Annotated in this window: 54 protein-coding genes, 1 tRNA gene, 6 pseudogenes and 1 riboswitch (1 of these 62 cut by a window edge); of the genes and pseudogenes, 28 read left to right on the forward strand and 33 right to left on the reverse strand. The window is 58.3% G+C overall.

Annotated features, from left to right (window positions below):
* Window positions 1-126: 126 nt before the first annotated feature.
* The 5 genes and pseudogenes from ACR3E0_RS00005 to ACR3E0_RS00025 form a co-directional block, all read right to left on the reverse strand.
* The gene (locus ACR3E0_RS00005) at window positions 127-993 is read right to left on the reverse strand and encodes a polyprenyl synthetase family protein (RefSeq protein WP_480474929.1); all 867 of its coding nucleotides are present in this window, start codon (window positions 991-993) and stop codon (window positions 127-129) included.
* Window positions 994-1,234, reverse strand: a pseudogene (locus tag ACR3E0_RS00010) (exodeoxyribonuclease VII small subunit).
* Window positions 1,231-2,115, reverse strand: a complete 885-nt coding sequence (locus tag ACR3E0_RS00015) for a histone deacetylase family protein (protein WP_480474931.1) — start codon at window positions 2,113-2,115, stop codon at window positions 1,231-1,233. The pseudogene ACR3E0_RS00010 and the gene ACR3E0_RS00015 overlap by 4 nt, the downstream one beginning before the upstream one ends.
* Before the next feature lie 110 nt (window positions 2,116-2,225).
* Complete coding sequence (locus ACR3E0_RS00020) at window positions 2,226-2,927, reverse strand: response regulator (RefSeq protein ID WP_480474933.1); 702 nt, start codon at window positions 2,925-2,927, stop codon at window positions 2,226-2,228.
* Window positions 2,924-3,436, reverse strand: a complete 513-nt coding sequence (locus tag ACR3E0_RS00025; protein WP_480474935.1) for a MarR family winged helix-turn-helix transcriptional regulator — start codon at window positions 3,434-3,436, stop codon at window positions 2,924-2,926. Before ACR3E0_RS00025 ends, ACR3E0_RS00020 begins: the two co-directional genes overlap by 4 nt.
* 158 nt (window positions 3,437-3,594) lie before the next feature.
* Here ACR3E0_RS00025 and ACR3E0_RS00030 point away from each other — a divergent pair.
* From ACR3E0_RS00030 to ACR3E0_RS00040, 3 genes and pseudogenes are all read left to right on the forward strand, one after another.
* Window positions 3,595-4,459, forward strand: a pseudogene (locus ACR3E0_RS00030) (branched-chain amino acid aminotransferase).
* Between the two features lie 146 nt (window positions 4,460-4,605).
* Window positions 4,606-6,174, forward strand: coding sequence for an alkaline phosphatase D family protein (locus tag ACR3E0_RS00035; protein WP_480474937.1), 1,569 nt, complete (start codon window positions 4,606-4,608; stop codon window positions 6,172-6,174).
* Window positions 6,175-6,352: 178 nt separating this feature from the next.
* Window positions 6,353-6,574 (forward strand): hypothetical protein, encoded by a 222-nt coding sequence (locus ACR3E0_RS00040; protein ID WP_480474939.1) that lies wholly within the window; start codon window positions 6,353-6,355, stop codon window positions 6,572-6,574.
* 18 nt (window positions 6,575-6,592) lie between these two features.
* On the opposite strand, the gene cobO is transcribed toward ACR3E0_RS00040, so the two are convergent.
* The 5 genes from cobO to ACR3E0_RS00065 all read right to left on the reverse strand — a co-directional run bounded on the left by cobO (window position 6,593) and on the right by ACR3E0_RS00065 (window position 10,510).
* Complete coding sequence (cobO, locus tag ACR3E0_RS00045) at window positions 6,593-7,192, reverse strand: cob(I)yrinic acid a,c-diamide adenosyltransferase (protein WP_480474941.1); 600 nt, start codon at window positions 7,190-7,192, stop codon at window positions 6,593-6,595.
* 56 nt (window positions 7,193-7,248) lie between these two features.
* Entirely contained in the window at window positions 7,249-8,184 is a 936-nt protein-coding gene (locus ACR3E0_RS00050) for a DMT family transporter (RefSeq protein ID WP_480474943.1), read from the reverse strand.
* A gap of 32 nt (window positions 8,185-8,216) precedes the next feature.
* Window positions 8,217-8,891 carry an HD domain-containing protein gene (locus tag ACR3E0_RS00055; RefSeq protein ID WP_480474945.1) on the reverse strand — a complete coding sequence of 225 codons (675 nt, stop codon included), beginning with the start codon at window positions 8,889-8,891 and terminating at the stop codon, window positions 8,217-8,219.
* Window positions 8,875-9,975 carry a chorismate synthase gene (gene aroC, locus ACR3E0_RS00060; protein ID WP_480474947.1) on the reverse strand — a complete coding sequence of 367 codons (1,101 nt, stop codon included), beginning with the start codon at window positions 9,973-9,975 and terminating at the stop codon, window positions 8,875-8,877. The genes ACR3E0_RS00055 and aroC overlap by 17 nt, the downstream gene beginning before the upstream one ends.
* 94 nt (window positions 9,976-10,069) lie before the next feature.
* On the reverse strand, window positions 10,070-10,510 hold the full coding sequence (locus ACR3E0_RS00065) for a 6,7-dimethyl-8-ribityllumazine synthase (protein ID WP_480474949.1): 441 nt from the start codon (window positions 10,508-10,510) through the stop codon (window positions 10,070-10,072).
* 117 nt (window positions 10,511-10,627) lie between these two features.
* A riboswitch (FMN riboswitch) is annotated at window positions 10,628-10,775 on the reverse strand.
* A 55-nt stretch (window positions 10,776-10,830) separates the two neighbouring features.
* On the opposite strand from ACR3E0_RS00065, the gene ACR3E0_RS00070 reads away from it, so the two are divergent.
* Entirely contained in the window at window positions 10,831-11,445 is a 615-nt protein-coding gene (locus ACR3E0_RS00070; protein ID WP_480474951.1) for an FMN-binding negative transcriptional regulator, read from the forward strand.
* A 24-nt stretch (window positions 11,446-11,469) separates the two neighbouring features.
* On the opposite strand, the gene ACR3E0_RS00075 is transcribed toward ACR3E0_RS00070, so the two are convergent.
* Window positions 11,470-11,916: a c-type cytochrome gene (locus ACR3E0_RS00075; protein ID WP_480474953.1), complete on the reverse strand. Its 447-nt coding sequence runs from the start codon at window positions 11,914-11,916 to the stop codon at window positions 11,470-11,472.
* A 485-nt stretch (window positions 11,917-12,401) separates the two neighbouring features.
* Here ACR3E0_RS00075 and petA point away from each other — a divergent pair, with 485 nt between their 5' ends.
* The 3 genes and pseudogenes from petA to ACR3E0_RS00090 all read left to right on the forward strand — a co-directional run bounded on the left by petA (window position 12,402) and on the right by ACR3E0_RS00090 (window position 15,140).
* On the forward strand, window positions 12,402-12,986 hold the full coding sequence (petA, locus tag ACR3E0_RS00080) for a ubiquinol-cytochrome c reductase iron-sulfur subunit (protein WP_480474955.1): 585 nt from the start codon (window positions 12,402-12,404) through the stop codon (window positions 12,984-12,986).
* 11 nt (window positions 12,987-12,997) lie between these two features.
* Entirely contained in the window at window positions 12,998-14,341 is a 1,344-nt protein-coding gene (petB, locus tag ACR3E0_RS00085) for a cytochrome b (protein ID WP_480474957.1), read from the forward strand.
* A 17-nt stretch (window positions 14,342-14,358) separates the two neighbouring features.
* A pseudogene (locus tag ACR3E0_RS00090) lies at window positions 14,359-15,140 on the forward strand (cytochrome c1).
* 113 nt (window positions 15,141-15,253) lie between these two features.
* Here the strand turns inward: ACR3E0_RS00090 and mtaB are convergent.
* Together mtaB and dapF are read right to left on the reverse strand one after the other, a co-directional pair.
* On the reverse strand, window positions 15,254-16,519 hold the full coding sequence (gene mtaB, locus ACR3E0_RS00095; RefSeq protein WP_480474959.1) for a tRNA (N(6)-L-threonylcarbamoyladenosine(37)-C(2))-methylthiotransferase MtaB: 1,266 nt from the start codon (window positions 16,517-16,519) through the stop codon (window positions 15,254-15,256).
* Window positions 16,516-17,357 (reverse strand): annotated as a pseudogene (gene dapF / locus ACR3E0_RS00100) (diaminopimelate epimerase). The gene mtaB and the pseudogene dapF overlap by 4 nt, the downstream one beginning before the upstream one ends.
* 210 nt (window positions 17,358-17,567) lie before the next feature.
* On the opposite strand from dapF, the gene ACR3E0_RS00105 reads away from it, so the two are divergent.
* Window positions 17,568-17,643, forward strand: a tRNA-Lys gene (locus ACR3E0_RS00105).
* A gap of 131 nt (window positions 17,644-17,774) precedes the next feature.
* Here the strand turns inward: ACR3E0_RS00105 and ACR3E0_RS00110 are convergent.
* Both ACR3E0_RS00110 and ACR3E0_RS00115 read right to left on the reverse strand, forming a co-directional pair.
* Entirely contained in the window at window positions 17,775-18,524 is a 750-nt protein-coding gene (locus tag ACR3E0_RS00110) for an HNH endonuclease (RefSeq protein ID WP_480474961.1), read from the reverse strand.
* The gene (locus ACR3E0_RS00115) at window positions 18,524-19,105 is read right to left on the reverse strand and encodes a DUF2326 domain-containing protein (protein WP_480474963.1); all 582 of its coding nucleotides are present in this window, start codon (window positions 19,103-19,105) and stop codon (window positions 18,524-18,526) included. Before ACR3E0_RS00115 ends, ACR3E0_RS00110 begins: the two co-directional genes overlap by 1 nt.
* 50 nt (window positions 19,106-19,155) lie before the next feature.
* Here ACR3E0_RS00115 and ACR3E0_RS00120 point away from each other — a divergent pair.
* From ACR3E0_RS00120 to ACR3E0_RS00130, 3 genes are all read left to right on the forward strand, one after another.
* Window positions 19,156-19,913 (forward strand): IS5 family transposase gene (locus ACR3E0_RS00120; RefSeq protein WP_480474965.1). Its coding sequence is split into 2 segments (ribosomal slippage): window positions 19,156-19,477 and window positions 19,477-19,913, totalling 759 coding nucleotides; the frame shifts between segments, so codons are not numbered across the junction.
* 67 nt (window positions 19,914-19,980) lie between these two features.
* A complete protein-coding gene (locus ACR3E0_RS00125; RefSeq protein WP_480474967.1) occupies window positions 19,981-20,445 on the forward strand; it encodes a hypothetical protein in 465 nt (154 codons plus the stop codon).
* Window positions 20,446-20,562: 117 nt separating this feature from the next.
* A complete protein-coding gene (locus tag ACR3E0_RS00130; RefSeq protein ID WP_480474969.1) occupies window positions 20,563-20,943 on the forward strand; it encodes a hypothetical protein in 381 nt (126 codons plus the stop codon).
* A 438-nt stretch (window positions 20,944-21,381) separates the two neighbouring features.
* Here the strand turns inward: ACR3E0_RS00130 and ACR3E0_RS00135 are convergent, their stop codons facing one another.
* On the reverse strand, window positions 21,382-22,281 hold the full coding sequence (locus ACR3E0_RS00135) for a substrate-binding domain-containing protein (protein WP_480474971.1): 900 nt from the start codon (window positions 22,279-22,281) through the stop codon (window positions 21,382-21,384).
* A gap of 626 nt (window positions 22,282-22,907) precedes the next feature.
* On the opposite strand from ACR3E0_RS00135, the gene tsaA reads away from it, so the two are divergent.
* From tsaA to ACR3E0_RS00165, 6 genes are read left to right on the forward strand one after another with little or no spacing between them, the layout of a single operon-like run.
* Window positions 22,908-23,405: a tRNA (N6-threonylcarbamoyladenosine(37)-N6)-methyltransferase TrmO gene (tsaA, locus tag ACR3E0_RS00140; protein WP_480474973.1), complete on the forward strand. Its 498-nt coding sequence runs from the start codon at window positions 22,908-22,910 to the stop codon at window positions 23,403-23,405.
* A gap of 16 nt (window positions 23,406-23,421) precedes the next feature.
* Window positions 23,422-24,213, forward strand: coding sequence for a molybdate ABC transporter substrate-binding protein (locus tag ACR3E0_RS00145; protein WP_480474975.1), 792 nt, complete (start codon window positions 23,422-23,424; stop codon window positions 24,211-24,213).
* A 1-nt stretch (window position 24,214) separates the two neighbouring features.
* Entirely contained in the window at window positions 24,215-25,243 is a 1,029-nt protein-coding gene (locus ACR3E0_RS00150; protein WP_480474977.1) for an iron ABC transporter substrate-binding protein, read from the forward strand.
* Window positions 25,216-26,238 (forward strand): FecCD family ABC transporter permease, encoded by a 1,023-nt coding sequence (locus ACR3E0_RS00155; RefSeq protein ID WP_480474979.1) that lies wholly within the window; start codon window positions 25,216-25,218, stop codon window positions 26,236-26,238. Before ACR3E0_RS00150 ends, ACR3E0_RS00155 begins: the two co-directional genes overlap by 28 nt.
* Window positions 26,238-26,717, forward strand: coding sequence for an ABC transporter ATP-binding protein (locus tag ACR3E0_RS00160; protein ID WP_480474981.1), 480 nt, complete (start codon window positions 26,238-26,240; stop codon window positions 26,715-26,717). The genes ACR3E0_RS00155 and ACR3E0_RS00160 overlap by 1 nt, the downstream gene beginning before the upstream one ends.
* Entirely contained in the window at window positions 26,717-27,061 is a 345-nt protein-coding gene (locus ACR3E0_RS00165; protein WP_480474983.1) for a hypothetical protein, read from the forward strand. Before ACR3E0_RS00160 ends, ACR3E0_RS00165 begins: the two co-directional genes overlap by 1 nt.
* On the opposite strand, the gene ACR3E0_RS00170 is transcribed toward ACR3E0_RS00165, so the two are convergent.
* Window positions 27,058-27,210 (reverse strand): TOBE domain-containing protein, encoded by a 153-nt coding sequence (locus tag ACR3E0_RS00170; RefSeq protein WP_480474985.1) that lies wholly within the window; start codon window positions 27,208-27,210, stop codon window positions 27,058-27,060. The genes ACR3E0_RS00165 and ACR3E0_RS00170 overlap by 4 nt on opposite strands.
* A gap of 177 nt (window positions 27,211-27,387) precedes the next feature.
* Between ACR3E0_RS00170 and ACR3E0_RS00175 the strand changes: the two genes are divergently transcribed.
* From ACR3E0_RS00175 to ACR3E0_RS00190, 4 genes and pseudogenes are all read left to right on the forward strand, one after another.
* Complete coding sequence (locus tag ACR3E0_RS00175) at window positions 27,388-27,762, forward strand: hypothetical protein (RefSeq protein ID WP_480474987.1); 375 nt, start codon at window positions 27,388-27,390, stop codon at window positions 27,760-27,762.
* Window positions 27,726-28,244 (forward strand): putative sulfate/molybdate transporter, encoded by a 519-nt coding sequence (locus tag ACR3E0_RS00180; protein WP_480474989.1) that lies wholly within the window; start codon window positions 27,726-27,728, stop codon window positions 28,242-28,244. The genes ACR3E0_RS00175 and ACR3E0_RS00180 overlap by 37 nt, the downstream gene beginning before the upstream one ends.
* Window positions 28,245-28,492: 248 nt before the next feature.
* Window positions 28,493-29,238, forward strand: a pseudogene (locus ACR3E0_RS00185) (IS5 family transposase); the annotation flags it as partial.
* Window positions 29,239-29,280: 42 nt separating this feature from the next.
* Window positions 29,281-29,412, forward strand: coding sequence for a hypothetical protein (locus tag ACR3E0_RS00190; protein ID WP_480474991.1), 132 nt, complete (start codon window positions 29,281-29,283; stop codon window positions 29,410-29,412).
* Window positions 29,413-29,757: 345 nt separating this feature from the next.
* Here ACR3E0_RS00190 and ACR3E0_RS00195 read toward each other — a convergent pair whose 3' ends face one another.
* The 12 genes and pseudogenes from ACR3E0_RS00195 to ACR3E0_RS00250 form a co-directional block, all read right to left on the reverse strand.
* Window positions 29,758-30,720, reverse strand: coding sequence for a TAXI family TRAP transporter solute-binding subunit (locus tag ACR3E0_RS00195; protein WP_480474993.1), 963 nt, complete (start codon window positions 30,718-30,720; stop codon window positions 29,758-29,760).
* Window positions 30,717-32,623, reverse strand: a pseudogene (locus tag ACR3E0_RS00200) (TRAP transporter permease). Before ACR3E0_RS00200 ends, ACR3E0_RS00195 begins: the two are co-directional and overlap by 4 nt.
* A 217-nt stretch (window positions 32,624-32,840) precedes the next feature.
* Window positions 32,841-33,203 carry a carboxymuconolactone decarboxylase family protein gene (locus ACR3E0_RS00205; protein WP_480474995.1) on the reverse strand — a complete coding sequence of 121 codons (363 nt, stop codon included), beginning with the start codon at window positions 33,201-33,203 and terminating at the stop codon, window positions 32,841-32,843.
* A gap of 1 nt (window position 33,204) precedes the next feature.
* Entirely contained in the window at window positions 33,205-34,893 is a 1,689-nt protein-coding gene (locus tag ACR3E0_RS00210; RefSeq protein WP_480474996.1) for a thiamine pyrophosphate-binding protein, read from the reverse strand.
* Between the two features lie 17 nt (window positions 34,894-34,910).
* Window positions 34,911-35,711, reverse strand: a complete 801-nt coding sequence (locus ACR3E0_RS00215) for an alpha/beta fold hydrolase (RefSeq protein ID WP_480474998.1) — start codon at window positions 35,709-35,711, stop codon at window positions 34,911-34,913.
* A complete protein-coding gene (locus tag ACR3E0_RS00220) occupies window positions 35,711-36,307 on the reverse strand; it encodes an amino acid synthesis family protein (RefSeq protein ID WP_480475000.1) in 597 nt (198 codons plus the stop codon). Before ACR3E0_RS00220 ends, ACR3E0_RS00215 begins: the two co-directional genes overlap by 1 nt.
* Window positions 36,297-36,458 carry a hypothetical protein gene (locus tag ACR3E0_RS00225; RefSeq protein ID WP_480475002.1) on the reverse strand — a complete coding sequence of 54 codons (162 nt, stop codon included), beginning with the start codon at window positions 36,456-36,458 and terminating at the stop codon, window positions 36,297-36,299. The genes ACR3E0_RS00220 and ACR3E0_RS00225 overlap by 11 nt, the downstream gene beginning before the upstream one ends.
* Before the next feature lie 122 nt (window positions 36,459-36,580).
* On the reverse strand, window positions 36,581-38,053 hold the full coding sequence (locus tag ACR3E0_RS00230) for an aldehyde dehydrogenase (RefSeq protein ID WP_480475004.1): 1,473 nt from the start codon (window positions 38,051-38,053) through the stop codon (window positions 36,581-36,583).
* A gap of 25 nt (window positions 38,054-38,078) precedes the next feature.
* Complete coding sequence (locus ACR3E0_RS00235; protein ID WP_480475006.1) at window positions 38,079-39,812, reverse strand: GMC family oxidoreductase; 1,734 nt, start codon at window positions 39,810-39,812, stop codon at window positions 38,079-38,081.
* Window positions 39,694-41,202 carry an ABC transporter permease gene (locus tag ACR3E0_RS00240; RefSeq protein ID WP_480475008.1) on the reverse strand — a complete coding sequence of 503 codons (1,509 nt, stop codon included), beginning with the start codon at window positions 41,200-41,202 and terminating at the stop codon, window positions 39,694-39,696. The genes ACR3E0_RS00235 and ACR3E0_RS00240 overlap by 119 nt, the downstream gene beginning before the upstream one ends.
* Window positions 41,199-42,254 (reverse strand): quaternary amine ABC transporter ATP-binding protein, encoded by a 1,056-nt coding sequence (locus tag ACR3E0_RS00245; RefSeq protein WP_480475010.1) that lies wholly within the window; start codon window positions 42,252-42,254, stop codon window positions 41,199-41,201. The genes ACR3E0_RS00240 and ACR3E0_RS00245 overlap by 4 nt, the downstream gene beginning before the upstream one ends.
* A gap of 78 nt (window positions 42,255-42,332) precedes the next feature.
* A complete protein-coding gene (locus tag ACR3E0_RS00250) occupies window positions 42,333-43,310 on the reverse strand; it encodes an ABC transporter substrate-binding protein (protein ID WP_480475012.1) in 978 nt (325 codons plus the stop codon).
* A 502-nt stretch (window positions 43,311-43,812) separates the two neighbouring features.
* On the opposite strand from ACR3E0_RS00250, the gene ACR3E0_RS00255 reads away from it, so the two are divergent.
* Complete coding sequence (locus ACR3E0_RS00255; RefSeq protein WP_480475014.1) at window positions 43,813-44,514, forward strand: GntR family transcriptional regulator; 702 nt, start codon at window positions 43,813-43,815, stop codon at window positions 44,512-44,514.
* A 585-nt stretch (window positions 44,515-45,099) separates the two neighbouring features.
* Here the strand turns inward: ACR3E0_RS00255 and ACR3E0_RS00260 are convergent.
* The gene (locus tag ACR3E0_RS00260) at window positions 45,100-46,701 is read right to left on the reverse strand and encodes a BCCT family transporter (RefSeq protein WP_480475016.1); all 1,602 of its coding nucleotides are present in this window, start codon (window positions 46,699-46,701) and stop codon (window positions 45,100-45,102) included.
* Window positions 46,702-47,062: 361 nt separating this feature from the next.
* Window positions 47,063-47,650, reverse strand: a complete 588-nt coding sequence (locus ACR3E0_RS00265; RefSeq protein WP_480475018.1) for a DUF3299 domain-containing protein — start codon at window positions 47,648-47,650, stop codon at window positions 47,063-47,065.
* A gap of 461 nt (window positions 47,651-48,111) precedes the next feature.
* On the opposite strand from ACR3E0_RS00265, the gene pnp reads away from it, so the two are divergent.
* From pnp to ACR3E0_RS00290, 5 genes are all read left to right on the forward strand, one after another.
* The gene (pnp, locus tag ACR3E0_RS00270; protein WP_480475020.1) at window positions 48,112-50,262 is read left to right on the forward strand and encodes a polyribonucleotide nucleotidyltransferase; all 2,151 of its coding nucleotides are present in this window, start codon (window positions 48,112-48,114) and stop codon (window positions 50,260-50,262) included.
* A gap of 211 nt (window positions 50,263-50,473) precedes the next feature.
* The gene (locus ACR3E0_RS00275; protein WP_480475022.1) at window positions 50,474-51,493 is read left to right on the forward strand and encodes a Hint domain-containing protein; all 1,020 of its coding nucleotides are present in this window, start codon (window positions 50,474-50,476) and stop codon (window positions 51,491-51,493) included.
* A 205-nt stretch (window positions 51,494-51,698) separates the two neighbouring features.
* Entirely contained in the window at window positions 51,699-51,971 is a 273-nt protein-coding gene (locus ACR3E0_RS00280; RefSeq protein ID WP_480475024.1) for a PepSY domain-containing protein, read from the forward strand.
* Window positions 51,972-51,995: 24 nt separating this feature from the next.
* Complete coding sequence (locus tag ACR3E0_RS00285; RefSeq protein WP_480475026.1) at window positions 51,996-52,523, forward strand: helix-turn-helix transcriptional regulator; 528 nt, start codon at window positions 51,996-51,998, stop codon at window positions 52,521-52,523.
* An 87-nt stretch (window positions 52,524-52,610) separates the two neighbouring features.
* Window positions 52,611-53,369 (forward strand): glycosyltransferase family 25 protein, encoded by a 759-nt coding sequence (locus ACR3E0_RS00290; protein WP_480475028.1) that lies wholly within the window; start codon window positions 52,611-52,613, stop codon window positions 53,367-53,369.
* Window positions 53,370-53,440: 71 nt separating this feature from the next.
* On the opposite strand, the gene ACR3E0_RS00295 is transcribed toward ACR3E0_RS00290, so the two are convergent.
* Window positions 53,441-54,091, reverse strand: a complete 651-nt coding sequence (locus tag ACR3E0_RS00295) for a peroxiredoxin (protein ID WP_480475030.1) — start codon at window positions 54,089-54,091, stop codon at window positions 53,441-53,443.
* A 222-nt stretch (window positions 54,092-54,313) separates the two neighbouring features.
* On the opposite strand from ACR3E0_RS00295, the gene ACR3E0_RS00300 reads away from it, so the two are divergent.
* Window positions 54,314-55,753, forward strand: a complete 1,440-nt coding sequence (locus tag ACR3E0_RS00300; protein WP_480475032.1) for an aldehyde dehydrogenase family protein — start codon at window positions 54,314-54,316, stop codon at window positions 55,751-55,753.
* 45 nt (window positions 55,754-55,798) lie between these two features.
* On the opposite strand, the gene ACR3E0_RS00305 is transcribed toward ACR3E0_RS00300, so the two are convergent.
* Window positions 55,799-56,524, reverse strand: the 3' portion of a protein-coding gene (locus tag ACR3E0_RS00305) for an SDR family oxidoreductase (protein ID WP_480475034.1). It continues 30 nt past the right edge of the window; 726 of the gene's 756 nt are visible here — the last part of the coding sequence; its start codon lies beyond the right edge, outside the window — the gene reads right to left on this strand; it ends in the stop codon at window positions 55,799-55,801.

Consider the following 56,524-nt stretch of genomic DNA (forward strand, 5'->3'; position numbering starts at 1 on the left):
CAACTCCTGCGCCAACTGATGCAGCTGTGCATCTGAAAACTGCTTGAGATCCGCAGGGCGGTTCACAAGATCCAGCAGAGGCGTTTGCGGGCGATCAGAAGTCATGTTTGGCGCGTTCCTTGCGGCTTAGCTGTCTCGGGCAATAACGAAGCGGGCGGCGGCCTTCAAGGTTTCGGCCCCGGGCCCGTACCTTTCCACCGCCGCGCAGGCCTGATCGACAAGTTCGCTTGCACGGGTTCTGGCTGCGGCCAGTCCCAGAACCGATACAAACGTGGCTTTGCCTGCATCGGCATCCTTTTGCAGGCGCTTTCCGGCCTTTTCGGCGTCACCCTCGACATCAAGGATGTCGTCCGCGATCTGAAAAGCAAGGCCCAGCGCGTGGGCATATTGGCGCAAGGGCGCCGGATCGGCCTGCGCCAGCCGCGCCCCCGCGCAGGCGGCCCATTCGATCAGGGCTCCGGTCTTGCCGGCCTGCAGATGGGTGATGTCCTCCAGCGACAATGGTTCGGATGCGGTTTCAGCCGCGATGTCCAGCGCCTGACCCAGAACCATCCCCTGTGCACCGCTCGCCTGTGCCAGGGTCAAAGCCAAGTCTGCCCGCGTGTCAGCATCTCCAACTTCGGGGCGCGTGCACAGTTCGAACGCAAGGGCTTGCAGGGCGTCACCGGCCAAAAGTGCTGTGCCCTGATCCCATTTCACATGGACGGTTGGCCGACCCCGGCGGAGGTCGTCGTCATCCATGCACGGTAGATCATCATGGACCAGCGAATAGGCGTGCAGCGCCTCGATCGCGGTGGCAGGCCAGATCGCGCGGGCCTCATCAACCTCATGCAAACGCGCACTTTCCAGCACCAGAAACCCGCGCAAGCGTTTTCCCCCCTGCGCGGCATAAGCCATCGCCCGGGTCACATCCAGATCGTCCAACGCACCCAGAACCAGATCGAACTGTGTCTGAATACGGGCCGCGTCCTGCGCAAGCCTGTCGCGAAACATTCAGAGACCTTCGGCGGGCGTCGTTCCGGTCGGCTGACCATTGGCATCCAGAGTGATCGCCGCGACTTTTCCTCGGCGCGCTTCAACTCATCCTCGCATCGTTTTTCAACGCTGCTCCGCGCTCGTACAGGGCGATGGATTGATCCAATGCCACGTCGCCGCGCTCCAACTGGCCCACCACAGTCTCAAGCTCTTTCATCGCCTGTTCGAATGTCATCTGATCAACTGGGGTATCGGTCATCGGGCTGCCTTCATCAGTTCTTGCACATGGGCGCGGGTTGCATCGGCAAGTGCGTTCAGATCATACCCGCCTTCCAGAGTCGAGACGATACGGCCTTCGCACATCTCGTCAGCGATCTTGCACAACTCGGCTGTAACCCAGGCGAAATCACCGGTGGACCAGTTCAGATTGGCCAATGGATCATCCTGATGCGCGTCGAATCCGGCCGAAATGATGATCAACTCGGGTCGGAACGCGCGCAGGCGTGGGAAGGCCTGTGTTTCGTAGGCGGTCCGCATGTCCTCCCCGCCGGTACCGGGGGCCAGCGGGATATTAAGAACCGTGTCGTAGGCTCCGGTTTCATCGGGTCGGCCAGAGCCCGGCCACAGCGGCATCTGCTGGCTGGTGATCACCAGAGCGCGACGCTCATCCCAAAGCAGATCCTGCGTCCCGTTGCCGTGATGCACGTCGAAATCGACAACTGCGACCCGCTCCAGCCCGTGATGCTCCAGCGCATGTTTGGCGGCCAGGGCCGCATTGCCAAACAGGCAGAACCCCATGGCTGTTTCGGTTTCGGCATGATGACCGGGCGGTCGGATCGCACAAAATGCATTTTGCGCTTCGCCACCCAAAACCATATCGACTGCGCGTACGACTGCGCCCGCCGCGCGATACGCGGCATCCACCGATCCCGGGGACATGAAGGTGTCACCGTCAATCTGAGTGAATCCTTCATCGGGGCGATTGCTCCGGATCTCGCGGATGTAGCTTTCGGGATGAACACGCAGCAGATCATCATCTGCCGCCATTGGCGCAGTCACCCGGTTCAGGTCAAGTGGTTCCAGCGCATGCAGAATATGCTCCAGCCGGGCAACGCGTTCGGGATGTCCTGAGGGCGTCACGTGACCAAGGCAATCGGCGTGGTTTAAAGGACAGTCTTCATCAGGATCCCTTGTTCATCTGGCTCAAAATACCTTCGCCGAAGGCACAAAACCGCCGCGCAGCGGCACCATCAATCCGGCGCCAGCATATAGCCCGCGCCCCGCACGGTTTGCAGATAGCGGGGTTGTTTCGGGTCCTGCTCGATCTTGCGGCGCAAGCGGGTGATCTGCACATCCACCGCCCGTTCCTGCGCCTGCCCCTTGTCGCGCCCCAAATCCTCGACCAGCTTGGCCCGACTGATCGGCTCACCGGGCTTGGTCGAGAATATCTTCATCAACTGGCTTTCGGTGGCCGTCAGGCGAACCGGGTTTTCGCCCTGCCACATCTCTCCGCGTTCAATGTCATACCGGATCGGTCCGAGATGCAGAATCTTTGACGCCGCATCCTGCGCGGCCGTCTCTGGCATCCGTCTCAGGATCGAGTTGATCCGCAACAGCAGTTCCTTGGGCTCGAACGGCTTGGCCAGATAATCATCCGCCCCGGCTTCAAGCCCTGCAATGCGATGCTCGGTCTCGCCCCGCGCCGTCAACAACAAGATCGGCGTGTTGTGGGTCTCGCGCAGCGAACGAGTAAGGCTGACTCCATCCTCGCCCGGCATCATGACATCCATCACGATCATATCAAAATCCAGCCCCGACAAGACGCGCCGCGCATGCGCCGCATCGCGGGCGGCCGTAACCAGAAATCCATTCCGCATCAGGAACTTCTTGAGCAGATCGCGAATGCGCTCGTCATCGTCGACAATCAGCAGATGGGCGTCCATATCGCTCATGAGGTCGTATCCCGAAGTTTTGCATATGCATGACGCATATCAGCATCCATCATTGCTTCAAGCACTTTGCGGAACCCGGACACGGCTTCGGGACCCGCGTCCTTGTACGCCGCCCGCATCCGCGCGCGCTGGGCATCGGACAGTTTGGCCTCCAGCGCCTGGCCCTTTTCCGTCAGAAACAGATGACGTTCGCGTTTGTCCACGGTACCGACCCGGCTTTCGACCAACCCATCCTCGATAAGTGTCCTGAGAACCCTGTTCAGGGACTGTTTTGTTACGCCCAAAATTGCTAAAAGGTTGTTGACCGTTGTGCCGGGTGCGCGATTGATGAAGTGGACGGCGCGGTGATGCGCACGACCATAGGCCATCTCGGCGAGGATGCGATCAGGATCGGCGGTAAAGCCGCGATAGGCAAAAAACATGGCCTCAATCCCCTGTCGCAACTGTTCGTCGGTCAAAAACAACAGGCTTTCGCCCCCATACAATGGGGCGGGGCGGATGTCGGACATATCATCCCTCATTCGTTGCACGGGCCGACTTTATGTCAGCGTTATTGACATTCCAAGGGTGGACAGGTATCGAATCGCAGTTTTTGCGCAACATTATGTCCACTTCGGACCTAAGTAGCGCAACAATCGGAAAATCAACCCGGTTCAGGAGGTTTCGTATGGCGGGGTATGACGATCGTGACGGTGTTATCTGGCTGGATGGCAAACTGGTGCCCTGGCGCGACGCCAACGTGCATATTCTCACCCACGCGATGCATTACGCTTCGTCTGTGTTCGAGGGCGAACGGGCCTATAACGGCAAGATCTTCAAAAGCCGCGCGCATTCCGAACGCCTGATTGCCTCGGCAGAGGCGCTGGACATGCCGGTGCCTTATTCGATTGACGAGATCGAGGCTGCCAAGGAAGAGGCCCTGAAAGCCAGTGGATTGCAGGATGCGTATGTGCGCGTTCTGGTCTGGCGCGGCTCGGGCGAGGATATGGGTGTCGCTTCGGCCAAGAACCCGGTGCGTATGGCGGTCGCGGTCTGGCCGTGGGGCGTATTACGGCGATGCCAAGATGCAGGGTGCCAAGCTGGACATCGCGGAATGGAAACGGCCCAGCCCGGAGACCATCCCGGTGCACGCCAAGGCGGCGGGCCTCTACATGATCTGCACCATCTCAAAGCACAAGGCCGAGGCGAAAGGCTGCTCTGACGCCCTGTTCATGGACTACCGCGGCTATGTGGCCGAGGCGACCGGTGCGAATGTGTTCTTCGTCAAGGACGGTGAGGTACACACGCCTCTGGCGGATTGCTTCTTGAACGGGATCACCCGGCAGACGGTCATCCAGATGCTCAAGGACAAGGGCATCACCGTCCATGAACGCCACATCATGCCCGAGGAGATGGCTGGCTTTGAGCAATGCTGGCTGACCGGAACCGCGGCCGAGGTCACCCCGGTCGGTCAGATCGGTGAATACACATTCGAGGTGGGCGACATCACCCGCGAGATTGCCGAGGATTACGAAAAGCTCGTGCGCAGCTGACCCCAAGGGTTGGGTGTTTATCCACAGGCGTCACAATATCATCGTGATAGTGTCAGAATCTGAGCCGCTCGTTTTACAATCGGGCGGCTCAATCCGGCTTACCAATCGCGTGGTCGATACACCGATCACCAGACAGGAGAGCCCAGATGACCAAGATATTGCGACCGACCCGCCGTTCCTTCCTAGCAGGCAGCACCGCCTTTGCCGCATCTCTGTCCATGCCCGCGCTGAGCCGTGCGGCATCGCGCCCGGTATTCACTCACGGTGTTCAATCGGGTGATGTGGATACAGGCTCTGGCATGATCTGGACGCGAACCGACCGCCCGGCCCGCGTGATGATGGAAGTCTCGACAACCGACAGCTTTGCCGACGCGCGCAGGCTGACGCCAATGGACGCTATTCCCAACAGCGATTTTGCGGTCAAGCGGCTGGTGGATGGATTGCCCTCGGATCAGGATATCTTCTATCGCTTCGTGGCCGCCGACCTCAGCGACATCAATGTCGTATCAGAGCCTGTTGTTGGCCAATTCCGCACTGCACCGATGTCCCGGCGCAACATACGGTTTGCCTGGTCCGGGGACACCGCCGGTCAGGGCTGGGGCATTGATGATGAGGGGATGCGCGCGTATGCGACCATGGCGCAGCACAAGCCCAACTTTTTCATTCATTCCGGCGACACGGTTTACGCCGATGGCCCAATGCAGGACGAGGTCGAGAAAGACGGGCAGGTGATCTGGAAAAACACCACCCTGATCGATGAGAAGCGCAAGGTGGCCGAAACGCTGGACGAATTCCGCGCCCAGTGGAAATACAACATGATGGACGAACATGTCCGCGCCATGAACGCCGTCTGTCCGACCTTCTTTCAATGGGACGACCACGAGGTGGTCAACAACTGGTCGGATGCCAAGGACCTGATCTCGGACGATCGGTACACCGAAAAATCAGTGCATGTGCTGCAATCCCGCGCCGGACGCGCCTTTCATGAGATGACGCCGCTGCGCATTACCCCCGCCGAACCGGGGCGCGTGTATCGCAAGATTTCGTACGGCCCGATGCTGGACGTCTTTTTCCTCGATCTGCGCAGCTATCGCGGTCCTAACGGTCCTTCGATGGAAGATGAGATCACCGATCAGTCCCGCATTCTGGGTGCCGAGCAACTTGCATGGCTCAAGAAAGAGCTGGCCGGATCGCAGGCCACGTGGAAGGTGATTGCCTCGGATATGCCGATCGGTGTGATCGTCTGGGACAACTGGAAGGAACAGGCCGGAGCAGAGGCGATCGCAAACGGTGATAGTGGTCCGGCCAAGGGTCGCGAGTTGGAGATCGCCGATCTGCTGCGGTTCATCAAGACGACCGGCGTCACAAACACGGTTTGGTTCACGGCCGACGTTCACTATACTGCTGCGCATTTTTATGACCCTAACAAGGCCCAATTCCAGGATTTTGAACCATTCTGGGAGTTTGTGTCGGGCCCGTTGCATGCCGGTACATTTGGTCCAAACGCACTGGATGGTACTTTTGGCCCCGAGGTGAAGTTCGTCAAAGCACCCGCAGAGGATCAGGGCGTCAACCTGCCCCCCAGCGCTGGCCTGCAGTTCTTTGGGCTTGTGGACATTGACGGTGCCACACAGCAGATGACCGTGCGGTTGATGGATCGCGCAGACACCGAACTCTGGTCGGTCACCCTGGATCCCAGGGAACAGGCGATCTGACGAATCGGACTTGAAATTCCCGACTAAAATAATCAATTATCAATCGACGTCAGATGATCTATCATCTGGCACCGAGTTTCGAGGCGGTTTGCGGGCTTAGCGCAAGACATGGTGAGAGCACGCCGCCGCCTCGGAAACGATGTGTGGTTCGGAGTATCGCCTTGTGGGAAGGTCAGGAATGAATGATCAGCTCGACGAAATCATCGCCCGACATGATGCAGCTACGTCCTGTGGGTGTGCGTGCTGTGATGATGACTTTGCAGCCTATGTCGAGCAGAAAAAGCGCGACAGGGCGATCAACGAACCGGACCATGACGTAAGCCTGCCCGACAGTGCGGCCAGCCGTCGCGGTTCTGTGCGGTATGTTTTTGAAAAGCTGCTGACACGGCAAAAGGCCTGAAGCGGACACCCGGCGGGTTTAATAATCCAGTCCGCGCTGCGCTTTGATTCCCGCCTGAAACGGGTGCTTCTCCTCGGTCATTTCTGTCACCAGATCCGCATAGTCACGCAGATTCTGTGGCGCGTCCCGGCCCGTCAGAAAGACGCTGGTCCGTTCGGACCGCGCATCCAGCCCCGCTATGACCTGTTCGACCGACAGGTATTCGTAGCGCAGGGCGATATTGATCTCATCCAGCACAACCAGATCGTACTCGCCGCTCGCCATCAAACCGCAGGCCTTGTCGAAGGCTGAATTTGCCGCCGCGATATCGCGTTCACGGTCTTGGGTGTCCCAGGTGAAACCTTCGCCCATCGTGTGCCAGGTGACCAGGTCCCGCTCCTGAAAAAAGCGCCGTTCGCCGGTTTTCCATTTGCCCTTGATGAACTGTACAACAGCCACCTTTTGCCCCCAGCCCAACGCCCGGATCACCACGCCAAACGCGGCGGAGGATTTGCCTTTGCCTTTGCCAGTATTGACCATGACCAACCCGCGTCCGGGGTCGACCGCCTCGGACACTTTCTTGCGGTGCTTGGCCTGCACCTTTTGCATCTTTTCCTTGTGATCCTGCGCGTCGCTCATGGGGCACCTGTTTTGACTGTCCGGCCCAACCTAGGGAAAGTTTGCGAAAGGTAAAGTCACGCTTTGGGATCGGTGACCGACCGGGCCTTGCCGCGTTCCAGTCCCAGTTGATGCTCACGCCAGATCACCACCACGTTGCCGGCAATCACCAGCGCGGCACCGGTCAGGATGGCGATCGTCGGCAATTCACCAAACCAGACATAGCCAATCACAATCGCAAACAGCATTGTGGTGTAATCATAGGGCGCCAGCATCGACGCCTGCCCAAACCGATAGGACGAGGTCACGAGGATCTGCGCCACGCCTCCGGTCAGACCCATGGCGATCAGAATCACCAGTTGTTCCCATGTTGGGATGGTCCAGCCCCAGAACACTGTCAGCCCCGACAGCAGTGTCCCAGTCACGCAAAAATAGAACACAATGGCCGCTGGATGGTCGACCTGTACCAGTTGCCGGATGTGAATCTGGACAAAGGCCCGGGCCATCGTCGCGGTCAGAACGCAGAGCGCGCCCAGCGTGGCGGCGGTTTCCATCTCGGTGCTGCCAAGGCGGGGCCAGATCATGATCAGAACACCCAACAGGCCCAGCAAAACGGCTCCGATTCGGATCATGCGGATGCGTTCACCGAGCATGACGGCCGCCAGAACAAGGGTGAAAATCGGCGTGGCATATCCAATGGCGGTCACCTCGGGCAGAGGCAGCAGGCTGAGGCCGGTGAAGGTCAGGCCCATCGCGGATGTCCCCAATACGCCGCGCCAGAAATGGCCCATCGGCTTTTTGACCACAAAGCCTTGCGCCAGCTCGCCGCGCGCAATCAGCCAGATAATGATGACGGGGATCGCAAACAGAGAACGGAAAAAGACCAGCTCTCCCGGCGGAAAATCTTCGGACAGCGCTTTGACCAGGGCCGACATAGACGTGAACAGAAACAGGGCGCTGAGCTTCAGCGTCACAGCAAGGACAGGTCGATGCGATGTTAAGGATTTTGCCATCGGCGCGACCCTGCGCCTTTGCGGCGCAAAGATCAACGGGTCGGGGCGAGCGCGGCCCACTCGGCTGGCAGGGCCGTGCCGAGTTCCTCGGCAAACTCTTCGAGATACCGGATCATACGCTGCGCGCGTTGCTGCGCCAGTCGTCTGCCGGTGGGCGTCAGCATGTCTTGCGGCAAAGCCAGCAGCTTGACCTTCCAATGGTCGATGGAAAAGCGCAGATCGTCCAGCGGTCGGTTTTCTGAGAACGGGTCCGCCGGATCGTAGAGGACACGGCCCAGGGCGCCAGACACCGAGAACGTGCGCGCGATGCCAATTGCGCCAAGCGCATCGAGCCGGTCGGCATCGCGCAGGATACGCGCTTCGGGCGTTTCTGGTGGTATCTTGGCCGAAAAGCTATGTGCCGCAATTGCGTGCTGGGCGGCCTCAATCTGTGTCGGTTCATAACCGAGTTTCCCAAGAATAGACTCTGATTCCGCCGCTGATCTACGGGATGCAAGGTGGCGATCCGGGTCGTCCTTTGGCAAGTTTACCAGATCATGCAGATAACACCCTGCAAGCAACACCTTCATATTGGTGGTCACATCCGCAATGGCCTGCGCGTTCACCCAGACGCGGTCCAGATGGGCAAGGTCATGAGCCGGGTCTGTGGCCATACGCTGCGCCACAACCGTCCGCAGCCGGGTACGTAGGTCAGCCAATCTGTCCACGGTTTTCGCCAATCTGGCCGCGATGCAGCAGCAGGTGATCCAGGATCACACAGGCCATCATCGCCTCGCCGACCGGGACTGCGCGGATGCCGACGCAGGGGTCATGGCGGCCCTTGGTGATAATCTCGGTCTCTGCGCCGGATTTTGTGATGGTCTTGCGAGTGGTCAGGATCGATGAGGTTGGTTTGACCGCAAAACGTACCACGACGTCCTGCCCGGTCGAAATACCACCTAGAATACCACCGGCGTGATTGCTGCTGTATTGCGGGCCGTCCTGACCCATGAAAATCTCATCAGCGTTGGCATCGCCTGTGAGTTCCGCGGCGGCCATGCCTTCGCCAATCTCAACACCCTTGACGGCGTTGATCGACATCATGGCAGAGGCCAGATCAGTGTCTAACTTGGCGTAAACAGGCGCACCCAATCCCGCCGGAACACCGCGTGCCACGACCTCGATCACGGCCCCGACCGAGTTTCCTGACTTGCGTAGCTCGTCCAGATAGGCGGCCCAGTCTTCAGCGGCCTTGGCATCCGGGGTCCAGAACGGGTTTTGTTCGATCTGTGCCCAGTCAAAGCTGTCCCTGTCGATCTTGCGCGGACCCATTTGCACCATGTAACCGGTGATCTGCACGTTCGGCGCGATCTGCCTGATCGCCTCGCGCGCCAGTCCGCCTGCCGCGACCCGCGCCGCGGTTTCGCGGGCCGAACTGCGCCCGCCGCCGCGATAGTCGCGGATGCCGTATTTCTGCCAGTAAGTGATATCGGCGTGACCGGGCCGGAACTTGTCCATGATGTCGCCGTAGTCTTTCGAGCGCTGATCGGTGTTTTCGATCATCAGCTGGATCGGGGTTCCCGTTGTCTGGCCTTCGAACACGCCCGACAGAATCCTGACCGCGTCGGCCTCGCGCCGCTGGGTGGTGAACTTGTTCTGCCCCGGTTTGCGTTTGTCCATCCAGTGCTGGATCATGGCTTCGTCGATTGCCACCCCCGGCGGACAGCCGTCGACAGTGGCGCCCAATGCAGGACCATGGCTCTCACCCCAGGTGGTGACGCGAAAAAGATGTCCAAAGCTGTTCATCGACATGGGGCGTGCTCCTTTGCGGGTCGTGATTAGCGGGCGAGGCCCCAAGCCTCAAGCAGATTTGCGGTTGGGGCGCAGATGCTCCAACCGCTTGGGATCAAGCCGCTGCCGCCAATTGCGCCCGGGTCTCGGTGACCTTGAGCGCGGCCTGCGCCGCCTCGCGCCCCTTTTCAATGAAATGGGCGCGGTAGATCGCGTTGTGATGATCCGTCTCCTGATACTGATGCGGCGTCAGTGAGACTGACAGGACAGGAACGCCCGTATCCAACCCGGCGCGCATCAGCCCGTCTACCACGGCTTGTGCGACGAATTCGTGCCGGTAGATACCGCCATCCACCACAAAGGCCGCGCAAGCCACGGCGGCATAGCGCCCTGTTTCGGCAAGATCCCTGGCCAGAAGCGGCATCTCAAAGGCACCGGGGACATCGAATACATCGACCAGATCGACCGGAATCAAGTCCAGAAAGCCGTCCAAAGCGCGGTCTACGATATCGGAATGCCAGTTGGCTTTTACAAACGCATAGCGGGTGTGTGTCATCATGATCTCCTTTCGGTTTGGTGGCCCGCTGGCGCTCGCGAAGTCATATCGCTGCCAGCCCGGCATGACACGTCACCCAAGGCGATCACGAACAGCCGTGCCGCTGTGCGACACGCTGCGCGTTCTCTTTCATCCGGACTGTCACCGTCGGCTCTGGCCTCTCACCAGATCTGCTGACACCCCGACAAACGGGGCCGCTCGCGGGCTGACGGGTCTTGGCCCGCATACCGCCGGTGGGGAATTTCGCCCCGCCCTGAGAACAGAATGAAGCTTGCCAAGCTGCGGGCGGTTCTGCAAGAGGGATCGTCAGGAGGACAGGTATGCATCCCAACCCCGCTTTTCGTGCCGAGGACAACGCACGGCACATCGCTTTCGCACGTGATCGCGCCTTCGGTGTTCTGGCCGTGTCGACGCCGGAGGCCCCCCTGTTGAGCCACGTTCCGTTCTTGCTGAGTGAAGATGGTTCTCTGGCCGAGTTGCATCTTGTCCGTTCAAACCCGATCGTGAGGTTGCTGAAACAGCCACAAATCGCCCGGATCGCGGTCACGGGTCCGGACGGCTATGTGTCGCCTGACTGGTACGAGGTCGATGATCAGGTGCCGACGTGGAACTACGTGGCCGTGCATCTGACAGGTCAGATAGAGATGCAGCCGCACGACACATTGCTGGATTTGCTGGACCGGCAATCTGCGTTCTATGAAGAACGTCTGTTGCCCAAGCCGCCATGGACCACCGGAAAGATGTCTGACGAGGCGCTGGCGAAAATGATGCGGATGATCGTGCCCTGCCGGATGCGGATCGATGACATTCAGGGCACGTGGAAACTGAACCAGAACAAGACCGAGGACGCCCGCCTCCGCGCGGCCGGGCAATTGGAGGTGACGGGGTTTGGCACCGAAACCGGGCGGCTGGCCGCGTTGATGCGCAGCACCTGACCAGCGCCGGGTCTGGTCGACGGCCTACTGGGCGCTGAACGTCGCCAGATAGGCGGCAATATCGTCTGCGCCTTTCTTCAGCTTGACGCTCATGTTGGGGCGCGCGGTTTCGTCGTTCAGAAACTCCTGAATGAAACCGATCGGGTCCTCTGAGTAGGCAATCAGGTTTTCCTGGGTCCAGACCAGCCCTTCGTTCCCCGCACGGATCAGGTCGTCGGTGAACATGCCGATCGGCAGACGTTCGCTGCCATTGAGATAGTCGTTCTCGGTACCGGCGATGCGACCGACGACACCGTAGAGATTCGGCCCGGTGATTCCGCCCTTCACCAGAACCTCGCCATCCTTGATGATTGCATGGCAGGATGAGCATCGGTTGTAGAGCAGTTCGCCTTTCGCCGGGTCGCCGGTGGCAACCGCCTGCGAGGACAGGGCCATTGTGAGCAATGTGGTGGTCAAAACAAGTTTCGACATATGAGGTCTCCTAACTGGAGTTCGCGCTTGACCGGGCTTTTCGGCATTCTCGCAAAAAGTGCAACAGGAAATCATGCGAGAACTTGAATGAGAAATATCTATTTTATATGAAAGATTTAAATCGCAACACGTCGCCTTAAAGTAGATCAATCCACGCCACACTTAAGCCATATTGACGGCGTGACGCTTAATCTTTGACATAATGCTGTGCGCTATTGCGCAACCCGAACGATTGCCCGCCAGACGGCGAATCGACTTTGTACGAGTCGAAGTGGCGTTTGGCGGCAGCGGTAATAGTTGTGCACGGGAATCATGAAAAAAAGCACTGCGGCGTGACATAATGCCCAGATGCGGCGTATTGCGCGTTCAAGACCGCTGGACGAAATCTATTCTCCCCGATAGATAGCGCGGTTAAGACGCCGCATTCGTGCGGTGCGCGAGCTATTTGCCCGTCCGCGGGCGCCAAAAGAACCGGAGATAACCTCGTGTCCCACGCAGAAGACCACGAAGGCACCCGCAGAGATTTCCTCTACTACGTCGCTGGCGGCGCAGGTGTCGTAGCCACGGGGGCGGCGGTCTGGCCCCTGATCAATCAGATGAACCCCTCGGCAGATGTTCAGGCGCTGTCCTCGATCCGCACCGATGTCGGCGGGGTCGAGCCGGGCACGCAGCTGACGGTGAAATGGCTGGGCAAGCCGGTCTTTATCCGCCACCGCACCGGTGCCGAGATCGCAGAAGCACAGCAACAGGACGAGGAGGGGCTTGCCGCTCTGCCCGATCCGCTGGCCCGCAACGCAAACCTGAATGCCGATGCGCCTGCAACGGACGCAAACCGCGTGATGCCGTCGCCCGAAGGCGAAGCGCCCGGTGCCTGGATCGTTCAGATGGGCGTCTGCACACATCTGGGCTGTGTGCCTCTGGGCGACGCCGGCGATTTCGGCGGTTGGTTCTGCCCCTGCCACGGCTCGCACTACGACCTTGCCGGTCGTATCCGCAAAGGCCCCGCGCCTGAGAACCTGCCGATCCCGCCCGTTGAATGGGTGGACGCGACAACCATCAAGCTCGGCTAAGGGAGACCCAGATGTCCGGAATTCCCCACGATCATTACGAGCCGAAGACAAACGGCGAAAAGTGGCTGAACAGCCGTTTGCCCATCGTCGGTCTGCTGTATGACACCCTCATGATCCCGACCCCCAAGAACCTGAACTGGTGGTGGATCTGGGGTATCGTTCTGGCGTTCTGCCTGGCGCTGCAGATCATCACCGGTATCGTTCTGGTGATGCACTACACGCCGCATGTCGATCTGGCCTTTGCCAGCGTTGAACACATCATGCGCAACGTGAACGGCGGATACATGATCCGCTACCTGCACCAAAACGGCGCATCGCTGTTCTTTGTCGCGGTCTATATCCACATCTTCCGCGGTCTCTTCTACGGCTCGTACAAAGCCCCGCGTGAGATCACATGGATCATCGGGATGCTCATCTACCTGATGATGATGGGTACCGCGTTCATGGGCTACGTTCTGCCCTGGGGTCAGATGTCCTTCTGGGGTGCGACCGTGATCACCGGCCTGTTTGGCGCAATCCCCTTCGTAGGTGATGCGATCCAGACCTGGCTGCTGGGCGGACCCGCCGTGGACAATGCCACGCTGAACCGCTTTTTCTCGCTGCACTACCTGTTGCCCTTCATCATCGCGGCACTGGTGATCGTGCATATCTGGGCGTTCCACACCACGGGCAATAACAACCCGACCGGTGTTGAGGTGCGTCGCACGTCGAAGGCGGAAGCCGAGAAAGACACGCTGCCCTTCTGGCCGTATTTCGTGATCAAGGACCTGTTCGCGCTGGCCGTGATCCTGGTCGTGTTCTGGGCCATCGTCGGCTACATGCCGAACTATCTGGGCCACCCGGACAACTACATCGAAGCCAACCCGCTGGTCACGCCTGCGCATATCGTTCCCGAATGGTACTTCCTGCCGTTCTACGCGATCCTGCGCGCCTTTACCGGCGAGGTCTGGGTCGTGCAGTTCGCCAGCTTCATCACCGGCGGCATCATCGACGCCAAGTTCTTTGGGGTTCTGGCGATGTTCGGTGCGATCCTGGCCATGGCCCTGGCGCCCTGGCTGGATACATCGAGCGTGCGTTCCGGCAAGTACCGCCCGATGTTCAAATGGTGGTTCTACCTGCTGATCATCGACTTCTTTGCCCTGATGTGGCTGGGGGCGATGCCGGCGGAAGAGCCTTATGCGACCTTCTCGCTGATCGCATCTGCCTACTGGTTCGCCTATTTCTTCGTGATCCTGCCGATCCTTGGTGTCATTGAAAAACCCGACGTTCCGCCAGAGACCATCGAGGAAGACTTCAACGCCCACTACAAGAAACCGGACGCTGAGGCTGCACCTTCAACGGCGCCGGCAGAGTAAGAAGAGGGACCGGAAAAATGTTCAAGAAACTTGCAATCGGTGCCGCGCTTGCCCTGGCCCTTGCCCCTGCGACATCCCATGCGGCAGGCGCATACGACACTCACATCGAGGATTTCGACTTTTCGTTCGAAGGACCATTCGGAACCTGGGATCTGAACCAGCTGCAGCGTGGGCTTCAGGTCTATACCGAAGTTTGCGCGGCCTGCCACGGGCTGCAATATGTCCGCTGCGCGACCTTGAGGCGCTGGGCTTTTCGGAAGAACAGGTCATTGCCTATTCCGCTGAAAACTTCGAGGTGTTTGACCCCGAACTGGATGACTTCCGCCCGGCAATCCCCACTGACCATTTCCCGGCCAACACCGGTGCTGGTGCACCGGACTTGAGCCTGATGGCCAAGGCGCGCGCCGGATTCCATGGTCCCTATGGTCTGGGCATCAACCAACTGGTCAAAGGCATTGGCGGTGCGGAATACATCGCATCGCTGTTGGATGGCTACACCGGCGAGGAAAAGGAAGAAGCAGGAACGATCCTCTACGAAAACAAGGCGTTCCCGGGTGGCTGGATCTCGATGGGTCCGCCGCTGTTTGACGAACAGATCGACTTTGCCGATGGCCACGCAAACTCTGTCCGTGCCATGTCAGAGGACGTATCCGCCTTTCTGATGTGGGCAGCGGAACCCAAAATGATGGATCGAAAGAATGCCGGTTTTGTCGGCGTCATCTTCCTGACGGTCCTGTCGGTTCTTCTCTACCTGGTCAACAAGCGCCTGTGGGCACCGATCAAAGGCAGAAAGCACTAAGGTCAACTGCTGATCTCTGAAACAAAAAACCTCCGCAGCGTTGGCTGCGGAGGTTTTTCTTTTTCAGCGACACCAGCCGAAGAGTGTTTGACGGGACAGGTCCTGAGGATTTCCTAAGCGGGTCTCGCCTGCAATTGGGTGCCGGTTGCACCGATGATATCGGCTTCCACGATCTGGCCTTGGGTTTGCGGAGCGTCAAACATCACTTCGGTGAACTGCTCGGTACGACCCATCCGTTCGTTTTCCATCAGTACGCGATGGCGTTTTCCGATCTGCGAAGACAGGTGTTTCGCCACCTGTACTTCCCCCGCAGCACGCAGGCGCGCCGCCCGTTCCTTGATTGTCTTTCCGTTCACCTGCTGCGGAATACGTGCTGCAGGCGTGCCTTCGCGCTTGGAATACGGAAACACGTGCAGCCAGGTCAGATTGCAGTCTCGCACAAGCTTCAGCGAATTCTCGAAATGTGCGTCCGTCTCGGTCGGGAACCCGGCGATGATATCTGCCCCAAAGGTCATGTCAGGGCGCAGCTTGCGGGCCTCTTCGGCAAAACGGATTGCATCGTCGCGCAGGTGGCGGCGTTTCATCCGCTTCAGGATCAGATCGTCGCCATGTTGAAGGGACAAATGCAAATGCGGCATCAGGCGGGGTTCGGACCCGATAGCCTGCATCAGGTTCTCATCCACCTCAATGGAATCGATCGAACTGATGCGCAGCCGGGGCAGGTCCGGTACCAGTTTCAGGATGCGCATCACCAGATCGCCCAGCTTGGGCTGCGCTGGCAGATCAGCACCCCAAGAGGTCAGGTCAACACCGGTCAGGACCACCTCATTGTACCCTTTGTCGACCAACCGTTTGATCTGATCCACCACCACACCCGCAGGAACGCTGCGCGAATTGCCACGGCCATAGGGGATGATGCAAAAGGTACAGCGGTGGTCACAGCCGTTCTGAACCTGCACATAGGCACGGGACCGGGTCCCGAACCCGTCGATCAGATGCCCGGCCGTTTCGGTGACGGACATGATGTCATCCACTTGGACTGCCTCGGTCTCGCCAATGAAATCCGTTGCCATACTTTTCCAGGTCTCCGGCAGCATCTTTTCGGTGTTGCCAATGACGGCGTCGACCTCGTCCATCTGCGCAAAGGTCTGCGGTTCGGTTTGCGCCGCACATCCTGTCACGATCAGGCGCGCGTCCGGGTTTTCGCGCCGCAATTTGCGGATTTCCTGCCTGGCTTTGCGCACCGCTTCGGCGGTCACGGCGCAGGTGTTCACGATGACCGCATCAGACAGACCCGCCTGTTGCGTCAGGTCCTTCATCGCTTCGGTTTCGTAGGCGTTCAAGCGACACCCCAGCGTGGTGAACTTGGGCGCGGTCATCCAAGCGACTCCAAGAATTCCGGCGTGAACGTTCCCGAAAACACGTGGCACGTGGGCCCGGTCATCCAGACACCGTCATCGCGCCAATCAATCCAGATGGTTCCGCCGTCCAACTCGATCTGCACCTTGCGCCCGGTCAGACCGCGCCGCACGGCAGCAACGGCTGTCGCGCAGGAAGATGAACCCGAGGCGAGCGTGATTCCACGCCCCGTTCCCACACGCGCATGCGGATATGATCCGGGCGAATGACCTGCGCCACCTGCACATTGGTGCGCTCCGGATACAGCGGGTGATACTCATATCTGGCGCCGAACTCTTCCAGTGGAATGGCCTCGGCATCATCGACAAAAAAGGTGCAATGCGGATTGCCCATGCCAGTTGCCGTGGGCACGCCTTCGATGGGTAGTTCGAGTGTGTCCACCTCTTCGAGCAACGGTATGTCCTGCCAGTCCAGCTGTGGCTGCCCCATATTGACCGATGTCAGCCCGTCTCCGGCATCTTTCGCCATCAGGGTTCCGCGTTCGGTTGTCAGCTTCACTTCGGGTTTTCCGGTCTCTTCCATAAGAAACCGCGCGATGCACCGAGTCGCGTTACCGCAAGACGCCGAGGTTGATCCGTCCGCATTATAAAAGACCAGATGTGCATCGAACTCGCCGTTCTCAATGACCGCCAGTTGGTCGAAGCCGACGCCAAACTGCCTGTGCCCAATGCCCTTGGCCAGTTCTGGTGTCATAGTCACCGGCTGCGCGCGCGCATCTACAATGACAAAATCATTGCCCAGCCCGTGCATCTTCATGAAGGGCAAACCGTTGCCGTGTGTCTGTTGCATAGCGGGCATATAACGCCGGTCCGAATTTGTTTCCACCCTGTCTCTCAGATTCCTTAAAAAAGGGGTTGACCCCCCCGCGCTCGCTGCCTAATTAAGCCGCCTATCGGGGCGCTTGAAACACGTCAAGTTCAGGCGAAACGAGGCGTGAAATAGGGACTTGCACCCGGTCGGGAAAATACCCTACAGAGCGCCAAGGATCGACTTGATCCATCAAAGAGTGGGCCGTTAGCTCAGTTGGTAGAGCAACTGACTTTTAATCAGTGGGTCGCAGGTTCGAATCCTGCACGGCTCACCACTTTTCATAATTGACAAATGACACCTGATCGTTCCTTTACGACAGGTTTCTGTCCTCTCGAGGACAGTGCCGCCCCGAAAGGACGAAAGCTCGGAACGTGCGAATTGTGCTCATTCCGGGGGGCTATGCTCCTAATCCTTAAAGACATACTCCCTATGCCACTCGAGAAATACTCGATGTTTTGCGTTCAATTTGATAGGCGTTTCATAATGCAGCTGTGATTGCGCCAACTTACTTAAGCGTTCCGAGAAGATCGGGATACCCTCAGGATCAAAGGTCACGAGACCGTTGTCGAATGCGGCATCCCAGAGAGCCGAAAGAAGAAAGCCATTGTGGACATCCAGACGCTCTGCGTCGTTTTCACAGTCGCGCCATGGCTTGATGTGAGAGGCACGGAGAAGCGGCTTGTCGACAATCCCGGTCAGAGGGCATCGCCCCCGCCAGTATTTGATCAGACGCTCACGAAAGATGTTCTGGCCGACACGCTGGACCACAAGGCGTTCCGCTTCTGTAGTCGACGGCAAATTTTGCGTGCGGTGAAGGAACTCTTGAAGTGGTGCATCAGGAAGACTTACAGCAAGCTCATAAACCCTTGGCATCACGGCATAGAGCGGTGCCAGTGAGGCAAATCGGAAACGTGCGAGGCCAGGTCCTGCGGCATCGGACGTTTCAATTCCAATCTCTGCGATAATACCGGCGTGATCTAACGCGAGGAGCCACGCGCCAGAAGTCTCCCGCCCGAGCCAGACCGACCCCTGCGCGGTCGTCGAACTGTACCGCTGCCAGCCATCGACTTCGCCATGGGGGCGTCGGAAGCCGTTCTGGTACATGACCTTCTCGCACTCCTGACGGGTAACGAAGGATTGAGGTTTCTCGATCATCAAAAGTCCATCGCAAACAGCCGAGCCTCAGGAGGAGTCGATGACAGTTTCAGCCTTAGTGCATGATGATCGGCAGTGATTTGTGGCGGGGCGGTGGTTGTGGTGATAATATACTGAAATGGCGGCGGGCTTGCCTTTTCTTCCAAGCTCAACGCGAAATCAAAGAGGTTTGAGTAAATGCCGGCGTCAAGGTCCGCTTCACGCGGACTGTCGTGGATAAGGAAAGATGGTAGTTCAGCCTTTCCGTTTACAGAAAGGATCATGGCTGCGAGGTCAAAAGCTACGATTTTGAACGACTCTACTGCCGCTGTTGAAAGCCCTGCGCCACGATCGAGCAATATCTCGGGATGAAGGCCGTTGCCGTCTAGCTTCAATTTCCCAGTACAACCATTGGGCATCAGTGTCGTAACGAGCTGTCGAAAGTATGTTTCCAGATCACCTATTGTTGCCGTAGCGCGCTCTCGTTCCAAACCCATCTTTTGCCGCTGGCCTTCGAGCATTCTATCAACGCCAGCCAAACTTTGAGTGATTCCGACGCGCTTGCCTAACTGGCGGTCGAACCAGCTAGGGTCAGGACCCATTGATTTCCGCACGGCAGCATGATTCACAGTTGTAAAAACGAGCGGTGAATATGTCTGATCTATTCTGGCTGACAGATGCGCAGATGGCGCGTCTTGAGCCCTTCTTCCCCAAGTCCCACGGCAAACCCCGCGTCGATGATCGGCGTGTGTTGAGTGGGATTATCTTCATCAATCGCAATGGTTTACGGTGGCGTGATGCGCCGAGGGAGTACGGTCCTCACAAGACGCTCTACAATCGTTGGAAGCGCTGGAGCGATAAAGGCATCTTTGCGCAGATGATGACCGGTCTGGCGGCTAACCACGGCGAAGAGAAGACCGTGATGATCGACGCAACCTATCTCAAGGCCCACCGAACAGCGGCCAGCATGGGCGTCAAAAAGGGGGGCGTGGGCGCCTAATCGGTCGGACCAAAGGCGGCATGAACACCAAGTTGCACGCCATCTGCGACAGTCAGGGGCGGCCACTCAACTTGTTCGTCACCGCCGGACAGGTCAGCGACTACATCGGAGCACGGGCGTTGCTGAGCAGCTTGCCCAAGGTCGAGTGGTTGCTTGGGGATCGAGGCTATGACGCCGACTGGTTCAGAGAAGCGTTGAAAGACAAAGGGGTAAGATCCTGCATCCCAGGTCGGAAACAGCGCAAGAAAGCCGTAAAATACGACAAGCGCCGCTACAAACGCCGCAACCGGATTGAGATCATGTTCGGCAGGCTGAAGGATTGGCGGCGTGTTGCCACACGATACGACAGATGTCCCAAGGTCTTCCTCTCCGCAATCGCACTCGCCGCTCTGGTCATCTATTGGCTATGAGTCCTGACCCTAGATGCCGACTGTGATGCCGTCATTTGCGAACACTCTCATATCTGGAGTGCCTCCGATGATTAAGCCAAAATACATCGTCCCGGTTGGGAAGGAGATCGTCAGTGCCGGTCAAACAATACGGCTTCGAGAAGCTGGCAATAACTGCTTCGAAGCAGTGAACTGTTTGAACGGTGAGGTTGTGACTTACACCTACCAAGAGGCCATATCGCTCTTACGTCAGCCCAACACAAGCATCCCACTTTACGGGTTTCCGGATTCGGAAGCGACTGCACGGGTCCGTTCTGGCCAATTGATGTACCCAGATCAATTGAAACCAGAGGGACAGGATAACATGGAGTTCATTAGAGTACTCTGTGTCGCCATAGAGGCGTTGAAAACTACCGGCGTTAAGATCAGCGAACCATCATTGAACAGGCTTAAAAATCGGAAGTTCATCCAAAAGATATCCAGCGCCACCTTCAAAAAGCTCCAATTGCCTCTGATCAGGTGCGTGGGGGAAAGAGAAAAAGTGTTTTCCTGATTCCCAAAGGTCGCACTCTGCTCAAGTACTAAACCCTCTACTGCAATTCCGGGCGCAACCCAATGGTGCTTGCGGAACAAAATTGCTTGAAGGGTAACCGATGGCCTCCGATACGGCGTGGCAGTCAAACCCATTGATCATGTCGAAAAATATGATTTTGATCTAAGGCCGGGCTACGTGCGCGCCGAACTACCGAGTGATTTCGCTGACGAAGTCATTCTGATGAGCGACGCGGATTTTACACGCGCTCAAGCTCTCAATGCCCAGAGATATCATGAATTCAGCAAGAAACCGGACATTGAAGCTGATTCCTTGATCGTTCGGGCTGCACGCGAGCACCTCGCTCCGATCACATTGGCAAATCTGATTGAAGAAAGTGGGTTAGGCCGTCGTGGCTTCCGAGCCGGTTTCCGCTCGATCATTGAGGGCAAGCTTAGATCGCTTTCACCAGGTAAAATTGGATTGCAAACGTTGGTATCGTCAGAGGTACCGGCATGATCTTCAACTATGATCCCACTGACACCTTCATCATATTTGGAGAGCCCTACTGGTGTTCATACCAGACCGATACTCTTTACATCTTTGATCCCAAAGACAAAGGTTCCGGGCCACCAAAAACACTAAGTCAAACAGAAATAGGTTTTCTCAGAGGCACAAACAATTGGCGATACTTGCCAGGTGCAAAAACTCATGAACGCCTGAAGAAAGCGGCCAAGGCGGGAAGCAAAGCTCTGCAGAATGCGCATCCCGAAGATCAAGATGCAGCGATCTTCGGTCCGCACGGCGCCAGGGCGGATCGGAGCTTGGCGGCTACATGGATGTCCATTTCACGGCCTTTGACAACCTCACCGACATTCATATGGCCGATATGTCTGCGATCGGGAAACCACCCGGGCGAGCCGCGGCCGCCACGCTCCAGACCTTCAGAGGTTGTTGTCAGGCGTTCCAGATCACCTTGCCGAGTTTCGCCGTATCATAGCCGCCATAGGCCTGCGCCCTTCTGTCGAAATCCGTGGTCGCGCAGAATCGCAGCAGTTTTTGCATCGCCGTGTCGAACCAGGATTTGCGGTCCACAATCAGAGCGAATTGTTCCTCGATAACGGGCAAGAATTCCAGACCGTAGCTTTGTGCGACAGCCTTTAACCCGAAAGTGACATCCGCATCGCCGCGTCGAACCGCCTCGACTGCCTCGTCTTCGGTGCGTGCCACGTCTGCGAGCTTCAGGCGAGACAGCTCCAGACCCTCTTTCTGGGCAACTTCGCGAAACAGGGTCTCCGTGCCGGATGTCGTCTGACGCGGAACGAAACGGCCGCCCGCAAGATCGGTCAAGCCGGCAGGGACGAATCCGTCCGCATGATAGACCAGCCCCCGCTGTCGCGTAGCGAACGTGATCAGCACCGCATTCTGATCTGCGGCCAATGCCGACACGGCCGGCACGTTCCAGCGATCTGATTTTGCATCATGAATGTGCAGCCCCGCCGCAACTCCCTCGCCCCGCGTGAAGCGGTCGAGCCCGTCGAGCGACCCGTCGTAGTAACTTGCCAGCCCGCACCGCGACTGGCGGATCGCCCAGTCAAGCAGCGGATCGTGGCTGCCCAGTATGATCGGCGGGCGCGCTTCGGTACGGGGATCCGGCGGCGCAACACCGCCGGATTTGGCCCGCTGTATCCAGGCCCGGATCTCGGCGGCGGGAAACAGCAGCTTGCCAGTTGCCCTGGAGCAAGGGACGCTGCCGGACGAGGCCAGATCGTATATCTTGCGCTCCTTCAGCCGAAGGAGGTCGGCCAGTTCCTTGACCGTCAGGTATTCGTGATCCGGTAAGGCAAAATCTTCCATGGCATCTTGGTCGGTTAGCGGGATTGTATTCTATCCGCCTTCTCGACCATCTTATCAAGTATGCCGTGCGATTGGGAAGAACAGCTGCTGGTCATCGGACGGGTGATGACCGATTTGCCACCACAGTGATTACCGCGCTCGGACGGGTGAGAGTGCGGCGGAACCGGGCAAGACCCGCTGTCACCAACCGCAACGGACATCCCTAAAACACTTCTAAGTGGACTTCAGCGGTCTCCGACACAGCGGGCGAACTATCTCGGCACTCTGAAAAGACGGCGATGGTCATCATCACCGGCGCATATTCCACACCCAGAAAACCAGCGCCCAGATCCAAGAATGGAGGGAGAAGAGAATGCCGATGATCTCTTTGGGGGGCCTATCAGAGCGTTCGTGCCGATGAGAACTGGGTTGCGTCATGGCGAACGCTCGAAAGCGAGGCCGAAGGCTGAGCCGTTCTTCTGCAAAGCTTCCGAAGTCCGCATTTTTTCCGGAACTTTATCGGACCTACAACAATCAAAAGGGATTTCAAGGCTGGATTCAGGTCAAAATTCAGGCCAAAATCACGAAAGAGCGCAGTTAGATGAGAAGTATATACGCAAATTAGTGCATAATTTCCCGAGGGACTCGTGACAAGTTTGAATGATCTGCGGACCAATGAGCAAACGGTTGATCTGGCGCCTGCGTCCGATGCGGCCCTGCGTTTCATCGGGACAATCCGAACACCGTGGCAATCCCGCGAAGACTGCCCGCCTCAGGGCCGCCTTGACGGGCCGGAGTGTCGATTGATGCTCGATCCGCTGTGGCGCGGCGCGCTGCGTGGTCTCGAAGACTATGGGATGATCGAGGTGCTCTATTGGCTGGACAAAGGCCGACGCGACTTGATCCTGCAAAGCCCGAAAGGCGACGGGAAAACCTTCGGAACCTTCGCCCTTCGCTCACCCGTGCGGCCCAATCCTATCGGCACCTCCATCGTCAAGCTCGAAAGGATCGAAGGGAGCGATCTGTATGTGCGCGGCCTCGACTGCCTCGACGGGACGCCTTTGGTCGACATCAAGCCGGACCGCTGCGCGTTCACTCCGAAAGCGCCTGCGAAACGGGACGGCACACAACGCCAAGCAAAATGATCATCGGAGGACTAATATGCAAAAACCGCTTATTCTGGGAGCCCTGCTGGGGCTTGCGATGACACCCGCGATGGCTGACGAGCTATCGCTCTTCGCGGCGGGCAGCCTGAAAGCGGCTCTCTCGGAGGTGGCAACCGACTACAGCGCGACCTACGGAACACCGCTTGTCACGAATTTCGGCCCGTCGGGTCTGATGCGCGAACGGATCGAGGCCGGTGAGGCGGCCCATATCTTTGCATCGGCCAACATGCGTCATCCGATGACGCTGGAAAGCGCGGGAAAAGGCGGGCCGGTCGCTCTCTTTGCACGCAATCGGCTCTGCGCGCTGGCCAGCCCAGAGGTGGCAGTCTCGTCCGAAACGCTGCTTGACGTGATGCTGTCGAGCGACGTGCGCCTTGGCACATCAACACCGAAAGCTGACCCATCTGGTGACTATGCGTTCGAACTTTTCGACAAGTCGGGGCATGCCGACGCGCTAAAGGGAAAGGCCCTGCAACTCACCGGAGGCCCCGACAGCGCCAAACCTCCCGAAGGGCGCAACGCTTACGCCTGGGTCCTGGACAGCGATCAGGCGGACATTTTCCTGACCTATTGCACCAACGCTGTGCTTGCACAGAACGAGCTGTCCGAGCTGCAAATCGTGCAGCTGCCCGAGGCGTTGTCGGTCGGGGCGGATTACGGGCTGATCGTGCTCGATGGCGCGCCCGCCGAGGCCTGGAGACTCGCATTGCACATCCTGTCACCGGCTGGTCAGTCGGTGCTCGCGGAATACGGCTTCGAAGCGGCGGCTGTCCCAAAGGGGAACTGATATGCGGGCCCTGATCCTGCTTTTTGCCGTTTTGGCGCTGCCTGTGCAAGCGCACACCATAACCGACAGTGCCGGGCGCGTTGTGGAGATCCCGGACGAGGTGAACACCGTCTTTGCCGCAGGCCCCCCGGCATCGATCCTTGTCTATATCATGAAGCCTGAGGCCCTCACCGGCTGGCCGCGCGCCCTGCGCTCCGAGGAACGCGATTACATCGCCGCGCCCTATCGCGACATTCCCGAAACAGGGCGCATCACCGGGCGCGGCGGTGAAGCAAACCTTGAGCGTGTCCTGGAGATCCAGCCCGATCTGATCATCGATTTCGGCTCGGTCCGCGACACCTATGTCGACCTTGCCAACCGTGTTCAGGAGCAGACAGGCATCCCCTATCTCCTGATTGATGGCCGGTTCGAGAATACACCTGCCGCCCTTCGGCTGCTTGGCGAAGCGCTTGGCGTGCCGGAGCGTGGCGAGGAATTGGCGGCACATGTCGAAGGAACCTTTGCCCGGATCGATGCCATTCTTGAGAACGTCCCTGAGGAAGAAAGGCCCCGCGTTTACCTTGCGCGAGGACCGGAAGGGCTTGAAACGGGCATGAAGGGTTCAATCAACACCGAGATCATCGAACGCGCTGGCGGGCGGAACGTCGCAGACGACGGGGGCACGACACGCGGGCTTGTCCAGGCCTCGATGGAGCAGGTCATTGTGGCCAACCCGGACACCATTGTGACATGGGATCCCAACTTCTACGGAGCGGTGTTCGACGACCCGCTCTGGCACAGCATCGATGCCGTGCACGATGGCCGGGTCTATCTCTCCCCCACGGCACCTTTCGGTTGGATCGACCGCCCGCCATCGCTCAACCGGATGATAGGGCTGATCTGGATGACGGGCCTGCTCTATCCAGACCAATGGCAGGGGGATCTGCGCGAAGATACCCGCGCTTTCTATGAGCTCTACTATCATGTCGATCTGACCGAAGAAGAACTAGAGAGGCTGCTCGAATGGGCCGAGGGACGACCGCCGATGTAACACAACGACGTCCGATCCTGACGCTGACCAGCGGGCTGGCGCTGTGTTTGGTGGCGCTGGTCTCTACGGCGGTGATGATCGGGCCCTTTGGCCTGAAACCCGGTCAGACGCTGATGGCGCTGCTGGGCCGGGGCGACCCCCAGGCCGAAATCGTGGTCTGGAACATCCGCATGCCGCGTGTCGCCGCGGCACTGCTGGTCGGCGCGGCGCTGGCCGCTGCCGGGGCAAGTTATCAGGCGCTGTTCCGAAACCCGCTTGTGTCCCCGGATATTCTGGGGGTTTCGGCCGGGGCCGGTCTTGGTGCGGTTGCTGGTATCTTTTTCTCATTGCCGGTCGCCGCGATCCAGGCGTCGGCCTTTGTCGGCGGCATGATCGCTGTTGGGTTCGTGATGCTGGTGGCGTCGATGGTCCGCAATACCGACCGGACGCTGACGCTGGTGCTGATCGGCGTGGTGATCGGCGCCCTGGCCGGCGCTGCGACCTCTCTGCTGAAGGTCATGGCCGATCCGTATGATCAGCTTCCCGCGATCACCTTCTGGCTGCTGGGCTCGCTTGCGGCGATCACCACCGAAGATATCCTGCCCGCGCTGCCGATGGTGCTGATCGGGCTTGTGCCGCTGGCGCTGCTGCGCTGGCGTATCAACGTCCTGAGCCTTGGCGATGAGGAGGCCCGCGCCCTCGGGATCGAGGTCGGGCGCACCCGGTTTCTCGTGATCGCCGCCGCCACGCTGATCACCGCCAGTGTCACCGCATTGGCGGGCATCGTCGGCTGGGTCGGCCTTGTCATCCCGCATATCGCGCGGATGCTTGTGGGCCCTGGCTTCGGGCGGCTGCTGCCGGTCTCGATTCTGATCGGGGCGGGATACCTGGTGATCGTCGATACGCTTGCCCGCACCATGGCGCAGGTCGAAGTCCCGCTCGGCATCCTGACCGCCGTCATCGGTGCGCCGTTCTTCGTCTGGCTGCTGGCCTTTGGACGGCGGGGCTGGACCTGATGCTTGAGGCTCGGGATTTGGCGTTTGGGTATGGCAAGACCGAGATCGGCACGGGCCTGAACCTTGCCGTGCACCCCGGAGATATTCTGTGCCTTTTGGGACCCAACGGATGTGGCAAGACAACCTTGTTCTGCACGTTGCTTGGGCTTCTTCCCGCGCTGTCGGGACAGGTTCTGCTTGGCGAGAAACCGATCACGGCACAGAGCCGTGCCGAAATTGCCCGGCGGGTCGCCTATGTGCCCCAGGCCCACGCGCCACCCTTTCCGTTCGACGCGCTTGAGGTGGTACTGATGGGGCGCACCGCGCGCCTCGGGACATTCGAACAACCCGGACAGCGTGATCAAAAAATTGCCCTGAACGCGATGCGGCAACTCGGCATCGGTGATCTGGCGCACAGGGATTATTCGCGGCTGTCCGGCGGACAACGGCAGCTTGTGCTGATCGCCCGCGCGCTGGCTCAGGAAGCCTCCTTATTGTGATGGATGAGCCGACCGCCAGCCTCGATTTCGGCAATCAGGCCCAGGTGCTTGCGCAGATCAAGACGCTGGTCAGAGATGTCGCAGTGACCGGGCGCAGTGTCATTCTTTCGACTCACGATCCCGACCAGGCTTTCGCCCTCGACGCCCGCGTCCTGCTCATGAAAGATGGGCGGGCGCACGCGGAGGGCCGCGCGACCGATGTCCTAACAGGGCCCAATCTGAGCCAGGTCTACGATCTTGAGATCGCCGTCGAAACCACCGGTTCGGGTCGAAAAGTCTGTCTTCCATCGCTCGGTCGCCAAACCGCACCGATGACGACACCCGATGCCTTGGCAAGTGTCTAGGCCGTCTTGCCGATCACTAGCCTCAGATCGTCGACCGAGGCCTTGGTGATCATCGCCGTCACCGACCCCGATCCATACTGCGGAATGGAAGGTACCTTGTCGGTTGCGCAAGCAGGTCCGGTCAGCCTGTTCGGTGCAGACAGTTTCATCTCTCGCGCCGGCCTTGGTTCGCGGTTGAAGCTGGCACTATGATCAGGCGTCGGAAGTCCAATGTGTCCCTTATAATAGAGAGATGTGAGTGAAAGATCAGGAAGACCCCCAGCTTCCGCTTCGATCTTCGCGAAGCCAATGGCGCGCTCGGCGATATCGGGACGCTGTTGCCGTTGATGATTGGCGCAATCGCCCTGCGCGGCGTATTGATCGGCCTTGTTCTCCTGGCATTGGGTGCCAGCGGCCTTATCGACAGACTTACACGTCTGATGCCGCAGTCCGTCGTTTCCGGGCTGCAACTGGAGCTTGGGATAGCTCTGGGCTGGATTGCGCTCGGCTGGATGACAGACCATGTTGGTGTTGGCATCATTTCACTAGGTGTCGCCGCCGCCTTGCGCTTCGGGGCGCATGCCGCAATTGTGACAATCCTGTGTGGTTTGGCGCCCGGCGCCGTGTTTGGTTTATCCGGTGACTCGACGCTCGTTGCATCTGCGGCAGCACAATGGTCAGCGAAATGGAGCACTCGCCGACTTTCGGACCGCGGCGACTGATTTCGCCTTGGCACAACTGGCCTGACGCTGACAAATGCGGTGTTCCTGACAGCACTGGTCGCAGGGACCGTTATGGCCCGCGCGCCGATCACGTGACACCCCGCAGACTGTGCCAGACATCCGGGGCGGCCAATCTTCTTCTAGCACCCTTTGGAGCACTCCCGATGTGCCACGGTGCCGGCGGCGTCGCCGCGCATCATCGCTTTGGAGCCAGGACCGGCGGCACGCCGCTCTTGCTTGGAGCAGGCTTGCTGGTGCTCGCTCTGGTGCCAGACCCGTTGAGACAGATCGCGCTGACGTCGATACCGATGGCCACATTGGGGGCGCTGCTGCTGATTGCTTCGGTGGAGTTGACGGCCAACCGACGGCTGATCGACGCACAGCCATCCTGCAGACCTGTCATAGCCGTCACCGCCCTTGGCGCGCTAGCGGAAATCGTGCGAAAGCGTATCTTGCGTCACGTGACGAACGCTCTTCGGTAGCCGGATATCATCTGCGCCAATCGCACGAAGCTGTTGGAACGACCCAGAAAACCATAATAGATCAAGAAGAAACCCAAAACGCGATCAGCGCGGCAGGGCGATAGACCGCGCGATCGACGGGTGAACATGCGTTGCACAGGGACTCGCCGGATTTGTTGAAATCAGGCGCTAATCGCTGTCATCCCTCACGGGATCAACTCACGAGACGTCTTGAACGGCGGCTTTGATCGACTTTTCATAAGTCGGTGCGGAGAGCAGTATCTGGGAGGTTTACCTTTGTCAATCGCAAGGGGTTACGGTGGCGCGATGCACCTAGGGAATATGGACCACACAAGACGCTCTATAATCTTTGGAAGCGATGGAGTGACAAAGGTATCTTTGCCCAGATGTTGGTCGGTCTTGCCGCGGAACACGACGAGCAGAAGACGGTCATGATCCCCTCTGAGGGCATCACTGCGTGATGCCCTGCCGGGCAATGGATGCAACGTGCCTCAAGCCCATCGCACAGCGTCCAGCCTTGCGGTGAAAAAGGGGACGTGGACGTCTGATCGGGCGCACCAAGGGCGGCATGAATACCAAGCTGCATGCGGTTTGTGACAGATGAGCCATGGTGCGCCATTGGTTCAAGCACAATGGCAAATGACACCCTTTGTATCTGTTTAGTCACCGCCGGTCAGGTCAGCGACTACATCGGTGCAAGGGCATTGGTCAGCCGTCTGCCAATGTCGAATGGTTGCTGGGTGACCGCGGCTATGATGCCGATTGGTTCACAGAAGCGTTGAAAGACAAAGGGATACGCGCGTGCATCCCAGGCCGCAAACAGCGCAAGACAACTGTCCGATACGACAAGTGCCGCTACAAACGCCGCAATCGGATTGAGATCATATTTGGCAGATTGAAGGACTGGCACCGTGTGGTGACACGCTACGACCGTTGCCCCAAGGTCTTCCTTTCAGCCATCGCTCTCGCGGCAATTGTCATTCATTGGCCATGACTCCTGAGCCTAGATCGGCACAATGTCACCCGGGGGTCGAAAATGCTGCACGTTCTTCTGCTGCAAATACTCGGCTACCGTTGCAGCAGCGAGGTCGCCATTACTGGTGTATTGGCCGTGAACATCGTCAAGACAGGAACAAGGAGAGGCTTAGCCAACAAGAAAAACTACTAAAACGTCGAAGAATAGCCCCATCTATCGAGCCAAAAAGCCGCCCGCCGTATAGCACCGCCGCCGACAGGGACGTAACAGAGACGTTGTCGCGAGGCGTTTGAGGCGTCGGTGCTTGTGTTACAAAGGTCAGAAAACCGAAGCCCGATTCCGGACCTCACGTTCCATGCCGCCTTACTACACATCAGTACCCGCTGTGGCGCGCCATCGCCTTAAAAGGCAGGCAAGCTGTTTTTCAATACCGATCTGACTAAAGCTGTACTTGCGAAACGGTCAATGGGCGGCCAGCGATACCCGGGTTTTGCACCCCGGGGAATGAACTTGCTGGCCGCACAATTGGATCGTCAGTTACATTGCACCAATTTCCTTGAAATAGCGTTCTGCGCCGGGATGCATCGGAACTCCATAGAGCTTAGCACCGAGCTGAGGATTCATACCGCTGAAGCTGGTATTCGTCTCCTGCATGTCACCAATGTTCTCCCAAAACGCCTTGGTGAACTGATAAATGAGTTCTTCATCGGCATTGTCGTCCGTGAAGATCACTTGGGCGAGCCCAAAGGTGCTGATATCTTCATCCTGACCATTGTACGTGCCAGCAGGAATTGTGTAGGGAACCAGCAATCCGTGGTACTCTTCATTCATTCTTGCAACCACATCTTCCGAAACGTCCAGGTATCTGATCGGAATGGTTGCCGAAAGCCTTTGTGCATTCCCCAAACCAAGTTGATAAACATGCGCGCCGCCGACAAAAACACCATTCTGGATCTCGTCAAAAACCTGACCGGTGGCAATCTGGCCGACATCGAAAGACTCTAGCGGAATGTCAGCCGCTTCGAGCATTTTAAGGTTCATCCCATGGGTGAAGCTGGAAGGGATGTTGATGTTGAACGGATGGCCCTTGATCTCATCGAGGGATGTGATGCCGCTGTCTTCGCGCACAAAGATGTTCTGGGGAACAGCGCCGAAACTGAAGACATACCGGAGACGCTTGAAATCCTCGGACATCGGAGATTCAGCATATTGGTCGCGCTGGTTGTAAGCAAAGTTCAGCGTAATCAGCGTATTGAGCGCGACGTCCACCTTATCGGTCAAAACCAGCCCCAGATTATCCCTGTATCCTCCGGTGGTCTGAACAGAAAACTTGAAATCATCCTGCGACTTGTTGGCAACGTCGGCCATCAGGGCGCCGTTGATATACGGTCCGGATCCCGAACCGCTGGCTCCGATGGATGCCTGTTGCTGCGCCTGCGCAACCTGAGTGCACAAAGATACCGTCACGCCCGCAACGGCTGCGAGTAGTTTGATTTTCATAGTGGGTTCTCCTTGTTGGATTGGGTTGGGTGATCGAGTCTTGTTTTGATTGGATATCTTCTGCGAAGGAAAAAAATCGCTGCAACGATGGCCATACCTGCCAGCCCGAGCAGGTGGCCTGGAAACAGCATCGCGACGGCCGCCAGCACAAGAAGGCAGCGCTCGATCCACGTGATCCAGCCGCCGCACCAACCTTGTATTCCGGCCGCCATTGCAAACACCCCAACGCTGGCGGTGACGGCCGCCAGAACAACCGGCAGCCAGGCCGCTTGCATCAGCAAAGCCTCGGAGTAAAGGAACATAAAGGCTACAATGAAACCGGGCAGCGAATGCACAAACGCGACGATGGTCGTTGTCCACCAGTTTGCGCGTGCGATACCTGCAGCGACGACGGCAACGAGCGCGACCGGCGGCGTCGAGCCGGATTTGATCGCGAAATAGAACAGAAACAGATGAGTTCCCAATATCGGCGCGCCCGAGGCGATCATTGCCGGTGCGGCAAACATGGCCAAAAGCAGATATGCGATCGGCGTCGGCATGCCCATACCAAGTAGTGTTGCCGCAATCACCGCCAGCAGGGCGGTAATCAACATTGAGCCATCGCTGATTGACAAGATGATCTCGGTGAGGCGCGGCCCTAACCCAGTTGACACAATGGCCGCCTGAAGCAGACCAATGGAGATAATCAATGCGGTGATTGCCGCGGCCTGCCGCAGACCCTGATCCATTTGCCCGAGGAGGTCTGACAGAGGCACACGTGTTACGGTGCGCAGAGCCCCGACCACCAGAGCCACAGTCAGAGCGATCAGGCTGGCATAAGAGGCGGTATAGTTCTCCACAATCAGCAGGTAGAACAGCAATGCTGGCGCAATGATCAGATGCCAGCCATCCCCGATACAATCGCGTGCCGAGGGATTTCATCTTCAGGAAGACCCTTTAGCCCTTCCTTCAGAGCTTCGATGTGAATAACCCAGTACAGCGAAAGATAGTATAGAAATGCAGGAATGAGAGCGGCCACAGCGATTGTTGCATAAGAGATCCCCGTGATCTGGGCCATGATGAAAGCCGATGCACCCATAATCGGCGGTACAAGCTGGGCCCCTTCGGATGTGTTGGTTTCAACAGCAGCGGCGACATGGCGCTTGAAACCAGTTCGGATCATCAGCGGAATCGTGAACGATCCTGTGGCAACCACGTTGCCGACCGAACTGCCGACCATCGTGCCCAACCCCGCAGATGCGACCATGGCGCCCTTTGCGGCGCCGCCGGTTTGCCGCCCCAGACCAGCATTGGCCAGGTTCATGATAAAGTCGCCGGTTTTTGTTGCCTGCAGCACAGACCCGAACATCATGAACATGAACAGGTAAATGGCCGCGACTTTCAGGCCGGTCCCGAAGATTCCTTCACTTGTGTAGGTCACGATGTAGGTGAAGCGCTGCAGATCCATGCCGGCATGTGAAAACACGCCTGGCAATTTGTCCCCGAACAGCATGTAAGCACAGCTCAGAACCCCCAGCAGCGCCAATACGATGGACTGCCGCCGTGATGCCTCAAGCGCGACTGCGACCAGAACAAGACCCACAATCGTGTCCCGTTGCGTCAAGTAGCTGGAACCCCAAAGGTTCAAAAGCCGTTCATATCCGACGATGATATAAAGAAGGCTGCCGACGGCCGCGCAGGCCGCGACGATATCCAGTATCCATTGCGCGGTCCTGAGAAGCGGTTTGTCGGAACGGGTGCGCCCCAGAAATGTGATCAAAAGCGTTGCGGCGGCGAAAATCGCAAGATGAACGACAGTTGTTTTATATGGTCCAAACAGGGTTGCGTAAGCCATGTAGAAAAAGAGCGCGAACCCCACAACACGCAACGCATGATTCACGATCCGATCGATTTCAGACGACATAACCTGCGCCTCCTGCCCTGTTGCGTAGGTCTCCAGGTGCCAGTTCGCAGTTGTCCCGAACCAGCGGACGGCACCCACTGTCGTTTGCAGACAGTTTAGAAAGAGCGCTCACGTCCGCGTCTGGTCGTTTGGCCCGAACCAAAGAAAACGGCATAGCTCAGAGATGTCTTGTCGGAAGAATCTGTCCCGCAAATTCAGGTGGTTGCTGTCAATCATGTTATCCGCCTGCCTTTCCCACTTCTTCAAGCAGGATCGGCACGCCCATGGTCACAGAGTGGATTCCCATGATCGAGGTGAGCTGGATCACTTCGAGGATTTCCTCTTTGGTCGCCCCGGCCTCAAGTGCATTGGCCATATGCCGACGCGCGCCCGACGGCCACAGATGTGTGGTGGCCACGTTGATCGCGATAAAGATCAGTTCCTTGGTTTTCTGATCCAGCGGACCCTTCAGCGGAACCGAGCGGAATTGCAGGAAGGCCTCCAGATAGTCGGGATCGAGGTCCTCCAACTGGCTCCAGAACGGATTCCAATCGCCGGTTGCGCGTTGCGCCTCGGTCGCGGGATATTTGTGTGTGGTCATTTCAACCCCCTCTGTGCTTGAAACTGTCACGGCGAAAAGAATAAAGCGCCGCCGGGTCCACCATCACGTCGATCACAGCGGGTTTGCCGCAATGCAGTGCTGCTTCGATGGCCTCGGCAGTTTGCGACAGGGAGTCCGCACGATACCCTTTTGCGCCATAGAGTTCGGCCAGTTTGTCGAATGGCGGGGAGGATATGTCCGCTCCGATGTAACGCCCGTTGAAGAAGTCCCGCTGATAGGCTTTTTCGGCTCCCCAACAGCCGTTATTCATCACCACGGTCACGGTGTTGATGCCGTAATCCACCGCCGTCGAAAGCTCGGATGTGGTCATACCGAACCCGCCATCGCCCATCAGCGAGATGACGGGGCGGTCCGGACAGGCCAGTTTCACACCCAGTCCAGCGGCAAAAGAAAACCCCACCAGCCCGAAATCCAAGGGGGTAAACAGGCTTTTCGGCTGCCAGTAGTTCAGCTTATCCGTGGCTTGAAGACACAGCGTGCCCGCATCCATGGTATAGGCGCTATCCTTCGGGCAGACATCCCGCAGTGTCTTAAACAGTCCCGAGGGCTGGATAATGGAATTGGCCACATCGGCCTCGGTGTCGCGGCGTTCCAGATAGGCCTGTCGCTCGGCTAAGTAGCCTTTGGTCCATGCCTCCGCCTGAGCGCGGTGGCTCAGCTTTTCAGCCTCGGCCCGCAGTTGGTCGGCAACGGTCGGCGCATCCCCCCAGATACCAAGCGTGACCGGGAAATAGCGGCCGATCGCAGTGGGGTCCTGTTCAACGTGAATGATCGCCGCATCGCGGTTGATATTGTCGTAGCTGTAAAAGGTTGCGTTGAATCCGATCCGGGTGCCAAGGGCGAGGATCACATCCGCCTCTTTCACAAGCCGCGAAGCGACCGCGTTGCCGCGCGGTCCCATCTGCCCCGCATTCAGCGGGTGACCAAATGGAATGGCATCACCATGGCCCGGAGAGGACACTAATGGCGTGTTGAACGCCTCTGCAAGCGCAATGGCCCCATCGGCAGCACCGGTGTTCTTGATGCCGCCGCCCACCATGATCACCGGGCGGGTCGCCTCGGACAGCATCCGGGCAGCTTCGGCAATTGCCGCTTCCGGAGCAGCGCTGGTACAGATCGGGCGGTAGCCCCCGGGCTTGGGCGCCTGCACAAACTCTGCCTGCCCCGAAAGCACGTCGCGCGGCAGGTTCAGATGTACCGGACCCTTGCGCGGGGCGTTGGCGACACGGAACGCCTCTTGCACCAGTTCCGGCACACGATCAGCCGAAGGTACGGTCCAGGTCTTCTTGGTAACCGGCGTAAGCAAAGCCTGTTGGTCCACCTCCTGAAAGGCATCGCGATAGACATGGCCTGATGCCAGCGCACCGCCAATGGAAACGATGGGCGTGTAGGCGGCTCTGGCCTGGGCCAGTCCGGTCACGAGGTTCGTCACGCCCGGCCCGTTCTGACCCGCAAGCACCACGCCGGTCTCGCCACTCGCGCGGGCATAGCCGTCAGCCATATGGGTGCCGGTTCGTTCATCATGCACGCCGATGAAATTGATCTCTTTTGCGTCATAAAGCGCATCGAACATTTCCATCGTCGCCGAACCGATCAGGCCAAAGACGAATTTTGTCTCTTCGGCTTTGAGCACCTCGACAGCAGCCTGTCCGCCGGAAAGCTGGATCATTGGTTTTTCCTTCTTTGTCAGTTTGCCAATGCACGATCCAGAAACTGGAGGATCGGCTTAGAGAAGAGATCGGGCCGTTCGATCAGCCCGAGATGTTGCAGTTCAGGTATAATGACGGTTTCCGCACCCGGGGTCTCAGCGGCGATCGCATGGCTCATTGCCGGGGTGGAACCGCTGTCATGTTCGCTGGTCATCACCAGCATGGGTTTGATAATGGACGGTTCTGGTGCGATGAGCTCGCGCACACCCTTGGCCAGCACCTGCCTATGTGCCGCGTAGTTGGCCGGATCGTTGGCCAGAACGACATCGCGGATATCTGCAACTGTGTTTGCGTGGTTGCGGCGAAAAGCGTCGGTAAACCAGCGCGCCAGTGTCACTTCTATACCTGCGGCCGGCCCACCTGATGCAGTGGCCTGCGCCCGCTCTTCAACAAGGCGCTGCTGGTCTTCACCCCGGTCGTGGGGGGAATTGAGGATCGCCAGCGCGGAAATACGCTCGGGATGATCGATGGCGCAGCGTCGGTTGATCATCCCGCCGAGCGAAAACCCGACAAGCGCCGCCCGGTCGATCTGCAACTCATCAAGAAGCGAAACCAACTGCTCGCTGAGGTTTGTCAGGGTCACTGGCCCCTCTGGCAAGGCGGTCTCACCATGCCCAAGAAGGTCATAACAAAGCACTTTGAAGCGCTCTGCGAGCACCGGGACAATCGGGCCCCATGTACTGTGGCGCGTCAGACCGAGCCCGTGGATCAACACCACAGTTGACGCTCCCTCAGGTCCCGTCAGATCATAGGCGGTGCCCGCCTTAAAAGCCGCCATTACACCCCCGCCGGATTGCTCGGATCGCGACCCATCTCAGCCAAATCCTGATAGCGGTCGCCGATACGGTGGTTTGGATGCCCACCCACCGACGCGCCAAGAGCGACGATGATTTCGTCCTCAGCGGGTGCGTCGCAGATCGAGGTCTGGATCGTCTGGTAATGAGACCGCCGCCCACCATCGTCTTTGTCCATCAGCGGTATAGTGATCGAACAATTGGCCGCGCCGCGCGTGTTGGAAAAGACCAGGTAGGTTTTGGCATCCACCGCTTCGCGCAACTGATTGCCGAAATGGACCGTGTGCGTCATCGCCTGGGCGTGCTCAATCTCGCCCCCCATGCCGACAACGCTCGCCTTGCCACAGCCTTCCAACCGGTCGCCGGTCACGTCCAGCAACATCTCGGTCAGCGTTTTTCCCACGAATGGCCCGTGTTCCATGATCTCAGGACGCATATTCTCGACATGACCGCGCCCGAACCACGGGTTCTTGAGTATCGCCATTGCGGCCACCAGAAGTGTCGGCTCTTGGACCTTCTTCCAGCCCTCCAGATAAGTGGTCTGCTGCCAAAGCAACGTGCGTCGAATCTCAATTGACATGGATCGGTTCCTTCTCAGTGGATGCGGGCATGACCTCGACAACAGATGACCGCATCAGGCGCTGCCGTCGCCGCATGTCCAATTCTATCGAGGCGTAGAGGTGCACGGCGTTCCCGCCGGTACTTTTGTTTGTCTTCAGTTTCCCAATCACCTGTTGGCCACCCCCAACAAGCGGGTTTTCTCCAACGATGTCGCGAGTTGTTCGAAACCGACCGATGGGGCGGTCGGTTCCGCACCGGCGAAAGTAGCGAAGATATGCCCATTTCCGCTTGGTCATCGGGCCACGAACTGGCTGCCCAGCGGCTCGGACGATGTGTTCATCCAAACCGTCTTGGGTCGTGTGTAATCGTAGACGGCCTGAAACCCGCTCTCACGGCCATAGCCCGAGGTTTTCATGCCTCCGAACTCGGCGATCGGGGACACCGCCCGATAGGTGTTGACCCAGACGATTCCGGCACGCACCGCACGGCTCATGCGCAGCGCGCGGGCGCTGTCTCGGGTGAAGATGCCTGCTGCCAACCCATGCACGGTGTCATTGGCTAGCGCCAGAGCCTCTTCTTCGGTTCGAAAACTCAGGACACTCAGTACCGGGCCAAACAACTCCGTGTCGACGATGTGCAGATCCGGGCGAGGACAGTCGACAATTGTCGGCTGAAAATACATGTCCGAGCCTGCTTTGGCGCGCTTGCCGCCACAGACGATCCGTCCGCCTTGTTCGACTGCGCGCGCCAGTTCCCGCTCGATGGTTTCGATCTGCGCATGGGTACAGAGCGGACCCATCTCCGTTTCTTCCGCCATCGGGTCACCGATCTTTGCGGTCTTTGCAATTGCGGCCAAGCGCTCCAGAAATGTATCTGCGATAGTCTCTTGGACAATCAGACGCGACCCGGCGACACAGCTTTGCCCTGACGCCGCGAAAATCCCCGAAACCGAGCCGTTCACCGCGCTCTCCAAATCGGCGTCGTCAAAGACGATGAAGGGAGATTTGCCGCCGAGTTCGAGGCTGATTTCGGCAAAATTCTCCCGCGTATTCCCAATCACGTGGCGCGCCGAAGCCGGACCCCCGGTGAACGAAACCCGCGCCACCAGCGGATGCGAGGTCAGCACTCGACCGCAGGGATCTCCGTGACCAGTAACGATATTGACCACACCATCGGGGATACCTGCCTCGGCGATCAATTTGCCAAATTCCAACATCGCGGCAGAGGCATGTTCAGACGCCTTCAACACCACCGTGTTGCCTGCTGCCAGCGCCGGGCCGATCTTGACCGCGGAAAGGAACAGTTGACTGTTCCAGGGCACCACCGCTGCGATCACTCCCAGCGGCTCGCGATCGGTAAAGACGAACATGTCCGGCTTGTCGATCGGCAGCGTCTCGCCGTTTATCTTGTCGGCAGCCCCGGCAAAGAAGTGATAGAACTCACTGATGTATTTCGCCTGCCAGCGGGTCTCCTTGAACATCTTGCCGGTGTCGCGGGTCTCGATTTCCCCCAAGGCTTCGGACCTGTCCGCCAGAAGATCCGCCAGCCGGCGCAGGCAGTGGCCCCGCTCGGTGGCGGTCATCCGGGACCAGGGGCCGTCATAGCAGGCCCGATGCGCGACGCGCACCGCCCGGTCCACATCCTCGGCGCTCGCCTCGGGAATCTCGGCCCAATTCTCGCCGGTTGCCGGGTTCAGGCTCGGGAAGGTGCCACCATCTGAGGATTGCACCCATTCCCCGCCAATCAGCATCTTGTATGTCTTCATTTTTTCGGAACCTTTATGTGAGGACTCATCCATCATTCCACTCCGCAGACATGAGATCTGCGCATTTTTCGCCTACGGCATATGCAGCGGCATTCGTATTCGCAGACACGATGAAAGGAATGACCGAGGCATCGGCGACCCTGAGACCGCGGAGACCCGTAACCTTGAGGTCCGGATCCACCACGGCCATACCGTCAACGCCCATCTTGCATGTGCCCACAGTGTGCCAGCTTGTCTGTCCGGTTGACCGCGCATAATCGAGAAGTTCATCATCTGATTGGGCATCCGGACCCGGCAATACCTCCCGCTTGATAAGCTGGCTAACTGAGGGGGTACGCGCCAATTGTCTGAGAATTTTCAGGCTTTTGACAACGGTGTCCCGATCGCCCGCATCTCCGAGATAGTTCGCAACGATCACCGGGTCATCTGATGGATTTTTGGACCGGATGTGGATCGATCCGCGTGAGGCTGGTCTGAGTTGAAATGAATTGAGACTGAACCCGGGCCAGGGATCCACACCGAGGCCTTTTGCCATTGAGAACCGATCTTTTCCGGTGACATGCGCGACCTGGAGTTTGAGGTCAGGAGACGACAGCGACGGCTCGCTTTTCATCAATGCATGCACTGTCACCGTCGATGTCGCCATGAGCCCGCGTCTGGTGATTGCGTATTTCAATGCCATCCACGCCCCGCGCAGGCGGTTGTTCAACGCATCATTGAGCGTGATTGATCTTGTGGTTTCATAGGTGATGCGAACATTCAAATGGTCCTGAAGGTTTGCTCCCACTCCAGGAAGATGTGCGACCGGCGAAATGCCATGCTGGCGAAGAATGCGCTCATCTCCGATACCAGAGCGCTCCAGCACAAGCGGAGAGCAGAGCGCACCGCCACAGAGAACAATCTCCTTCTCTGCAAAGTACCTGCCAGAGGTTCCATCATCATTGCGGACTTCGACACCAACGGCGCGACCGCCCTCAAAAAGAATGCGGTCAACAAGCGCGCGGGTCCGCACGTACAAGCCGGATTTGCCACGGACAGGCCTGAGGTAGGCGCTCTCGGCCCCGCAGCGTTTGCCCCTGTCCACAGTCAGCTGAAGATAAGAAACCCCCTCGTATTGCGCCCCGTTGTAATCGGACGTCTGCGGAATCCCCAGTGATTTACACCCGTCCAAAAACGCTTCGGTTATGGCGTCGCTGTGAGCTATGTCGGTCACCTTGATTGGGCCACCGCGCCCGCGCCATTCCGGATCACCGTCGGGACGATCCTCGATCCGCTTGAAGATCGGCAGAAGGTCATCGTATCCCCAGCCCGGACAGCCGGACTCGCGCCATTCATCATAATGGGCCGGATCGCCACGTACGAAAAGCATGCCGTTGATACTGCTGGATCCGCCAAGCACCTTGCCCCGGGGCCAAAACAGCCTGGCCCCTTTCATTTCCGGCTCCGGCTCGGTGTGAAATGCCCAAAGGATCGAGGGATCGGCGAGCATGCGCCCCACGCCCAAAGGGACAGACATCCAGGGGTGGTTTGCCTCACCGCCAGCTTCCAGGAGGAGGATTCTGTGACGCCCGGACCCACTGAGCCTAGAAGCGAGTGCACTTCCCGCTGACCCAGCGCCGACGATGATGAAATCGAACCGATCAGACGCCATCGCGAGTCCCCATGAAAATACGGTCAAGGATTTTTGCGAGGAAAAGGATTGCGAGACCGGCGAGAAGCCCCTGGCCGATCGAAGCATATTGAAGCGCTTCGAGAACATCTTCGCCAAGGCCCTTGGCACCGATCAACGAGGCGACGACCACCGTCAACAGGCTGAGCAGAATGGTCTGATTGATCCCGGCACGAACACTGGGTGCGGCCAGAGGAAGCTCAATCCGTGTCATCAAAAACCACTCAGACGCACCGAAAGCCACCGCTGCCTCGCGAATGGAGGCTGGAACGCTCTGAATACCCAGAACTGTCAGGCGCACGACCGGTGGCGTCCCGAAGATCAAACACGTTATGACCGCCGCCGCCTTTCCCGTGCCGAAAAATGCGATGACCGGGATCATGTAAACAAACGTTGGAACAGTCTGCTGCATGTCCAGAATTGGGCGTATAATGCGATAGACCCGCGGTCGGCGCGCCGAAAAAATCCCAAGAGGAATACCCAGGCAAATGCTGATGCAAGCCGCTGTTCCCAGCAGTGCCAAAGTTTGCATCGCGAGCGTCCAAAGCCCAACAAGACCGATATAGCCCAAGAACAGGGCTGCAATCAGGGCAGCGGACAAATTGGCGGAAAGTAACGTGATACCGACCAGGAACGCGGCCACGATAATCCATGGGGTTTGGACAAACACCGTTTCGAGAAAATCCAGGACAACACGGATACCGAAGCTAATCGAGTCGAAGAAACCGTCACCATAAATGGTGATGGCGTCGAACACCGTCTCGATCACATAGACAGCCCCCCGCCTGATTTCAGGAAAATCGGGAAACCCGCTCACAAGCGGAGCTTCAATCGCAAGAACGTAGTGTCCGAAGCTGATTGCAAATACGCCCAAAACAAACGCCACGGCGACAGTCAGCCGCCAGCGATCCGTGAGCTTTCGCTCTTCGCGTGTGCTGAGCCAGACAGAAAAGCGCCGCGCGAGGATCGGGTTGGCCACAACGGACATCAGAAATCGAGAGGCGGCGAACAGGAAGAAGCCGGCAAGCACCAGACCGAAGCGGCCGTTTTCAATCTGTTGAACTTCGCTATTGGCTTGCTTGATGATCTCCGTAAGGCCTTCAATGTTGCGGCGCAAAGCGTCGACATTCGCCGCCCCTGTTTCTATTGCGGCCTGCAGCTGAGCCTGTCGCAAAGACAGCTGAATCTCGACAGAGTCGATGCGCTCGGTCACCGAAGATGCAAGGTCCGCCCAAATTCCTCGTCCAATCAAAATCAGCGCCAAATTCTCGATGAGCGTGAAAACGAGCATCCACGGCCAAAGACCTCGCATGCCGTACCAGATCGGGCCCAACAGCAACGCCGCATGGTTGACCGACCAGACAAATCCACGACTTTCGCTAATCCTGTCAAATACTGCGGCATAACGATCTCGGCCTTCTTGACCCAGATAACTCACCAGCGCAGTGTCACGGGCCCGGTCATAACGTCCGTTGGTCAATGCGCTTCCTCCTGAATGGCGGCTTTCAGAAGGTCGGACTTCGTCACCACTCCGACTGCGGTTTCTTGGTCGTCCACGATCACGATCGGGCCGCTCTCATGGGCTGCGATGCGGATCATCTCATCCAGTCGCATATCGGCGCGCAGTCGGCGCGCGTTCTCATTCGGGGCTCCGTGTTGAGTGCTCCACTGGCCAAAGTCAGACATGACAGCAGATGCCGGCAGCACTCCGAGCCGCGAGATCCCCGATACGAAGTCGCGTACATAGTCGTCAGCCGGCCCTGAGATGATTTGCTCCGGCGTCCCAGTCTGAACGATGGCCCCATCCCGCATGATCGCGATACGGTCCCCGATGCGAACAGCTTCTTCGAGATCGTGCGTGATGAAGACCGTTGTCTTTTTCATCACGGATGCCAGGTTTACGAACTCTGACTGCAACTGACGACGGATCAGCGGATCAAGGGCGCTGAACGGCTCGTCCATCAGCAGAACCTCTGCATCAGCGGCTATTGCCCTTGCAAGACCAACACGCTGCTGCATCCCTCCCGACAGCTCTTCTGCGAACTTGTTGGCCCAAGCACCCAGCTCAACCATATCCAGTGCATCATATGCTTTGGACATCTGATGTTTCTGGGGAAGCCCGCGAATTGCCAGTGGTAAAGCCACGTTGTCGATGACGCTTTTATGGGGCATCAACGCGAAGTTCTGAAAGACCATCGCGATATGCTCGTTCCGGAAGCGCCGCAGTTCCTGCGAGCCGAGATTGGTGATCTCACGGCCAGCGACCACGATGTCGCCAAACGTCGGATCAAGTAATCGGTTGATGTGACGGACCAGCGTGGATTTGCCACTGCCGGAAAGCCCCATGACACAAAACAACTCGCCTTCTTCAATCGACAAGGAGACATCCGCCACGCCGATTACGCAATTGTGCCGGTCCAGAGCGTCAGATTTGCCGATCCCACCACTTCGGATTTGTTCCAGAACAGCGGGTTCGGCCTCGCCGAATATCTTCCAGACATGTTTGAGTTCGATAGCGGGATTTGGCGACATACCAAAGACGTTCCGAGTTGTGGGGCTGGAATGGTTCCCGGTGCCCACCTTTCAAGAGAGCACCGGACAGCTGCGACTTCAGAGGCCGAACCAACTGTCGACGCGCGCGGAATTGGCCTCTATCCACGCCCTCACCAGGCTTTCCGGATCCTTGCCTTCATGGCCAATCTGGTAGGACCATCTGTTCACCGTCTCGATATCAAGCTCGATGTTGGACATCAGCTCGACCGCCAGCGGCGCACGCGTCTCAAGGCTCTTGGACCAGGCCATCTGCATCGTCAGAGGCGCACTGGCACAGGTAATCTTGGAACGCTCGAACCAATCATCCTCAGACTGAGCGACCAGCTTCCAGCAACCCGAGCCATCGTTTTCCGGCTCGTCCAGTTTAACCAGATCATAGGCTTCCCAAACCGAATCCGGTTTGGCACAGAAAGTGGCGTATCCTTCGTGCTTTTTGACGGCATCAGCCATCGCGGCTTGGTTCACGCCAACCTCAGCCCTGATCGCTTCTAGACTGTCTGACAACCCATAGTCGCGGATCTTGACCATGTTCTCGTTTGTCGACACCCAACCATTGCGACCGATCCATATTTCGCCTTTGCCGTCGCCGTCCCTGTCCAACTGCGCGGCAATTTCCGGACGCGCGAGATCATAGATCGATTTTACATTCTGTTCTTCATAGAAGTACCGAGGAACACAAAACCCACCGGAACCGTGATACGGTTTCCGACTGTAGTCGACCGTCCCATTTCCATCGACATATTTGTCAAAGAACGCACGCTGATTTGGAAGCCAGGTATCGGCATGGATATCAAAGTCGCCCTCGCCGGCGTCCATTCCAGCCCAGACCGCAGAGTTCTCTCCGGGTTTGGTTTCGACCTCATACCCCATCCGTTCCTCAAACAGGATAGCCAAAAGGTGTTTGATCGCCTGAAATGACGGATAGGGATTGTCATTGATCGTGATCGTTTCGGCAGCTGCGCTGCCGGTTCCGACAATCAGTGCGGCAACCGAAGCCCTGAGCCCACGAGCCAGTATTGCTTTACATCCAAACATGTTGCTCCTCCCTTTGTGCCGGGCATTGAGTGGCTTTTTCGCCAGAAGTCGGCGCCACTATACTCCGGTCAACACACTGACTTTGACATTTTGTATGACAAAATACTGATGCATAGGTGGGTTATATCGGCATTATTGCCAAATATCGACTAAAAAGTTCAATAATTGTATACAAAGATAAAGCTTCACGAGGCATCCCACTCTTGGAGATGGTAAGCGGTTCAAAACATTTTCTCATATTTTCAAATGATTAAACTACATCTGACCCCTCACCTCCACTTGACCCCACACTGCAATAGCGGGAAACCCCTTGATCCGGGCGGCCCAGCTTGATCAAAATGTCAGACAATATATTGCCCAAAGCAGCAGACGGGGCTAGGCTTTGGCTCAAAGTCGAGTCGGCACTATGTAGCTTGATAATGCTGACGACTGCCGCCCAAGCAGCCATCGAGGGAGGAGATACCTTTTGCCAAGATCCAGCAACAAAGAAGAGGCACTTGGTGTGTTCACAGACCTGCAAAACCAAGGTTTCAGTGAAGCGTCCGCATCAAGCTCTTCTATGCGAGAAGCTGCACAAGCCTGGATTCGCGAAGCGATCCTCGATGGGCGCTATCACGCAGGGGAGAAGCTGATTGAACGAGAGCTGTGCGATGCTACCGGCGCAAGCCGGTCGGTCCTGCGTGAAGCTCTGTCGCATATTGAAGCCGTCGGCTTGATTGTCAGACAATCCTACCGAGGCTATACCGTCGCAGATATGTCCTCTCACAGCATTGACGAAGTCTTCGAGTTGCGGGCAGCGGTCGAAACTCTTGCGGCCGAACTCTTTACAGAGCGCGCGAGCGAGCAGGAAATTGCGGACCTTAAACACGCCTTCAAGGAGGTTGAGGCGGCAATGCTCTCCGCAAGTGTCGTCAGAATTCGCAAAGCCAAGGAACGGTTTTTTGCGATCATTTTCAATGGCTGCCGCAACAGCGAAATCCGCCGGGCGCTGGAAAATGTTATTGACCGGATTTCCTACCTGCGATCACAGTTGATGAGCGATCCACAAAGACGTCACGACTCACTCCACGAGATGCGCCGCCTTGCATCTGCGCTCTGCGAACGCAATCGGCTGGAGGCCCGCGCCGCGTCCCTTGCTCACCTGGAATCCGCACGCGTTGCCCTCACGCGTGTTTTGTCCGATTCGAAACTGGCACAGGTTTGAGGAAGCAAAAAAGAAGTTTGCGCCGGTAACAGAACTCTTCCAGGGGGCTCGGACCGCCGTGTTACGGATTGCGAGTGATCCGATTGAATGTCCGCTGCCTCAATTTGTACTCGTGAAAGCGGCACAAGCAGCAAAGATCCGGTTTCCGCCCCGCCTGTTTAAGCCACGTGCCCCTTTAGGTCAGGCGCCGCGATGTTTGATTAACGCGCATCTGAGATTTTTCCTGCAAATCCGAATTCTTGGAGTCCACTGCTACTTGGTCTCCGAGCACTTCAAGAATCCCATTGCGCAGATCGTCCCTGGCGTAAGTTACTGTCAGCGGTGCTTCCAATGCCCCCTTGGCCTTAAACTGGTCTGTAAACTTCCGGCGCTTTGCGAAACACTTGATCGCATTCGAAAACTAGATGTGGGTTTCTGGGCTGAAAAGACGTTCCTATCGTGTGCAGCATTCGGCGTTTTGGGCTCACAGCGGTCTTGCGACACCGCAGTAAGAAAAATAAGAGGGCGGCTCAGAATTCCTGGTAAGGAAAAGAAGGAAAACGCCCGCCTTTCAGCGAGCGTTTGTATTTCAAGTCCGGATGACCGTCACATCTTGGACCGTTCCGATTTTAATGCCAGCCACAGACAGTAGCACATGATCAGAACCACCAGCGTGAAGGGGATACCGGTTGACACCGCCGCGCCTTGGAGGGCGCTGAGGCCACCTCCGAGCAGCAATGCGATCGCGACCAGCCCCTCCAGCGTGCACCAGAACACGCGCTGGACCACCGGCGCATCCATTTTGCCGCCTGCGGTGATCGTGTCGATCACCAGCGAACCGGAGTCCGACGAGGTCACAAAGAACACCACGATCAGAACCAGTGCGATTGGTGCGACGATGCTATAGAGCGGCAGTTCCTTCAGGAACCCAAACAGCGCGCCTTCGGGGGCATAGCTGTCGATCACTGTTGCACGGACACCGTCAGCGCCGCCTGCGTTCAGCATGTCGATGGCTGCGCCACCGAATGTCGACATCCACAGGGCACAGACCGCCGTGGGCGCCAGCAGAGCGCAGATTACGAACTCGCGCACCGTCCGACCCTTGGAGATGCGGGCGATGAACATGCCGACAAAAGGCGACCACGCGATCCACCAGGCCCAGTAGAAGGTCGTCCAGCCGTGGAAATAGCTGGTGTCTTCTCGTCCGAATGGATTCGAAAGGGCTGGCAACATCGTGACATAGTCGGTCATCACGCTGAAGTAGCGCGCAATGGCCGTGCCGATACCGGTGACCGCGATCACAAAGATGAACAGGCCAACGGCCATGATCATGTTGATCTCGCTCAGCCGTTTGACACCCGCATCCATGCCCATCAGGACCGAGCCCAGCGCAATCAGCGTGATACCGATGATCAGCAACACGACCACGGTCGGGCTGGGTTCAATCCCAAAAACCTCATAAAGGCCAGCAGCCACCTGCTGCGCCCCGAGGCCCAGAGACGTCGTCAAACCGAACAGGGTGGCAAAGACCGCCAGCGTGTCGATGATGTGGCCCCACCAGCCCCAGACGCGTTCACCCAGGATCGGGTAGAATGCCGACCGCAGGGTCAGCGGCAGACCAAGGTTATAGCTGAAGATCGCAAGGGCGAGACCCACCGCCGCATAGACAGCCCAGCCTTCAAGGCCCCAGTGGTGGATGGTGCCGACGACACCGGCGTATTCATTGCCCGGCACCGCGATATCAATGCCCAGTGGTGCAGCGTTGCCGCCCTCGGCAAAGTTGTAATAGACCGGCTCCATAACGCCGAAGAACAACAGACCGATACCGATACCGGCCGCAAACATCATCGCGATCCAACCGGCATAGGAATAGTCTGGTTTGGCATCTTTTCCGCCGATCCGGACGCTGCCGACCGGCAGGATAATCAGAACCAGACAGAACAAGGTGATTGCATCGACCGACAGCACGAGGAACCAGTCAAAGGTGCTGGTCAGCCAGGGCCGAAGCCATCCAAAGAACGTCGCTGCCGCTTCCTGGTTTGCAAGTGCGATCAGAACGAACGCAAAGATGAGGATACTTGAGATCAGAAAAACCGGGTTGTGAATATCCAGACCAAACGGTCTGACGTTGTCTTGCCCCAGTTCATACTCTGTTTCGAAATCGTAAATCCGGGGATCCGGATCCAGCATTTTCTTCGTTTGAGCCATTCGACTGCCCCCTGTTCGCTAGGTGCAAACGCCAAGGTATTCGGCCGGCAGACGGTTATGAGTTTTGTAACCCCCTTGGCGCATTTCCGTCATCTCGACCGCGGGTTCGTGGTAACACCCTACACCGTCATCAAAATTTCACAAAATGCATTCGGTTTGCTGAATTTGTCCCACCGAAATGGAGGGTTTCGTCGGCGTTTCTTGAACCACAAGCGACTGGGCGATCGAGCGCGGGCATTTGGCGGAGGGCGTGGTCGGTTCGGGACAGACTATCCCATCGGCCTTCATCCCGATCCGGGCCCGCGGATTGGGGTGAAGATCGTTCCGGGACCAGCATTCGGATCACAGCACCCAAGCCAGATCAGTTTTGAACCTGAGTCCCACCGGTTTTTTGATGCGCCGCCGCGCGAATACGGTCGACGAGGCTCTGAACGCTCCTGCGCTGATCCTCGTCCTCTTCCAGCGTCTCGATGTGATCGGCGTCCAGCCGGAACGTTGCCCGCATCGGCATCATCCCGTCGACAACAACCATCTCGTGATCCGTTGGATCGATGGTCAGCCTGCCGGTCAGACGGACGGGCTCATGGACGTAATCCGGCGTCCAGTTTTCAGACAGCACCACGCGGACCATCTGGTTTGGGGACGGTGGCGGTAAGTGGCTGCACATGCCGGGTTCGGGCACAAGATAGGCCACGGACTGCCCGTCAGCGTCCGGCGGCGCGGGAATGGCGTAGCCCGCGATGGACACGGTTTGGCCGTCATAGACCGGATTGCCCGCCGAATGGGCCATTTCGCGGCGTTGGATGACAGCCTCGCGCTGAGACAGCAACCAGTCGATGTCGATTCCCTCCGCGTCCAGCGCATCCTCGGTCTCGACCAAAAGCTCCTGCCATTTCTGACGTTCTTCCGCGCTGCCAACATCCTGTTGCAGGCGCCCGCGCAGGCGCACCGCAAAACCACATCATCGAACTGTTCCGGTGTAAGGTCGCGGAACGGATCCTCGAAAACCTGGACCGAAGGGTCCGGCAGATCCGGCCAGTCCAGCGGCAGGGTTGGGGATGCCCATACGGCATGACCCGTCAGGATCGTAAAAACCGCCGCGATGATGCGCACCCATATTGTCATCCGTTTTCTCCGATCGCGGATCGTCTCTTCCGCACAGCGTAATTCTAGGGGATTTAACGCCTGCGTCTACGGATAAGGGGTCACAATCACGACAAGGCAGGCACCGCCGACCCACTCAGTTTCCCTTTCCTTCCCCGCCAATCTCCTGTATGCGCGCGCTATCTGAGACGTTGTGCCCTGACCCCGGCACTCAGACGAAAGCTAAAATGGGGTCGGCGGCAATGGGGCCGCCATGCAAAACGGGAGACCCGCAGGGGCGGGAGTGCTCCCTTCTAGGATACGCATATGTTTGATGTAACAAAGAAATCTATGCAGTGGGGCGAAGAGACGCTCACACTGGAAACCGGCAAGGTTGCCCGTCAGGCGGACGGCAGCGTGATTGCCACGCTGGGCGAAACCAGCGTCATGGCAAACGTGACCTTTGCACGGGCGCAAAAACCGGGTCAGGACTTTTTCCCGCTGACCGTCCACTATCAAGAGAAATACTATGCCGCCGGCAAGGTTCCGGGTGGCTTCTTCAAGCGCGAGGCGCGCCCGACCGAAAAAGAGACGCTGACCGCGCGTCTGATCGACCGTCCGATCCGCCCGCTGTTCGTTGACGGCTTCAAGAACGAAGTTCTGGTGATGTGCACCGTGCTGAGCCACGATCTGGTCAACGACCCCGACATCGTCGCGATGATCGCTGCATCCGCTGCCCTGACCATTTCCGGCGCGCCGTTCATGGGCCCGATCGCTGGTGCGCGTGTTGGGTTCGAGGACGGTGAATATGTTTTGAACCCGACCGTTGACGACATGCAGGACTTGCGCCTGAACCCCGAACAGCGTCTGGATCTGGTTGTGGCCGGGACCAAAGACGCCGTGATGATGGTGGAATCGGAAGCTTATGAGCTGTCCGAGGCGGAAATGCTGGGCGCGGTGAACTTTGCGCATGAGCAAATTCAGCCGGTCATCGACCTGATCATTTCGCTGGCCGAAGAAGCCGCGAAAGAGCCGTTTGACTTCCAAGCACCCGACTATTCGGAGCTCTACGCTGCCGTTAAGGCCGCCGGTGAAGAGCAGATGCGCGCAGCCTTCGCGATCACCGACAAGCAAGAGCGCACCGCCGCTGTTGCCGCAGCACGTGAAGCGATCAAGGAAGCGCTGACCGAAGAGCAACTGGAAGACGGCAACCTCGGTTCCGCGATGAAAAAGCTGGAAGCTGGCATTCTGCGCGGTGATGTCGTCAAAGGCGGCAAGCGGATCGACGGTCGCTCGACTACCGATATCCGTTCGATCGTGGCCGAAACCTCGATGCTGCCCCGGACCCACGGTTCCGCCCTGTTCACCCGTGGTGAAACACAGGCGCTGGCCGTGACCACGCTGGGCACCGGTGACGATGAGCAGTTCATCGACGCGCTGCATGGCAACTTCAAATCGAACTTCCTGCTGCACTACAACTTCCCTCCGTATTCGGTTGGTGAAGTTGGCCGTGTTGGTGGCCCGGGCCGTCGTGAGATCGGCCATGGCAAGCTGGCATGGCGCGCCCTACAGGCGGTTCTGCCTGCGGCGACCGACTTCCCCTACACGATCCGCATCGTGTCGGAGATCACCGAATCCAATGGTTCCAGCTCGATGGCGTCGGTCTGCGGCGGTTCGCTGTCGATGATGGATGCGGGTGTTCCGCTGAAAGCACCGGTTGCCGGTGTGGCCATGGGTCTGATCCTGGAAGATGACGGCGAATACGCCATCCTGTCGGACATTCTGGGTGACGAAGATCACCTGGGCGACATGGACTTCAAAGTGGCTGGTACCGAAAACGGCATCACGTCGCTGCAGATGGACATCAAGGTTGCGGGCATCACGCCCGAAATCATGGAGAAAGCCTTGGCGCAAGCCAAGGACGGCCGGATGCACATTCTGGGTGAGATGGGCAAAGCCCTGTCCGAGACCAACGAATTCTCGGTCCACGCCCCGCGCATCGAGACCATGAACATCCCGACCGACAAGATCCGTGAAGTGATCGGCTCGGGCGGTAAGGTTATCCGCGAGATCGTCGAGGTTTCGGGTGCCAAGGTCGACATCAACGACGACGGCGTCATCAAGATCGCCTCGCCCGATGGGGAATCGATCAAGAAGGCTTACGAGATGATCCACTCGATCGTTGCGGAGCCGGAAGAGGGTCAGATCTACACTGGTAAAGTGGTCAAGATCGTCGACTTCGGTGCCTTCGTGAACTTCTTTGGCAAGCGCGACGGTCTGGTGCACGTGTCCCAGATCGAAAACCGCCGCCTGAACCACCCCTCGGATGTTCTGAAGGAAGGTCAGGAAGTGAAGGTCAAACTGCTGGGCTTTGACGATCGCGGCAAGGTGCGCCTGTCGATGAAAGTGGTCGATCAGGAAACCGGCGAAGAGGTCGTTCCCGAGAAGAAAGAAAAGAAAGAGGAGAGCGCAGAGTAATCTGCAGTCCCTTTCTCTGAACGCGAAAGACCCCGGCTTTGGCCGGGGTCTTTTTTTGTTGTTTGCGTGCTGTCGGCTATGGCGGCAGCGCCCCGCTCTGTCACGGCGCATCTGTCCGGCCGGTATAGAGTAAACCAAATGTTAACACTTTAAAGTTGTATTAGCTCAAACTTAAGGAAAGTTACGCCTTTATTTGGGATGCCGTTCGACCGTGGCCTCTATCACCATTTACGCGATCAACGCTGATCCCTTCAGCACTCGCACTATCGAGATCGAAGCGGCCTATGAGGTCGACGTTATCGACAATGACGCATTGCTGCAGGACCCTGATGCTGACGGAAGTCTGCAATTGGACGTCAGCGGCGTTCCCGGGTTCAGCGGCACATCACAGAATTTCCAGACGTTTGAAAGCTATAGCGGCGAGGTGGACGGGCTGCCGGTCACTTTCACCCTGATCCAGTTCTCGAATCCCCGGTACGTCATCGTCACATCCGGGCAGGTCACGCTGGGCGACACGATCTCCAATACCGGTTTTTCCGGCACGGCTGCACCCGCTGCATACCAGACACTGCCCTCATTTGTCTGCTTCACCTCCGGGTCGCTGATCCTGACGGCCGCAGGTCAGCGACGGATTGAGACACTGAAGCCGGGTGACCGGGTCATCGTCGCGAATGGCAGCACGCAACCTGTTCGATGGATCGGCAAACGCCGCCTGACAAGGCGCGAGCTGCAAGCAAAACCGCGGCTGTGCCCGGTTCGGATCAAGGCGGGCTGCTTTGCCCCGGGGTATCCCAACCGGGACTTGACGGTCTCGCCCCAGCACCGGATCGTCGTTACCTCGGCGAGGATGGAACTGATGTATTCCGAAAATCAGATGCTGGCCCCGGCCAAGGGGATGATCGACGGCGACGCGATCACGCAATTGCCGCCCGACCGGGGCGTCGAATACATCCACATCCTGTTCGACAAGCACGAGCTGGTGAATGTGGAAGGCGTCTGGTCGGAATCCTTTTTCCCCGGCGACACAACCCTGAGCGCGATGGCTCCTGCAACAAGGCGCGAGCTGTTTGACCTGTTCCCGGATCTGGCATCAGAAGCCGGAGGATACGGTAGTACGGCGTTGCCGGTGCTCAAACCCTATGAGGTGCGCCTTCTGCACCCGGACCTGTCCGTACCAAAAGGCCTGGCACAGGATCAATCAAACCCATACACAACAGCGCATGCCGCCTGATAGCCCCGGCCCGTTTAAACCCGGGCGGGGCTGGGTTAATACAGTAAAATCAAGGTGGTGAGACTGTACGCTCCGGACGGATGCAACAGATCCGGCCGCGTAAACCTTGGTTCAATCCGGCCCGTTTCAACCAAAAACCTATCGAAGCTCCCCTCCCGCGGACCCACGTCCAACGCACTACAACACAACCCAATGGAGATTCGAAATGGAAACATTCAAAATGCTGACGCTCGCCGGTCTGATCTCGGCCGTTCCGGTCCTGGCCCTTGCCAATGTCGGTCTTGGCGACAAACTCGGCTCATCCGAGGCAGAAATCCGTTCAACCCTTGAGGCGCAAGGGTACGTGGTTCAAGAAATCGAGTTCGACGATGGCAAGATCGAGGTTGAACTGCGCAAGGATGGCGTGGAAACTGAGCTGGAGATCAGCGTGGCTGATGGCGTGGTTACCGCCATCGAAGCGGAAGACGAAAACGACTGAGCCTGAGGTCTGAAAAGGAGCCGTATGACGATTTCACAGACGTCCTTGTTGTGGCTTCTTTTGGTGGTGCAGGCCCTCTGCGCCGCCTTTTTCGTGACAGATGCAGTTATGGACATAACCGGCGGCGAACATGCCGGGTTCCGCCACTTGCACGGGTTCGAGTTTGTTCTGTCGCTGGCTCTGATTGGCGGTTTGACCGCGACGATCGCGTTGATCCGGGCACAGAACCGACGCGTGCGCGACATGCAGCGCCAGTTGGACATGGCAAGGGGCGCTTTCGCCCAGATCATCGCCCATCAGTTCACCGAATGGAGGTTGAGCGATGCTGAGCGCGACGTCGCCCTGCTGACCATCAAGGGGCTATCCATCGCCGAAATCGCGCAGATGCGCGAGACAAAGGAAGGGACGATCAAAGCCCAGAGCGCAGCGGTTTATCGCAAGGCCGGTGTGTCCGGCCGGGTCCAGTTGCTCAGCTTTTTTGTTGAAGAGTTGCTGTCAGAGCCTCTGGTGGACAGGTCCGGCGCAGTACCTACACACCGTTCGGAATCCTGACTCCCCGTCTTCAACATCCGGTTCGACTTGCGCAGCAGTCGATGGTTCCAGCTTGAGCATGTTTCTCACCGGTTTCCCTTCCCCCACATGATCCCGTGTTCTATGCACGGGACCATGCGCTCCTTCATCATCCACATGTCTTCCAGCACCGCCCGGCAACCCAATGCCGATCAGCTTTGTGCCGACCTGCCAAATGCGGAATTGTTCGAGGCTGTGAATGGGCGTGATCCGGACCAGATCGCGGGTGTCGAGCTGCACCCAGGCAACCTTCACCGTCCACACTACCCGTTTGCGCTCCGCCCTGCCGAGATCGGCGTCTTCGAAAGCCATCGCCGGATCTGGCGGAAACTGGTCGAGGAAAAAATTGATCTGGCCATCATCGCCGAGGATGATCTGCGCGTCGATCCCGCCCGCCTGGCCGAGGCGCTGGACTTGTTGGCCCCGGTGGCGACACCGGATCACTATATCCGCCTTCCGGCGAAACAGCGCGAAACCTCTGCAGAAACGGTTGCAGAGCGCAACGGGTTGCAACTGATCCTGCCAAAGGTGATCGGCCTGCAATGCGTCTGTCAGATGGTGGGACGGCACACCGCCGAACGTCTTTTGGCCGCGACCGACAAGATCGATCGTCCCGTGGACACGTTTTTGCAGATGCACTGGCTGACCGGCCAACCCGTTCACACGCTGCTTGGATGTGGCAACAAAGAAGTCGCCGGCGAAATCGGCGGATCAACGATCCAGACCAAACCGCCGCTAGCTGACAAGCTGACCCGTGAATTCAAACGCGCGGCCTACCGGGCGCAACTCCATCTGCACCCGCAACGCCCGCCTGCTTCATCTGGCTAGAAATACCTTCGGGGGGAATTGCGCCACAGGCGCGATGGGGGGCAGACAGCCCCCCTGACCCGACATCCGCCTTACGACGGCGCCTTGGTCTTGCGCAGATAGGGGAAAATCGTCTCGAACTCCCCGAACTTCTCTTTTGCGTCCTCATTCGACACGGTCGGCGGGATGATCACGTCTTCGCCCGGCACCCAGTTCGCAGGGGTTGCCACACCTTTGGCCGACATCTGCAATCCGTCCAGCGCCCGCAAGATCTCGGCAAAGTTCCGGCCCACGGTCATCGGGTAGGTCATCGACAGTTTCAACTGCTTGTCGGGACCGATGATGAACACCGACCGCACGGTGGCGCTGTCGGCCGGCGTGCGGCCATCCGGCAGGTAGGCCTCGGCAGGCAGCATATCAAAAGCCTTGGATACGGCCAGACCATCATCGGCGATGATCGGGAAGCCCGGGTTGGCATTGCCGTAGGCCTCGATGTCCTTCTTCCACTTCTTGTGGTCCTCAACCCCATCAACAGAGACGCCGATCACTTTGGTGTTGCGTGCAGCCCACTCGTCATTCAGTTGGGCCACGGCTGAAAACTCGGTGGTGCAGACCGGGGTGAAATCCTTGGGGTGTGAAAACAGGATCGCCCAGCTGTCGCCGATCCAGTCATGGAACTGAATGGTACCCTGATCCGTTTCTGCGGTGAAATTCGGGACCGTGTCGTTGATGCGCAAACCCATGGGGCATCTCCTTTCTGTCAAACAAACCGAGTCGGTTGGGTAAACCTAACCACTTTGTACGCAGGTTAAACCATCTGCATCGAACTGCGGTGTTTATTTAGCAATCCTCTGCCTGAAAAATTTGATCAAATCCATATTTCACCCTCTTGCCGACCTCTGATGTCGATGACAGAGTGGCGCCGGAAACCGCCCCCGGGGGCTGCATGGTCAGGAGGATGAGCCATGATCGAAAAACGCGATTTCTACATCAACGGTGAATGGGTCGCCCCCTCGGCGGCGAACGATTTCGAAGTGATCGACCCGTCAACCGAAGAGCCTTGCGCCGTGATCTCACTGGGGTCCGAGGCCGATACCAACGCCGCCGTGGCTGCCGCCAAGGCTGCCCTGCCGGGCTGGATGGCAACGCCGGTGGCCGAGCGCATTGCACTGGTCGAAAAGCTGATCGCTGTCTACCAGACCCGCTCCGAAGACCTGGCGCAGGCGATGTCGCTGGAAATGGGTGCGCCGATTGACATGTCGCGCAGCCAGCAGGTTGGCGCCGGGTCGTGGCACCTGAATGAATTCATTCAGGCCGCCAAAACGTTCGAGTTCGAACGCCCCCTGGGCGATCACGCTCCGAATGACCGGATCATCTATGAGGCGGTCGGCGTTGCCGGGTTGATAACCCCATGGAACTGGCCGATGAACCAGATCACGCTCAAGGTCGGCGCAGCGGCAATTGCAGGCTGCACCATGGTGCTGAAACCGTCCGAGCAAAGCCCCCTGAACGCAATGATCTTTGCCGAATTGATGGATGAGGCCGGGTTCCCGCCGGGCGTCTTCAATCTGGTGAACGGCGATGGCGTCGGCGTTGGCTCGCAACTGTCGGCGCATCCGGACGTGGACATGATCAGCTTTACCGGCTCGACCCGCGCCGGCACGGCAATTTCCAAAAATGCGGCTGATACGCTGAAAAAGGTACACCTGGAGCTGGGCGGCAAAGGCGCGAACCTGGTCTTCGCCGATGCAGATGAAAAGGCCGTCAAACGCGGCGTTCTGCATATGATGAACAACACCGGCCAAAGCTGCAACGCGCCCAGCCGGATGCTGGTGCAGCGCCCGATCTATGATCAGGCGGTCGAAACCGCCGCCGAGGTTGCAAGCAAGGTGTCAGTCGGCCCCGCGCTGGAAGAAGGCCGCCATATCGGCCCGGTCGTGAACGAACTGCAATGGACCAAGATTCAGGATCTGATCCAGAAAGGGATCGACGAAGGTGCACGTCTGGTTGCGGGCGGCACCGGTCGCCCCGAGGGTCTGAACAAGGGGTATTATGTACGCCCGACAGTCTTTGCGGACGCCAACAACCAGATGACCATCGCACGCGAGGAAATCTTTGGCCCTGTCCTGACCATGATCCCCTTTGACACCGAAGACGAGGCCGTTGAGATCGCCAACGACACGCCATACGGGCTGACGAACTACGTTCAGACGCAGGATGGCGACCGCGCCAACCGGATGGCCCGTGTTCTTCGGTCAGGGATGATCGAGATGAATGGCAAATCGCGCAGCGCGGGGTCTCCGTTTGGCGGCACGAAGCAATCCGGCAACGGGCGTGAAGGGGGCGTCTGGGGTCTGGAGGACTTTTTAGAAGTCAAGGCCGTTGGCGGCTGGGCTGCCGAATAACCTGCGCAGTGAATTTGGCCGCCGGGGAACGGCGGCCAAGTGTCTCTATTCGAATCGAACGGACACGCCGCCATCGGCCAGCATCGCGCTACCGGTGACGAAACTGGCGTTTTCCGACAACAGGAAAAGCGCCGCCTGTGCAATCTCTGCAGGCTGTGCCAGACGACCCAGCGCGTGTTTACCCGAGATGTAAGCGTGAATATCGGGATCCTCTCCGGCCATGGGTGTCAGCGTACCGCCCGGCAGGATCGCGTTGATCCGGATGTTGTCTTTGCCGTGATCCGCCGCCAGCGACTGCACCAGACCGATCAGACCGGCCTTGGAGGCCGCATACGCGCCCATGCCCGGCAAACCGCCATTGGAATAGCCCACAAAGGACGCGGTAAACAGCAAGGCCCCGCCACCTGCGCGTTTCAACGCAGGAATCTGCACCCGCGCGGCCAGAAATGCACTGGTGAGATTGGTCCGCAGAACCTGATCCCATGTCGAGATCGGCATATCCTCTGCGGGTGACAGGTCCCCGACAATTCCGGCATTGTTAAAAGCGCCGGTTAAGGCTCCGAAATGGTTCTCGGCCGCTGCGACCAGTTGGGCCGCATAGTCCGGGTCGCCGACATCTCCGGCAAGTGCGATGGCTTCGCCACCTAGTTTTTCAATCTCATGTGCGACGCTGTCCAAAGGCTCGGATCGGCGGGCGCCGAGGACAAGGCGGGCGCCTTGTTTTGCCAGTAATTCAGCGGCGACCTTGCCTATGCCGCTGTTGGCCCCGGT

Source organism: Ruegeria sp. AJ12 (assembly GCF_056536245.1).

Coding starts and splice junctions, on each gene's coding strand:
- ACR3E0_RS00110 (WP_480474961.1), bottom strand. CDS start 18,524: ATGATCGAGAAACCTCAATCCTTCGTTACCCGTCAGGAGTGCGAGAAG.
- ACR3E0_RS00125 (WP_480474967.1), top strand. CDS start 19,981: ATGATTAAGCCAAAATACATCGTCCCGGTTGGGAAGGAGATCGTCAGT.
- petB (WP_480474957.1), top strand. CDS start 12,998: ATGTCCGGAATTCCCCACGATCATTACGAGCCGAAGACAAACGGCGAA.
- ACR3E0_RS00280 (WP_480475024.1), top strand. CDS start 51,699: ATGGAAACATTCAAAATGCTGACGCTCGCCGGTCTGATCTCGGCCGTT.
- ACR3E0_RS00180 (WP_480474989.1), top strand. CDS start 27,726: ATGGAGCACTCGCCGACTTTCGGACCGCGGCGACTGATTTCGCCTTGG.
- ACR3E0_RS00215 (WP_480474998.1), bottom strand. CDS start 35,711: ATGGCGGCTTTTAAGGCGGGCACCGCCTATGATCTGACGGGACCTGAG.
- ACR3E0_RS00020 (WP_480474933.1), bottom strand. CDS start 2,927: ATGAGCGATATGGACGCCCATCTGCTGATTGTCGACGATGACGAGCGC.
- ACR3E0_RS00195 (WP_480474993.1), bottom strand. CDS start 30,720: ATGAAAATCAAACTACTCGCAGCCGTTGCGGGCGTGACGGTATCTTTG.
- ACR3E0_RS00025 (WP_480474935.1), bottom strand. CDS start 3,436: ATGTCCGACATCCGCCCCGCCCCATTGTATGGGGGCGAAAGCCTGTTG.
- ACR3E0_RS00160 (WP_480474981.1), top strand. CDS start 26,238: ATGCTTGAGGCTCGGGATTTGGCGTTTGGGTATGGCAAGACCGAGATC.
- ACR3E0_RS00230 (WP_480475004.1), bottom strand. CDS start 38,053: ATGAAGACATACAAGATGCTGATTGGCGGGGAATGGGTGCAATCCTCA.
- ACR3E0_RS00260 (WP_480475016.1), bottom strand. CDS start 46,701: ATGGCTCAAACGAAGAAAATGCTGGATCCGGATCCCCGGATTTACGAT.
- ACR3E0_RS00285 (WP_480475026.1), top strand. CDS start 51,996: ATGACGATTTCACAGACGTCCTTGTTGTGGCTTCTTTTGGTGGTGCAG.
- ACR3E0_RS00190 (WP_480474991.1), top strand. CDS start 29,281: ATGCTGCACGTTCTTCTGCTGCAAATACTCGGCTACCGTTGCAGCAGC.
- ACR3E0_RS00220 (WP_480475000.1), bottom strand. CDS start 36,307: ATGTCAATTGAGATTCGACGCACGTTGCTTTGGCAGCAGACCACTTAT.
- ACR3E0_RS00205 (WP_480474995.1), bottom strand. CDS start 33,203: ATGACCACACACAAATATCCCGCGACCGAGGCGCAACGCGCAACCGGC.
- ACR3E0_RS00300 (WP_480475032.1), top strand. CDS start 54,314: ATGATCGAAAAACGCGATTTCTACATCAACGGTGAATGGGTCGCCCCC.
- cobO (WP_480474941.1), bottom strand. CDS start 7,192: ATGAGCGACGCGCAGGATCACAAGGAAAAGATGCAAAAGGTGCAGGCC.
- ACR3E0_RS00295 (WP_480475030.1), bottom strand. CDS start 54,091: ATGGGTTTGCGCATCAACGACACGGTCCCGAATTTCACCGCAGAAACG.
- ACR3E0_RS00050 (WP_480474943.1), bottom strand. CDS start 8,184: ATGGCAAAATCCTTAACATCGCATCGACCTGTCCTTGCTGTGACGCTG.
- ACR3E0_RS00290 (WP_480475028.1), top strand. CDS start 52,611: ATGATCCCGTGTTCTATGCACGGGACCATGCGCTCCTTCATCATCCAC.
- ACR3E0_RS00245 (WP_480475010.1), bottom strand. CDS start 42,254: ATGTCGCCAAATCCCGCTATCGAACTCAAACATGTCTGGAAGATATTC.
- ACR3E0_RS00250 (WP_480475012.1), bottom strand. CDS start 43,310: ATGTTTGGATGTAAAGCAATACTGGCTCGTGGGCTCAGGGCTTCGGTT.
- ACR3E0_RS00150 (WP_480474977.1), top strand. CDS start 24,215: ATGCGGGCCCTGATCCTGCTTTTTGCCGTTTTGGCGCTGCCTGTGCAA.
- ACR3E0_RS00165 (WP_480474983.1), top strand. CDS start 26,717: ATGGATGAGCCGACCGCCAGCCTCGATTTCGGCAATCAGGCCCAGGTG.
- ACR3E0_RS00145 (WP_480474975.1), top strand. CDS start 23,422: ATGCAAAAACCGCTTATTCTGGGAGCCCTGCTGGGGCTTGCGATGACA.
- ACR3E0_RS00155 (WP_480474979.1), top strand. CDS start 25,216: ATGGGCCGAGGGACGACCGCCGATGTAACACAACGACGTCCGATCCTG.
- ACR3E0_RS00065 (WP_480474949.1), bottom strand. CDS start 10,510: ATGACACACACCCGCTATGCGTTTGTAAAAGCCAACTGGCATTCCGAT.
- ACR3E0_RS00075 (WP_480474953.1), bottom strand. CDS start 11,916: ATGTCGAAACTTGTTTTGACCACCACATTGCTCACAATGGCCCTGTCC.
- ACR3E0_RS00005 (WP_480474929.1), bottom strand. CDS start 993: ATGTTTCGCGACAGGCTTGCGCAGGACGCGGCCCGTATTCAGACACAG.
- ACR3E0_RS00210 (WP_480474996.1), bottom strand. CDS start 34,893: ATGATCCAGCTTTCCGGCGGACAGGCTGCTGTCGAGGTGCTCAAAGCC.
- ACR3E0_RS00175 (WP_480474987.1), top strand. CDS start 27,388: ATGATTGGCGCAATCGCCCTGCGCGGCGTATTGATCGGCCTTGTTCTC.
- ACR3E0_RS00070 (WP_480474951.1), top strand. CDS start 10,831: ATGCATCCCAACCCCGCTTTTCGTGCCGAGGACAACGCACGGCACATC.
- pnp (WP_480475020.1), top strand. CDS start 48,112: ATGTTTGATGTAACAAAGAAATCTATGCAGTGGGGCGAAGAGACGCTC.
- ACR3E0_RS00235 (WP_480475006.1), bottom strand. CDS start 39,812: ATGTTCTCGAAGCGCTTCAATATGCTTCGATCGGCCAGGGGCTTCTCG.
- mtaB (WP_480474959.1), bottom strand. CDS start 16,519: ATGACCGCGCCCAAGTTCACCACGCTGGGGTGTCGCTTGAACGCCTAC.
- ACR3E0_RS00115 (WP_480474963.1), bottom strand. CDS start 19,105: ATGGGTCCTGACCCTAGCTGGTTCGACCGCCAGTTAGGCAAGCGCGTC.
- ACR3E0_RS00170 (WP_480474985.1), bottom strand. CDS start 27,210: ATGAAACTGTCTGCACCGAACAGGCTGACCGGACCTGCTTGCGCAACC.
- ACR3E0_RS00035 (WP_480474937.1), top strand. CDS start 4,606: ATGACCAAGATATTGCGACCGACCCGCCGTTCCTTCCTAGCAGGCAGC.
- ACR3E0_RS00040 (WP_480474939.1), top strand. CDS start 6,353: ATGAATGATCAGCTCGACGAAATCATCGCCCGACATGATGCAGCTACG.
- ACR3E0_RS00135 (WP_480474971.1), bottom strand. CDS start 22,281: ATGGAAGATTTTGCCTTACCGGATCACGAATACCTGACGGTCAAGGAA.
- aroC (WP_480474947.1), bottom strand. CDS start 9,975: ATGTCGATGAACAGCTTTGGACATCTTTTTCGCGTCACCACCTGGGGT.